The sequence below is a fragment of the Exiguobacterium sp. s152 genome, assembly GCF_018618335.1.
GTDB lineage: Bacteria > Bacillota > Bacilli > Exiguobacteriales > Exiguobacteriaceae > Exiguobacterium > Exiguobacterium chiriqhucha.
On the sequence record NZ_JACSLX010000008.1, the window covers coordinates 1 to 55,476 of the forward strand.

The following is a 55,476-nucleotide window of genomic DNA, read 5'->3' on the forward strand; positions in this document are numbered from 1 at the left end:
TGACCCCGGAACAATATCGGGGCCATCTGATCGCCGCATAGAAAACGTGGGCTTTTTATTAAACTGTCCATTTTACGGGGCTCAGTTCAGTGTTCGCATCAGCTGGCCTCTTCTCATGGCAATTCTCTAAATTTAGTATTCTTTGTTCAACGTGGTAAATTCATCTTCTTTCAAAGGTGAATCGCCTTTTGAATTATGTCCATAATAGGTGACGACGTACTCTTTCTCTTGATTGGTTTTGACGAAAAATTCATACTCGACTCTGTTTTCGTCCTCGAAATTCAAGCGATATAAGTACCCAAATTGATTCATGCTGAACTCGACATCATAGGCGCTCTGATCGATTGAAAAATGCTCAGTTAACGTTTCGTTCAAAAAAGTTTCTCGCTGATCTACCTCATGAAGAAGGAAAAAGATACCTCCTAACAGGAGTAACGCAAAAGCGAGTTGAGACTTGGGTGTAGGTTTGTTAGATGCCATCTACATCAGCCTTCCTTAAATGAGATTAATCAACTGCTACCGAGTAAATATGACAAAGACCGCTCAATGAAGCGGTCTTTGTCATGTCTTCTTCGGCGAAGCACTAAAAGCAAAATACAACCCGACGCCAATTGCGAGTCCAATCAAGTAGTGATCGAGCGCGATGGCAGTCGAGACACCGACGCCGAGGGCGATCGGAAAGGCGTAGCTGCCGGTCGTTTGTTTATTGGACATGGAGCATGCCTCCTTTGTCCAGTTACTACGGGCGCCGCCTCAAAAAGTTTCAAGCCTTCTTCTTCGTCCCTTGGAACGCGAAGAACATCGCGATGCCAATCCCGAGTCCGAGCCACCAGTTGTCGAACAACAGCCCGAAAATGAGAATAAAGGCGACGGCGACCGGGAGTGCCAAAAAGCCACGTTGACGTTTCATGCGAATCATCCTTTCTACGTCTCTCTTCTCGTCTGTTCCCGCTTTAAAGGTGATTCATTCAAAAAAAGACGGTCCTGTCAGTCGGACGTCTCTCGTTCGGTGAGTGATGTCGCATGCGTTGAGCTATTGGGATATAAGTAGATGGAGAACATCGTGCCTTCCCCGTACACGGAGTCGGCATGGATGCCCCAGCCGTGCGCTTCGGCGATCCGTTTACAGATGCGAAGGCCGAGACCGGTCCCTTTGATCGGGCGGTGTGCATCCGAGTCGACCCGGTAATACTCATCGAACACATACGGGATGGCGTCACTCGGGATGCCGATTCCGGTGTCACGGACCGACAGGACATACGTGTCGTCTTCGTTCGTCAGCTCGACGTAGACCGTGCCGCCGTTCGGCGAATACTTGATCGCGTTGCCGATCAAGTTATGGAGCAGTTGCAACAGCTTCTCCTGATCGGCCTCGAGGGTCATGTCATCCGCGGACAAGATGACGTCATGCTGGGGGGCCGTCGCTTGATAGTGCACGACGATGTCCTCGAGCAATGGTCGCAAGTCGAACGTCGACAACGACAATAACTCCACGGAATAGTTCACACGCTGGTAGTCGAGGAAATTATCGACGAGCCGCTCGAGCCGCTCGGCCTCCCGTTTGACGAGCGTCAACATCCCATGCGTCTTCTCGTCATCGCCATGTTGGTACATGAGCAACTCCGCGTAACCGTTGATGGCCGTGAGCGGGGAACGGAACTCGTGGGACAGTTCGGCCAAGAAGGCGTCTTTCTGCTCCTCGAAGCGGATCGAGTCGGTGATGTCTCGCCACATGAGGAATGCGCCGCGCGGCGTATGTGTGAAGTTCACAATGACTTGCATCGTGCGCTCGCCGATGCGGAGCGACTTCGCATCCATGCTCGGGCAACAGCCGAACCGGTTCGTCATGAGTTCTTCCCAAATCAGCGTTACATCGTTCATATCTGCGCCGTTCCGCTCGAACGCTTCGTGGAAGAACCGGGTCATGTCTTCTGGGCGCGAGAAACGCTGGTTGACCATCGAAGGACAGATGGCGCGAAGCTGTTCGTTCGAATACAGATGGTTCCGTGGGAAGTCGATATAACAGACCGCATCTTGAACTTCTTCGACAAGTGAATGAATCGGTAACGACTGGGGTGCGTGAATCTGGTTCATTCGTTTAGCCGTCGAGCGCCCATGGTACCGGCGAGCCGGATAGAATGACTTTCGAGTCATCGCGCGAACCTCCCTTCGATATAAAGCTATATATATACGTAAAGTAATATCGACATACTCCTTTATTATACGATATTCGCCGATGATTCCCTATACCCCCCATAGACCTAGCTAGAAATGGGTCACAACCGGGATAGTCGGACGGAATGCGCACGATTCTAGGAAAAAACACCTTCCTCGTATGTTAGAGGAAGGTGGTAGGATTAGAACAACGTATACGGGTTGACACTATTGGCAGCCGTCGAGCTGCTGTAGACGTATTTATTTTTATGGATTTCGAAATGAAGGTGGCTTCCGAACGAGTTGCCGGTGTTGCCGACCGTTCCAATTTTCGCGCCTTTGGCGACTTTTTGTCCTTTGACGACGTTCAAACGATCCATATGGGCGTAGACGCTCGTGTACGCTTGACCGTTGATCGTGTGCGAAATCATGACGTGGTTACCGTACGCTCCATAGTTACGGGCGACGATGACTTCACCGTATGCTCCAGCTTGGACTGTCGTGCCTTTCGCGGCCGCCAAGTCGATGCCGTTATGGAACGTGTAGCCGTATTTGCCGCTCGCCGGGCCATACCCTTGCGTCAACGTGCCTTTCGCAGGAATCAAGAACTTGCCCGCTGTCGCTGTTTGGAGTGACGTGCTGCTATATTTTTTAACATATGTACTCGAGACGTATTTTGTACTGCCGTTATAATTGATTTTTGTCCATGAACCGGTCGCGCCGAGATAGGTGAACGTTTGGCCGAGTTTGGCACTGCCGACTTTTTGATAAGACGTCGATGGGCCGCTCCGCACGTTCAAAACATTCGTCGTGACTTTGACTTTATACGATGTAGCTGCCTCTACCGGTGTCGAAGCGGGAAGTGTCAAGCCGGAAACAAGAAGGGCGCCTAATGTGATCGTCATCAGTTGTTTTTTCATAGTATGGTAAATCCTTTCAATTATGGAACAATGCGACAGAACAATGATAATTACCTTATAAAAAAATTTTACCATCAAAAAATAGATTCTAATATGTCATTTATATTTCAAAAAAGTATAATCGTTATGAAAACGATTGTGTATTAGAGAAAGTCCAGTCATATCAACGAAAATGAGACATGCAACGTTTTGTTGGTAAAAGAATATATGCCTAAAATTCAAAAAAACTCCGATTTCTCGTAGTTTAGCTTTTGAAAAACAGGGTAATTTTAATTAGTTTAGCCTAAATAAAAAAGGGCCGATGAGAATCAATCCCTTTTGTCAGTTGCTTCCTTGAAATGCTTCGTCCCATACATAAGAAAAACCGAGGCATGTGCCCCGGTTTCACTTGCCTGCTCTTACTGAGAAGGTGTGACCACGTTCCGACAAACGTTTTGATTAAAGTGCCGACAGTTCTTCCTCGGTGACCCATTTATGGTTGGTCACTTCTTCGCCGGATTCTAACGTGAAGTCGACCATATAGACCGTCGTCTCTTCGACAGAATCGATGGTAGCAGTCGTGCCGCCCATACCGCTCATATGCTCGGCATTGACTTCAACCTCATCGCCGACCTCGTACGGGTCGTCCTGTGCACCTTCAATCTCTTCATGAATGATCCATTTATGGTCTTTGACGCGCTCGCCTCCGTGCATCGGGTCGTACGAGATACTGTAGGCGACCGTATCGTAGGCGCCGACGATGGTCGCTTCCGCGCCTTCCATGCCAGGCATATGGGCCTCTGTGATGACGGCCGTGTCGCCGACCGCGAACGTCGGGTTCTCTGCTGACTTCAAGCCTTCGGGGACGTCACCAGACCCGGACATGTCCATTCCTGAATGGTCGTTCCCGTCCATCGTCTCTTCCATTTGATCATTCATGTTCGTATCATTATTCGTCGTGTCGTCTTCACCACAAGCAACGAGTAAACCGCTCAGTGAGAGTGCCATCGTCATCATTCCGAGTTTCTTATTCCATTTCATTCATATTCCCTCCAAGTAAAGTGTGATTAGTCTACTTTCAATTGTCCCATCATCCCGTTTTCTTCATGCTCCAGGATGTGGCAGTGATACATAAACGTCCCTGTCTCTTGAAACGTCATTTCAATGTTCACTTTCTCGCCCGGTGCGACGGCGACCGTATCTTTCCAGCCACGTTCGTTGTCAGGCGGAGGCTTGCCGTCCCGTTCAAGTATCCGGAATTGGACGCCATGGACGTGGAACGGGTGGGTCATCCCGCCCATCATGTCTTCTCTGTTATAAATTTCCCACACCTCGGTCGAGCCTTGCCGGACGTTAATGTCAATCCGGTCAGGGTCGAACTGTTTGCCGTCAATCGTCACCATATTGCCCATCCCGAACAACGTGAGCCGGCGATCGGCCGCGCTCGCCTCGTTAGCGACAGGGGCTTCCGTGAAAGCATCCGTCCAGTCGCCATCTTGCTCGATGTGGTCACGCACCGTGAACGTCGTGAACGGGATTCCGTCCGCTTGAAGAGCGAGGTCGTCCTCGAGCGACAAGTCGGAAAAGTCGATTAAAATCTCGGCCCGTTCACTAGGTGTGAGCGTCAACGTCTCAAGCGAAACCGGTTGGTCGAGCAACCCGCCGTCAGTCGCGATTTGAGTGAACGCCTCCCCGTTCGATAGGGAGAAGTCGAGATTCCGGGCGTTAGAGCCGTTGACGAGACGGACGCGTAACGTGTTCGTCGTCACGTCGAACGTTGTATTGATTGCTCCGTTCGCAATCAACGTATCACCGACCGTCCCATCGACGTTCATCTGGCGGTCGTAATCGAGTTGTCCGTCGGCTGTGAAGAGACGGTCTTGAACGATGAGCGGGATGTCATCAACACCGTATTCATTCGGCAACCCGGTCTCCGCTTGGTTCGTCACGTACAAGAGTCCGGCCAAACCAAGGTATACTTGTTCGGCCGTCGCGCCCATCGAATGCGGGTGAAACCAGAGTGTGCCCGGTTCTTGGTCGATATCGAGACGAACTTGTCTTTGTTCACCCGGGGCAATCGATTGATGGGGTCCGCCGTCTTCGGCTCCCGGGATGACGAGACCGTGCCAATGGAACGAGGTCGGTTCATCGAGCTGATTGATTGTATTGATATAGACGGTCTTTCCAGCTGGTAATTCAATCATCGGTCCGAGCAAATTCCCGTTATAGCCGAGCGTCTCGGTACTGACACCTTGATTGAAAAATCGGTGCTCGCCACGTTCGGTACGAACCGTATAATAGAGCGCCTCGTCCGTGACACGGTCAGGTCGTAGCCGTTCCGGGATGGGGAGTCGTTGATTCGGTTCGTTCGACGCGACGAGCTCGACGGTACCCCCACGTCCCATCCCGCCGTTGCCATGCATCATGCCACCATCGTTTCGATCTCCCATGAATGAACCGTTGCCCATCATCCAGTTTCCAGGAGCAAACGTGAACAAAAGCAAGAACAATCCAATCACGATACTGACTATACCCATCCCAATGACCCATTTCGTTACGCGGTTCATAAGGCATCATCCTTTCGGTTAAAAGCGAGAGCCTATTTAGTTATACCAACAAGTTATGAAATATTTGTTAAACGGAAAATAAGTTTTTATATACTATATAGGGGTATATGGTATACATAGGAGGTGGTCAACGTGGAACATTCACACCACGCGTCATCTCATCATGAACACGGGGAAGCGCATGACTCGCATACCGGCGGACATGAAGGGATGATTGAAGAGTATAAGCGTCGATTTTTCGTCTCGTTAGGGCTGACGATCCCGATTCTCATATTGTCAGATATGATTCAAGAGTGGGCCGGTTTCGAACTCACGTTTCCTTATGAAAAGGAGACGCTGTTCGTGTTGGCGACGATTGTGTACGTCTACGGAGGGTGGCCGTTTTTGAAAGGGAGCATCGATGAATTGCGTCAACGAAATCCGGGGATGATGATGCTGATTGGACTTGCCATCAGCGTCGCGTACTTCTATAGTGTTGCCATCGTGTTCGGATACGGGCATGGGCATGACTTCTTTTGGGAGTTGGCGACGTTAATCGTCATCATGTTGCTCGGGCACTGGATTGAGATGCGCTCGATCATGGGTGCTTCGAACGCGTTGCAACAGCTCGTTCGTCTATTACCGAGCGTGGCACACCGCATCAACGGGAGTGACATCGAGGACGTTCCCGTCTCGGCGCTCGCTGCTGGGGATTTGATTCTCGTCAAACCGGGCGAGCAGATTCCTGTTGACGGGGAACTGCTGAAAGGGCGGACGACGGTCGATGAGTCGATGTTGACCGGTGAATCGATGCCTGTCGAAAAAGAGACCGGGGATGTCGTCATCGCAGGATCAATCAACCAAGAAGGTAGCATGACGATTTCGACGACAAGCACGGGAGAGAGCACATACTTGGCGAAAGTCATCGACTTGGTCAAAGAAGCGCAGGAATCCAAATCGAAAACGCAAAACCTAGCCAATCGGGCCGCCAAGCTCTTGTTTTATGTCGCCGTCGGATCGGGAGTGCTGACGTTCGCCATTTGGGTCGCCCTCGGATATCCGGTCAGTATGGCTGTCGAACGAATGGTCACCGTCATGGTCATCTCATGTCCGCACGCGCTCGGTCTCGCGTCTCCGCTCGTCGTGGCGGTCTCGACAGCCCTGTCGGCGAAACGCGGACTGTTGATTCGGAATCGGACTCAATTCGAAGAGGCGCGTCATCTCGATGCGGTCATTTTCGATAAGACGGGAACGTTGACGAAAGGCGATTTCGGGGTGACGGACATTGAAGCCGCATCTGCTCATACAGAAGAGGAAGTGTTACGTCTGGCCGCCGCGGTCGAGACGGCCTCGCAGCATCCGCTCGCACGAGGTATTCTTCGGGAAGCGGAAGCACGCAAGTTGACGTTGCCTGAAGTCGTCGATTTCGCTTCGATCACGGGGGTTGGATTAGAAGGACAGGTAGAGGGAGGTCACGTTCAAGTCGTCAGCCCCCGCTATATTCGGGAGCATGAGCTCTCAATTGACGAAATGGCGTTCGACCGATTATCGGCCGCCGGGAAGACCGTCGTCTTCACGGTTCGAGACGGGGACTTGGTCGGTATGATCGCCTTGGCGGACATGGTTCGCGATGAAGCGAAAGAGACGGTCCGAGCGTTGAAAGACCGGGGCGTCCGTTCGATCATGCTCACTGGTGACAACCGAAAAGTGGCCGACTGGGTGGCGTCGCAACTTCATATCGAGGAAGTGTACGCCGAAGTGTTGCCGGATGATAAATCACGGCAAGTGCAAACCGTCCAAGCCGACGGCAGCAAAGTGGCGATGGTCGGGGACGGCATTAATGATGCACCGGCTTTGGCCCAAGCGGACGTCGGCATTGCCATCGGGAGCGGCACCGACGTCGCCGTCGAAACGGCCGATATCGTTCTCGTCCGGAGCAACCCGAAAGACGTGCTGTCGATTCTCGACTTGTCTCGCAACACATACAACAAGATGATTCAGAATCTGTGGTGGGCCGCCGGCTATAACATCGTCGCCATCCCGCTCGCGGCCGGTGTGTTGGCCCCAATCGGCATCATCTTGTCACCGGCCGTCGGTGCCGTGCTCATGAGTCTCAGTACCGTCATCGTCGCGCTCAATGCCCGGACGCTCAAGCTTTAACAATTCTTTCATCTTTGGTCTCTATAATGAGGAGGATGCTAAAGATGGAGGGAACTATTATGAAACGAAAGCTACTCGTACCGATGTTTTTGACGACTGTATTTCTTGCCTCGTGTGGGGGTGCGACACCAGCGAGCGAGTCGAAGGAACCGGTCACGGAAGAAAAAGAGACGTCGACGGAACAGGTGCCGGACCGCTGGACAGCGACAAAAACAGGCATCGTGGTCTCGCATATCCACGGTGCCGGCTTTTGGCCAGACGGGCGTCCGGTCATCGCGACGCATACGGGACTGATGGAATTCAGAGAAGACGGCTGGTACGAATTGTCCTCGAACCGTCACGACTATATGGGCTTCGAGCTCGTCAAAGACGGATTCTATGCGAGCGGTCACCCGGCACAGGATTCACCGTATAAAAATCCGCTTGGTGTCGTCCGCGGGACCGATAAAGGGGAGACGCTCGAGATTCGTTCGCTAGAGGGCGAGGCCGATTTTCACTATATGAGTGCGGGTTTCGAATCCGAGAGCCTCTACGTGTATTTAGAAACGGCGACCAGTGAACTCGAACCAGGTTTTTATCGATCGCTCGACGGCGGTACGTCGTTTGAGCCGATGGAGATGGATGGCATCGAAGGTCGAGGCATCGCCGGCATCACGGCCGATGCAAGCGAACCGAAACGCGTCTTCGTCTATGGTCCGGACGGCATCCTCGTCTCAGACGACGGGGGAGACACGTTCGAGCCGTTCCTGGAACAGAAGAATATCGTCACGATGGCATCGACGAAAGGGAAATTGGCGTCAATCACGAAAGACGGTGCCTCGTTCGATCTGGTGGTCTCGGATTTGACCGACGAGACGGAGACGACCGTTGAGCTGCCCTCGCTGAACGCGGACAGCGTCCCGATCGAACTGGTCAGCCAAAACGGGCGATTGTTGCTAGCGACATCGGATAACAGTGTGTACGTCTTTGAAGACGAGGAATGGACGCAACTGTTGCAAGCAGGGAAAGTGAAATGAAAAAAATCCGGCGCCTGAGCTCAGGTGCCGGATTTTTTTAGTGGGGCGGAAGCGTGATGGTGAACATCGTCCCAGATGAATCAGAGGCGACGGTCAACGTACCATCATGCAACCGGATGATTTGATGGGCGATGGCAAGCCCGAGTCCACTGCCACCCGTACGACGGGAACGTGATTTTTCGACCCGGTACAGGCGATCGAAGATGTAAGGCAGATCGTCTTGAGGGATACCTTTCCCGTCGTCTTGAATCGTGAAGCGGAGTGCTTCATCCGTAAGTTGCATATCGAATTGGATATGGCGTGCCTCGCTATGTTGAATCGCGTTGTGGGCGATGGAGCGGAACACTTGTAAGATGCGATGTCGATCTAACTGTAAGACGACGTCTTTGGAGGAGCAGTCGGTGCTGCTAGCAAACGCGATCGAAGTCACTCGGAACATTGTGGCTAGCACGCGTTGCAAATCGTCGCAGAGCGCATCGACGGCCACGGGTTCGCGATGCAACGTGAACGTGTTCTCGTCCAACTGGGCGAGCTGGAACGCGTTCTCGACGAGCTCGGTCAACGCTTGGCTCTCCTCGAGAATCGTCTGAATCGACTGTTCTTTTAACGACTCTGGCGTCTGTGGTTTGGATGCGATTTCGGCATATCCTTGCAGATACGTGAGCGGCGTTTTAATCTCGTGGGCGAGGTCCGACAAGAACTGATTCCGTTCTTTCCGGAGACGAGCCAGTTCAAGCGACATCGCTTCAATTGAGCGGGCCAATTCGCCGATTTCATCCTCTCGGGACGTCGGAAGGGTCAACGTTTCGGGATTCGTCAACACATCCTCGGTCGCTCGGCGCAACAGCTGAATCGGATTTGAAATCAACCGGCTCAGCAAGACGAACGTCATGATGGTGATGACGAGGGCGATGCCGGTGATATAAAGAAACCGGAGTTGGAGCCGATGGCTGATGCCATGGATAATCTCGGTCGGTAGAAACATATACACATACCCGTAGCGGTTGTCATTTTCCATCGCATCAATCGGGGTCCGTACCGCGAGATACGGTTCGTTCTCCCAATCGTCTTCGAGGATGGTCGTCATATTGTCATCGCCTCGGTTCGCTTCCGTTTGGATGAGCACCGAGAGCGGGTCGGGGAAGCGGTTGGATGTCTGTAGAATCGAGTGGTCGGGAGCGGTGATGGCAACTTTCGTATCGGTCTCGCTCTCCATCGTCGCGACGTGGTCAATCGTCTCCTCATCAAAACTCATCGCTAGTACGCTCGCATGGCTTTCCGCTCTCGATTCGAGCCGGTCGATTTCTTCGACAACACGTTCACCGAGGAGCGTATGGTAGAGCAATAAGAACAAGACGCCTTCAATCAATAACGTCGTCAATAAAAAGATCAGGCTGATTCGGAATGGGAGGCTATTACGTCGGAATGTCATGAGTCCGACCGCTCTTCGGTCCAGCGATAGCCGCGACCCCATACCGTTTTCAAATAATCGTCAATCGGGAAGCCGGCCTCGCCGAGTTTGTCGCGAATCATGCGGATATGGGCATCGACCGTGCGCGGGTCCGACTCGGACGAGTAGGGCCACACCAAGTCGTATAAATCCATCCGGTTGTATAGCCGGTTCGGATGTTGCAAGAACAGTTTCAAGATGGCTGTCGCTTTCGGCGTCATGACGACTTCTTGTTCTTGATAGAGGATTCGTCCGCTCGCTTCCTCATAGCGCAGCTGTCCGTAGTTCACATTGGTGACACGGCTCCGTCGCAACACCGCACGAATCCGGGCCAGGAGCACATTTCCTTCGAACGGCTTCGTGACATAATCGTCGGCACCCGCGTCCAACCCGCGGATCGTTGTCTCACTGTCCGAGCGGGCCGTCAACAACACGACGGGCAGTTCGGCATCGAGCGCCTTGATTTGGCGGCACAACGTGATCCCATCGACGCCGGGCATCATGATGTCGAGCATCACTAAGTCCGGACGTTCGGAAATCCGTTCCATCGCTTCTCGTCCGTCAGCGGCCTCGATACAGGTGTAGCCGTCGCCTTCGAGGAATAGGCGGAGCAACCGTCTCATTTTCATTTCGTCATCGACAATCAAAACTTTCATATGTGGTCCTCCTATGATTCTGAGCCGTCTCGTCTACATAACGGTTTCGAGAGAAGGGGAACGTTCTCCTTGTCCCTCAGGGCAGTTTGGGCAATTGAAGAAACCGTCGGACGAGTTCGGGTTCGTCGAATGGTACGGCTTCGTCTCCGATGCGCTCGACGCGGTCATGCCCCTTTCCGAATATGACCCCACAGTCATAGTCCGCCATCTGGTCACAGAAGAACCGGATGGCTGGTTCGCGTTCAGCGAATTGGACCAGTTCGACAGATGACCCGGCCGCCAAATCGTCGAGGATGTGTCGGGGGTGTTCGTGACGTGGGTCATGGACGGTCAAGATGACATCTGCTCCTGAAGCAACGACCACCTCCATCATGTTGCTGCGCTTCATGCGGTCGCGTTCGCCAGCAGCACTGAGTAACACGAGTACACGCGGATAGCGGGCCGTCAATGACGTCACGACTTGTTTGATGGCGTCCGGGGTATGCCCATAGTCGATATAGACCGATTGATTGATTCCGGTCACTCGTTCGAGGCGTCCGCTCGGTAACGTCAACTTCTTCAGATGAGGAAGAATCTCTGCCAACGGAATACCGGTGTGCAGGACGATGCTGATAGCGCATAACGTGTTATCGAGATTATAGTCCTCATAAAACGGGAGGGGCGATTGCGCCTCCTCGTCGCCTAACTGGAGCATGAACTGCTCGTCTTTCTGATACCCGATCAAGTTTGCGGTAGTCGAGTGACGACTGAATAAAAAGGAGTCGGCGACGGATGGTGCCATCGACAGCATGAGCGCATGATGCGAATCGTCGGCATTGACGATGCCACACCCTGAATCCCTCAACTGGGCAAACAACTTGGCTTTCGTGTAGGCGTACGTCACCATCGTCCCATGATAGTCCAAGTGGTCGTGGGACAGATTGAGAAACGAAGTCGTCTCGAACTGTAACTCGGCAATCCGAGACTCCGCAATGGCCTGAGATGAGACTTCCATCAGACAATCAGTGACACCATCCTCGACCATGGCGTGAAGGTGGCGATTGATCGTCAACGGGTCAGGCGTCGTGTTCGGTGTCCCAAACTTCTGTCCGCAGTACGTGATGCCGAGTGTGCCGATGAGACCGGCTGACATCCCGATGTGCCCAAACAATTGATGAGCAAGTGCCGTCGTCGTTGTTTTTCCGTTCGTCCCAGTTACGCCATGCAGGCGTAGCCTCGTTGAAGGGTAATCGTAAAACGCGTGGGCAAGTTCCGCCAACGCTTGTTTCGTGTCCTTACAATAGATGACAGGTACCCGAGCCTCAATCGGACGTTCGGCGACGATGGCGACCGCTCCGTTATGGATTGCCTCGTTCACGTAGTCATGGCCATCATGACGGTAGCCTGAGATACAGACGAATAAAAAATTTTGTTTAATTTCTTTGGAAGAGAAGGAAATGCCCTCAATCATCGTTTTGGCAGGATTGTCTAAATACGTCCATGTCACGAGCTGTTTCAGCTTTGTCAACAGGTCTTGCAAGGTTTTCAACACTTCTAATTTCTCCTTTATTGGCAAAGTCCATTTTGACAGTATAACCGTCGTTTGTGAAAAAGAAGTGAAATGAGAGCGAGGCCTATGTCTCGAGCGAATCCTCAATGTTTTAACGAAATTGGATTAGGCAATCGATTATTAAAACAGACCATCAGAAAAGGAGGAGTAGACGATGAAACCTTACGCAAAATTTGGAGTGATGATTCTCATATCGACATTCCTCATGTATTGGCTCATGTATTTGAACGTGTTCCAACTCGACCACGTCTTCTTCAGTCAGACGCGTCTGTACATGGCGCTCATCATGGGATCGGTCATGGCGTTCGTCATGTTGCTGTTCATGTGGGGCATGTATAAAAACAAGAAGTTGAACGCCGTCATTTTAGGCGTGAGCGCGCTCGTGTTCGGACTATCGCTATGGCTCGTCCGGAGCCAGACGACGGTCGATGACGTCAGTTGGATGAAGGCGATGATTCCGCACCACTCGATCGCCATCTTGACGAGCGAGCGGGCCGAGATCGAGGACCCGCGCGTGAAGCAGCTGTCAGAAGACATCATCGAGACACAACGACGTGAAATCGAAGAGATGAAGCGGTTGATTGAAGAGTTAGAGCGAGAAGAAGCGGCAAAAGAAGAGGAAGCAAAAACAACAGCGACCGAGTGATGCGGTCGCTGTTGTCATGTGTGAGGGTGCAGTTGGGCCTCGATCAATTCGACGGCAATCGTCAGTGCTTGAATGCGCCGTTTGGCGAGTGTCAGTTGTGACTTGTAACGTTCGGGGTGATCTTTCGCCTCGAGCGTTTTCACGGTTTCCTGCAGTTTGTGGAGAATCGAATCGATTTGTCGCTTTGCCTCCGTCAGTTCTGTTGTTGAATAATCCATGTGACCTCCTAGATGGTTTTCCTCCAGTATACATAAGAAAAACCGAGGCGATGGCCCCGGCTTAGCGTATTTGCGGTATATATTTTCTAGTACGGCGGTTTGTCGAGCGCGGTGCGACGAGGAAGAAGATTCCTAACATCACGCCGACTCCAAGTCCCCAAAGACTGTTGAACAACAACATCAACACGATCCCGAAGACGAGTCCAATACTCACATCACCCATACGGTCAAACATTTGTAACCACCTTTTCTGTGTTTGCTAGACTAAAGGTTTACCCACAATTGAGAAGTGATACACCTGGGAGGCTAGCACGTCTCCCTTTTGTTATACGTGATTTTTCTGACCAGGTTTCGTTTTATAGAAACTATAGACGACACTGATCAAGATGACGAGGACGATTGCGCCAAGTGACATCCAAATCGGCATTTTGTATACGTCGCCCAATACCATCTTCGCTCCGATGAAGACGAGCATGAAGCTGAGCCCGTGCTTCAAGTAGTAGAAGCGGTCAATCAAGTTGGCGAGGACGAAGTAGAGGCTACGGAGTCCAAGAATCGCCATGATGTTTGCATAGAAGATGATATACGGATCACGCGAGTAGGCGAAGCTGGCCGCGACCGAGTCGACGGCGAAGACGATATCCGACAGCTCGATGAAGATGAGCGCGATGAACAGCGGCGTGAAGAACAATTTGCCGTTGATACGTTTCGTGAACTTACCAGACGAGATGTCTTGCGTGATCGGCAAGCGGCGCTCGAGCCAACGGATTGTCTTGTTCTCTTCGAGCGATTCGTCCTTGCCGATGTTTTTGAACATCATCCATCCGGTATAGATGAGGAAGGCACCGAACACGTAATAGACCCAACCGAAGTTCTCTAACAACGACACCCCGGCGACGATGAAGACGGCCCGGAAGAAGATTGCCCCGAGAATGCCCCAGAACAATACCTTATGCTGATACTTGAGCGGAATCGCGAAGTAGGCGAATACGAGCGAGAAGACGAACACGTTATCGATGGCGAGTGCTTTCTCGATGAAGTAGACGCTCGCATATTCTGTCGCGACCGTGCTGCCTTGCGAGTAGAACAACCAACCGCCGAACGCGATGGCGATCCCGATCCAGACGAACGTCCATGTCCATGCCTCACGGAGCGAGACTTCGTGTGCCTTGCGGTGGAACACCCCGAGGTCAAGCGCGAGCATGAAGACGACGAGTGCCAAAAAGGCGATGAGTAGGGTCAACAATAATTCCTCCTTTTAAGTTCATGTGAACTCTATATAATAAATTTAAGGTCATAAGAACTCAAAGTCAAGAGAATAAACTGCGATTCCGCAAAAAAACACTCCGAATCGATTTCGGAGTGTGCAAACTTAATGCTTTTCAGAGCGACGTGACCAAATGACCCGGACGATGAAAGCGCCTAGTCCGAGCAGGATGACGGCGAGGACGCCATACATGACATGCGAATACGTCTCGATATGGCCAAGCCACACTTGCCAATTCTCCCCGACGTACACGCCGACAAAGATGAGCACCGTGTTCCAAATTAGCGTTCCGAGTGTCGTCAGCATCAAAAATTTGACGAACGGCATGTTCGACATGCCGGCCGGAATCGAGATGAGGCTGCGGACGACGGGAACGAAGCGACCAAAGAAGACGAGTTTTGGTCCGAAGCGGTCGAACCAGCGATCGGCCATACGGACGTCGTCGACTTTCAAATAAAGACGTTTGCCATAACGCGCGACCCATGACTCCAGACGTTCCTCGTCGAAGAATAGACCGACGCTATACAAGACGATGGCCCCGATGACGGCACCGACCGTCGCCGCGAGAATCATCCCGATTGGGGACAGTCCCGTCGTCGTCGTGAAGAAACCGCCGAATATTAAAATGAGCTCGGACGGGATAGGCGGGAAGACGTTCTCGATAAAGATTAGGAAGAGCACGCCCCAATAACCGAACTGCTCAATCATTTGTTGAATCCATTGTTCCATGAATCGGTTCTCCTTGCGTATATGACATCTCTGTCTACTTTACCCGACGGCAAGGAGCACGCCTATACGACTTGAGGTTGAATTTCGACTCAAATCGCGCCGATGACCGCGTGCGGGATGTACGGTTCTTCGAGCGAAGCCATCTCTTCTTTTGTCAACGTGACGGCCAACGCACCGACCGCCTCGTCTAAATGACGCGCTTTCGTCGCCCCAATGATTGCCGAGGTGACCGTGTCTTGTTGCAAGAGCCAGGCGAGGGCGACCTGTGTCCGGGTAATTCCCCGTGTCTCAGCGATTGCGGCGACCCGCTCGATGATGAGCCGGTCGGCGTCCATCGTCGCGTCATACTTCGAACGTTGAATCACGTCCGTCTCAGAGCGGTGGGTCACGGTCGACACGTCGCGTGTCAGGCGTCCCGAGGCGAGCGGACTGTACGGTGTGACCCCAATTTTCTCTTCCCGGCAGAGCGGCATCATTTCACGCTCTTCTTCCCGATAAATCAAGTTCAAATGGTTTTGCATCGACACGAACCGGGTCCAGTTGTTTCGTTCCGCCACGTGGAGCGCTTTTTGGAACTGCCAGGCGTACATTGCCGATGCACCGATATAGCGGGCCTTCCCGGATTTGACGACGTCATGGAGCGCCTCCATCGTCTCTTCGATCGGTGTGTCATAGTCCCAGCGGTGGATGATATACAGGTCGACGTAATCGGTGCCGAGCCGTTTCAAACTATGATCGATTTCCGACAGAATCGCCTTCCGTGACAAGCCGCCGCCGTTCGGACCGTCGTGCATTCGACCGTGAACTTTTGTCGCGAGAACGATTTCGTCTCGGTTCGCATAATCCCGAAGCGCACGTCCGACGTATTCCTCGCTCGTGCCTTTCGAGTAGATGTTTGCCGTGTCAAAGAAGTTGATACCGAGGTCGAGTGCTTGTTTGATGATCGGACGGGTCGCCGCCTCATCGAGTACCCAGTCATGAATCCATCGGTTCGCGTCGCCAAAGCCCATACAGCCGAGACAGAGCCTTGAGACATCGAGTCCCGTATTGCCAAGTTTTACGTATTCCATGAAAATGCCTCCTTCAAAGTTGATACGTGGAGAGGAACCGTTCGAACTCATCCACGGTGCTGTCGTCGTTGACGGTCAATCGTAATTCGGTATGGGTGTCGATCGGAAGCGCTAGCGCCTCGACAAGTGCCTCTGGCGTCGGTTCGAGTCGGAATGAATCGAGCCGAATCACCACGTTATGGGCAAGTGCGAAATGCGCACAACGGGTGAGCAATGTCGCGAAGCCACGTTCGACCGTCACGTGATACGTCTTTTCCATGTCGATTCCCCTCCTTTGCCACCAGTATGACGCGAGATGTGGGGCGAGCGTTAGCGCGTTCATGTCGTGTTTTTGCCTAATCCTCTCAACAGGTTGGACAGGGCTCGTCCAAGAAAACAATCTGCCGTATACTGAAGGGGAGAAAACCGAGGAGGGTGAACGACATCGAGACACGACTGCAACTGATTGACGTCATCACACGACACATACCGGGGGACGGGGTGCATCCGACAATCGTCCCGGCGATGACGTTCATTCATGAATCGATGGTGACCGAACCGATCACACGCGTCAATGAACCGTCATTTTGCCTAATCCTGCAGGGGGGGAAAGAGATGTTGTTCGGTGACGAACGGCTCGTCTACGAGGGCGGGCATTACCTCGTCGCCTCGGTCGACTTGCCTGTGACGGGCCAAGTGACGAAAGCGAGCGCAGACGTCCCATACGTGGCGTTGAAACTCGAGTTGACGATTGACGACTTGATCGATGCCGTCGGGCACGTCGAGCTGACTGAGCCGCGTGAACCGAAACGAGGCATGTATATCGCCGATGCCGACGAGGCGTTGTTCGATGTCGCGCTCCGACTCGCCCGTCTCGTCGACACACCGGATCACGTGGCACTCGCGCCGCTTTATAAGCGCGAGCTCCTATATTGGGTGGCGCAAGGGTCGAACGGAGAGATGTTGCGTCAGTTGGCGTTCGAGGGAAGTCAGGCGTTCCGGATTAAACGCGTCATCGACCACATCATCGCGAACTTCAACGAGACGATTCGAAGTGAGGAATTGGCCCGAGTCGCCAATATGAGTGTCTCGACGCTCCACCGTCATTTTAAGGAAGTAACGGCGATGAGCCCGCTCCAATTCCAAAAACAGTTACGGCTCCAAGAGGCGAGACGGCTGTTGCTCATGCAGGCGACAGACGTGGGCGAGGCGGCGTTCCAGGTCGGCTACGAGAGTCAATCACAGTTCAGCCGCGAGTATGCCCGGTTGTTCGGGCTGTCGCCACGGGCCGACGTGCGGCAACAACGACAGCTTTGACAAAGGAAATGCGCGAGCGGTATGCTTGAGGGGAAAACGACATACATCAGGATTGTTACTGGATTGCCAGGCAAAACCTAAACTGGGCGCACGTGTTGCGTCTGGTTTAGGTTTTTCTTGTGTTCAGGACAAAAAAAGGAGGATATTATGCGACACATCATCTTTCTAGACGTCGACGGCACGCTCGTCGATGACCACGGCAACATCCCGGAATCGGCCAAAGAGGCTGTCCGGCAGGCGCGACAGAACGGTCATCTCGTCTTCTTGTCGACCGGGCGCTCGAAGGCGGAGCTGTTTTCGGACATTCTCGACGTCGGCTTTGACGGCATCATCGGGGCAGCCGGCGGCTACATCGAACTCGAGAAAGAAGTGTTGTACCATCAACAAGTCTCCGTCGATGATTTGAGCCACCTCATCTCCTTCTTCACGGAACACGGCATCGATTTCTATCTTGAGTCGAACGACGGCCTGTTCGCCGGCGGCAACGCCAAGGCACGGGTAGCGACGATGATTGACGAGTTGATGGCGAACAATCCGGAGGCGAGTGCGACGATCGAGCGCGGCTTGAAGCCGTTCCATGACGCAATGATGGAAGGGGTCGACCTCGTCCGTCCCGATGTGAACAAAATCTCGTTCCTCGGCTCATCCGTGCCGCTCGACGTCATCCAACAAGAGTTCGCATCCCGCTTCACCGTCATCCCGAGCACGGTCGCTGTATTCGGGGCTAACAGCGGGGAGCTCTCCATCCCGGGCGTCAACAAAGCGACGGCGATTGCGACGCTGCTCGAACATCTAGGTCTCGAGCGAGCGCAGACGTTCGCCTACGGGGACGGGTTGAACGACATCGAGATGCTCGAATACGTCAAGGTCGGTGTCGCCATGGGCAATGCCAAACCCGAGGTCAAGCGTGTCGCCGACGATGTGACGGACGCCTGTGACCAAGACGGGCTTGCGAATAGCTTCAAAAAGTATCGACTCATCTGAAAAAAAAGCCAAGCAACCTCTCTTCAGGTTGCTTGGCTTTTCGTCGCGACATCGTTCACGACATCGGCGAGGGTCACATGCTTCAATACCGATTCCATCGCCAATTGGGCGTGGATAAAGATCGGCTCGATCGTCGCTTGGATATGTTGGCCGACGGGGCACGCCGGGTTCGGGTTGTCATGGATACTGAACAGCTCGTTCTCCTCGACGACACTGACGGCGCGATAGACATCATAGAGCGAAATCTCGGTCAAGTCTTTCGTCAGTTTGGCTCCGGCGACGCCAGGCTTCACTTCAATCAAGTCGGCCTTCTTCAACATGGCCATGATTTTTCGGATTAGGGCCGGGTTCGTGTTGACACTGCCGGCCAAAAAGTCAGACGAGGTGACGCCGTCCTGATTGACCTCGATCAACGTCAAGATATGAATGCCGACCGCGAAACGGCTACTGATGGACATAGGCTACCACCTTTCTGCACAAGTCATGTAAGTGAATTGGTTACATCTTCAGTATAACAGGGAACAAACAATTGACAAACGAAGATGCTGTAACTATGATGATTACATGTAACTGATTTAATTACAGGTTAAAAGGAGGAAATGATTTATGAAATACTTAGTCACAGGTGCAACCGGGAAACTCGGTTCGAAAATTGTCGATGTGTTACTCAAGTCGGTACCCGCAAGTGAACTCGCGGTCAGCGTCCGCAATCCGGAAAAAGCGGAAGCACTGAAAGCGAAAGGTGTCGATGTGCGACATGGGGACTTCGACAAGCCCGAGACGCTCGATGCAGCGTTCAAAGGTGTCGAACGACTGCTCATCATCTCGGCGGACGGGGACAACGACACGCGCATCCGTCAACATGCGAATGCCGTCGAGGCGGCCGAACGCGCAGGCGTATCGTTCATCGCCTATACGAGTCTCGCCGATGCGACAGAAAGCCAAAACTTGATGGCACCGCCACATGTCGAGACCGAAGGCGCAATCGAGCGGACGGGGATCCCGCATGCGTTCTTGCGCAACAACTGGTACTTAGAGAACGAACTCGGCAGCATTCAAGGCGTGCTCGCCGGTGCGCCGTGGGTGACGGCGGCCCGTGACGGGAAAGTCGGTTGGGCGCTACAGGACGATTATGCGGAAGCCGCTGCGAACGTGCTCCTCGCCGACGATTTCGAGCAGGATACCTTCGAATTGTCGGGTCCGCTCCATACGCAAGCCGAACTCGTCGAGGCGCTCGGTGAAGTGCTCGGCCGCGAAGTGCCACTCCAAGAAGTGAGTACCGAGGCGTACGCCGGCGTCATGCGCGGCGCCGGGGTGCCAGAAGGAGCGATTCCGATTGTCGTCGGCATTCAAGACAGCATCCGCAACGGCTCGCTCGAGGTCGAGTCGAACGATTTCGAGTTGGTGCTCGGTCGTCCGGTGACGCCGCTGAAAGAAGCGCTACAAAAATTGATTGCCACATTATAAAAGCAGACCGCGAATCGACATTCGCGGTCTGCTTTTTAGTTGGCTCTTGCCTGAAGTTGACCGGTCACGTCTTCTAACGTATTCGCGGTCGAAGCGAGGCGGTCCGACATGTGGCTCAACTCTTTTTGGATGGCGACTTGTTGCTCGGTCGCGGCGGCGACGTGTTGAATCTGTTGCTGCAGTTCGCTCGCCGCTCGTTTCGTCGTCGCGAGGCGCGTCTCGAGCGTCTCCATCTGTGACGTCACGCGTTGGCGCGTCTCTTGAATCGAACTGATTTGACCGTCGATCTCAGAAACGTCCCCGGTTAAACGGTGGAACACGGCCGTCACGTCAGCCGTGACGGTTTGACAGTTCTCGGTCGCGCGTTTGAACAACTGTGCCGAATCACGGACGACGGTCGTATCATCCATCAGTCCACCGAGGACACGGGTCATCTCGGCCGCATAATCTCGGGACTGGACGGCGAGCTTGCCGACCTCGGAAGCGACGACGGCGAAACCACGCCCGGCGTCCCCGGCCCGGGCCGCTTCAATCGAGGCGTTCAAGGCGAGCATGTTCGTCTGGCCGCTGATCGTCTCGACGTGCTGCAGGATGGCTTGAATCTCGGTCGACCGGTTCGACATCGTCGTGACGACACGTTCGAGCCGTTCCGACTCGTTGATGATCTCATTGACTTTCGCCTCCATCCGTCGCATGTCATCGTCCCCGGCCCGTGCGTCAGCCGCAATCCTCGACGAGGCGGCGGCCGTCTGCGCCATCCGGTCTTGGATGAGGGCGGTGAGGGAGCGAATCGACTGAATCTCGTCAGCCCCGTGGTTCATCGACGTCTCTTGCTCGGTCGCATGGGCGACGATGGGATCGACGGTGACGGCAATCTGTTCACCGGACTCGAGCGACTGGTTGGCAGAGGTCTCGAGCTCGGTCGCATGGTCTTTCAGTGTCATGACGAGTCGACTCGTATCGCACACGGCTTGTTGTAACAACCGGCGCGTCTCGTCTTCCTGTGCGTTGACCCGTGCCGTCTCGAGGTTCTGAAAGTGAATCTGCGCGACGAGCACGGCGCTCAGTAGGATGAGGTAGACCGCATGGACGAGCAATAGACTGAACGGATAGTCCGTCGTCCCACAGATGATTTCAGGCACGAAGAAGTAGCCGGCAAAATGCTGCACGGCGAAGATGAGGGTACTGTAGACAATCAAATCGATACGGCGCATGAACGATAATATCGCCAGGACGACGAAAATCGAGAAGTGATACTCGACGAGCCCCTGTCCGCCGGCGACGGTCGAGATGCTCGCGAACGTGAGCGTCAGCATCATCAAGTATGGGAACAGATGCGGTTTCACGCGCTGGCTGACGACCATGGCCATCAACAGCATGATTGGGACGGCGAACAGGACCCATGTCGCGATGGGATACGCATAGCCGACGACACCGTTCCGGAGCACGGTGTACGTATAGGCGAAATCGGTGAAGCGATGGAGCAGATGGACGATGACAGACGTCAAAACGATCATGAACGTGGTGACGAGCATCAAGTGATTGCGTTTTTCAAAACTCATACAGTTTCCCCCTGGTCATAAGTCGATATAGCTACTTGATTATCGTCCGATTGACCCGAATCTTTATCGAATTTACACATTGACGCAAAAAAAGAGAAGCGGATGTGCTTCTCTAGTCGTTCGTGAGCCCGAGCCACCGTTTGACCGGTTCGCGGAAATAATAGGTGACAGCAATCAACGTGACGAAGACGAGGGAGGCGATGACGACCAAGGTGATGCTCCCCGAGGCGAGACTCGCACCGAGAAAGCTGTAGGCGAGCGTCCCTGGAATCATGCCGAGCACGGTCGCAAGGAGAAACGACTTGAATTTGACTTTGGCGATACCGCCGGCGTAACTGAGCAAATCGAAGCTGACGAGCGGGATGAGCCGCAAGACGAAGACGTACATAAAACCGCGTTGCTCCATCTGTATGAACAGTTTCTCCGACCACGGATAGCTCTCGACCTTGAGTACGGAACGTCCGAACAAGCGGGCCATGACGTACCCGGTCACGGCCGCGGCCGTCGCCCCGAACAAAATATAGAGGACACCCGGCCATACCCCGAAAGCGAGACCGGCGCCAAGGGATAAGACAGACGTCGGCAAGAAGATGATTGGGCCGATTGCATAGATGAAAAAGAAGACGACCGGACCCCACCAGCCGAATGACATTACGATGTCGCGGACGTCAGATGGACGGAGTTCGTAATGGAAATGGGTGATATAGAAGATACTCACGAACAAGGTGAGCATGAGACTAAGTTTGAGCCAGCGAGGCACAGCAGACGCCTCCTTTCCATCAGTTCTTTTGTTTATCGTATCGCATTCTGTGTCCAAATGAAGGGGAGCCAGCCTACAAATACGTCGGCAATGTGCGATTATGGTCAACAGTATGGCTAAAAATGGAAATTTAGGTCAACGCATATGTAAAGTTACTTCATTTCAAGCCTCTTTCCTACGATAAATCAGGTAGGGAGGGATCACGATGAAAAATTTGAAGATGTCCAAAAAGTTAATGGTACTGATTAGCGTATTTATCGCGACACTCGTTCTCGTCGCCACACTCAGCCATGTCTTCATGGGACGCATGGCCGATGCGGGAGAATCGATTTATGAAGATCGGTTATTGCCGATTCGCGCCCTTGGTCAAATCCGAACGGATAACCGTGCCTTGGACGGGTATATGCTCGAATTGATGTTAACGACCGATTCGAGTCGGAATGAAGAGTTACAGGCAAGTATCACAGAACGTCGCGACAGTATCGGGACGAACCTAAAGCTGTTCAATGAAACATTCGCCTCAACAGATGCCGAGATGCAAGGACGAGTCGAGGACCTGAATGCCGAGATTGCAGCCTACCTCGAAGGGACTGAACTCGTGCTCCAACCGGCGTTGCGCGGCGAGAACACCGCAGCATATCGCGTCTATTTGAGTGACTTGCGTCCAATCCGTCAAGACCTCGTCGAGACGGCCACAGTCGTCATGGACGGCATCAATGCAGAGGCCGAGACGGCAAGCACGACGATGCAGAACGATCGGACAGAATCGGTCACGTTGTTCTGGGTGCTCGTCGCCATCGGGGCACTCGTCTCAATCGGGCTCGGCGTCTACATCACGCGCCTCATCGTCCGTCCGATTCGTGAGTTGAATGGACTAATGAGCCGTGCTGGAGCCGGCGATTTGACGGTCGACAGCACGTACACGTCACAAGATGAAATCGGTTCACTCGCAGCATCGTTCAATGAGATGAAAGACAGTCTTCGCGAGTTGATCGGCAACGTCACCACAACAGCCGGACGCGTTGCAACGTCATCGGACGATTTGAAATCGAACGTCGAAGAGACGACAAAAGCGACCGAGATGGTCGCCGTCACGATGGAAGAAATCGCGTCGGGCTCGCTCCGTCAATTGACGCGGGTGAAAGAATCGAGCGGCACACTCACCGAACTGACGAATGGGATTCATCACGTCTCAAATAGCGCCCAACACATGACCGAGTTGTCAGACGGGGCACTTCAAAAAGTCGGGACCGGCAACGAGTTGATTGAGACGCTCGAGTCACAGCTTGAGGCGATGAATGGGAAAGTGAAGGCGTTGCAGACGGTCATCGGCCAACTCGACGTCCGCTCCCAAGAAATCGGTAGCATCACCGGTACGATTTCTGGCATCGCCGAACAGACGAACTTGCTCGCCTTAAATGCGGCCATCGAAGCGGCCCGGGCTGGCGACCAAGGACGCGGATTCGCCGTCGTTGCCTCAGAAGTCCGGAAACTTGCTGAAGAGTCGGCGATCGCGACGAAACGAATCTCTGGTTTGATTGGAGATACGCAGACGGAAACGAAACAAGCCGTCCAGACGATGCACGTCGTCGAGAGCGAGATGGGTCACAGCGTCACGAACGTCCAACAGGCTGGGCTAGCGTTCGAGGACATCAAGCGGGCGATTGAAGAGGTCGGTCAAAAAGTCGAGGAAGTGTCAGGCTCTGTCCAAGAGATGGCGGCCGGAGCGACCGAGATTTTACGATCGGTGAACGAGATTCAAGGCATCACGGAGACGACGGCTACCGACACCGAGAACACCTCGGCGGCGACGGAAGAACAGATGGCGTCGATGGAAGAAATAACAGCCTCGGCCCAAGAACTGTCGAATATGGCAGACGAGATGCGTCAAATGACAAAACGATTTAACGTGTAAAAAACAGGCAGGTCGCCATCGACCTGCCTGTTTTTGTGAATTCTGTTCTAGTACCAGACTTCGCTTCGAACTTCGTTTTTAAGAAACAGAGCAATCTAAGGACCTTGGACATGATTCAAATTAATCTATCAGGCGAGAGCTCGTATATGGATAGATTGATGATAGTTAATTCGTAATGATGGAACACATACTTTTTATGTAAAAAGAATCAAATTGTAATAATATGTTATTTACCGATTGAATTTAATGGGGACTATGTTAGGTTTTTAATTGTATCAACTTTTTTACTTCAAAATACTAACAGGAAAGAAGGAATGTATGATGAACAAGAAGACAAAACGGTTTGCGAGTTCAGCTTTAGTGGTCGGCGCGCTTTTAGTAGGCGCAGGGTCTGCCTCGGCAGCGACGTTCGGTACGTCATCTAGTGGAGCGTCTACAGAAGAATCATTCCAAATCAAGTACAATGGTGCGGCTTGGAACTACAGTAGTTCAAAATACAAATCTACTTCGTTCAAATATACGCGCGACGGTAGAACTTTGTTGAGCAAAGTCGCCTACAGCAGCAAAGTGACAGGGTCTGTTTGGGATGATTTAAGATGGGGAGATAAGTACACGACAAAATTCAGTTGGGCCCGTGGCGCACTAAAATAAGACTTTGTCGTTTGAATTTTTTAATTGCTAAGCACGTAGGGGACGTGAATCAGGCCCGAGAGGTATGTTCCTACAGGGCCTGATCTTATACCGATGCGATGTGATTTATTTCTATTTTAATTGGAAGATCAGCTTGTTTTTCTTGATGATCAGTTAGAACTCACAGTTTTTTTTAGCTAGGTAGTTGGCATTTAATTATACGTGTTACCATAAATTTATAAATGCCATCTGTAAGGAGTAGGTCATGAAATATTCTTTATTTAGATTTAATGATGTGTTTGAAGCTTTTGCCATTTACTTCTTCTGTTTCGTTTCAAATTTAATATTACTTTATGTAAAAGTTGCAGATTTAGAGGGCTCATTTATTTTAATGTCGTTCATTGAAAGCATTATCGACTATCAATTTGTAATCAGTATTGTTCTCACTTTTATTATGATGATTTTTCATTATCAATTTTTAAATCGGAGAAAAGTAGAGATAGCTTGTCGTATCCTCGTCGGTGACACAAAGCAAAAGATTATGATTCGATATATGTTGAATAGCCTAGCGATATTGCTGTTCACCTTTTTACTATCACTTTCATTGAACTTCTACTTGGATTTGAATATAACCAGCAATCTCTACCTCGTTTTGCTGTTTATCGTATACATATTAATTAGTGTAGGTCAGGTGAAAAGAGAATGAGAATTTTACACTTTTTTATAACAAGAATATTTTTGAAGCGATGGATCCTTGTTCTGGGAATGATCCTATTACTTTTCCTAGCGAATTACCTCTCTTTTAGTGCCACGCGTTCCATTATTTCGACTGCTCAAGGCTATCAAGAAATTGAAACGTTCAATCGAGAAGGGAATTATATCGCCAATCTAGATCCAGAGAGTGAAGCTGATTTTGATCGAATCGACATCAAAGAAACGAGAAAACTTTACGAGTATTTAAACAACAATCATACATATGCCTTACAAGCTGACGGCTTTACGACCTCTTTAGAGAATGAACATGATATGGAAGTGTCGTTTAATTACATCAATGAAGAGGCGTACCAACTCAATCAATTCAAATTGGCGCAAGGCGATCAGTTGAACTTTGATTATCAATTTAAACAAGATGACATCCCGGTTCTGATAGGTGGAGGTCTGGCTTCAACGTATCCGGTAGGATCGAAAATCGAAATCACGGATCCGGTCACCCAACAAGCGGTCGATTTGAAAGTGCAAGGGGTCTTGGAGAAAAATACGCACCGCTCGAACTTTTATGCACCGAATTCAAAGAACTACTACAACTTTTCAGTCATCGTCCCCGTCAACGAGCCATTTATTCAAAACGCGGGTCTTGACCTCCACTTGAACGGTTTGATGGACATCGTACTGCTTGATTCGACGAAAGAAGAAGCAACGAAGTTGAATGAACAGATTCAGAACAATCTAGGGTTGGACTTTAACTTTTTTAGCCAACAAGAAAATTTTAAGTACTTTGAAGATTATTATGTAAGCTCTTTGAAGATGATCAGTGCGATTACGCTCGTGTTACTCGTTGTCATTGTGTGTCTGGCGACTTGGAATACATTAATCAGTGTTCGACTCATGATTAAAGATTTTACGGTCAATTTATTAGTGGGATTAAGTTATTCCAAACTGAGAACCATTTTTTACAGCTACTTTGCGATTTTGTTCTCGATCAACCTCGTCATCCTATTCGCGATCACTGCGTTCAATCGATATGGTTTTTGGATGAGAAAAGATTCGATTTTTGCCACGTATGGGGTGTTTGGCTTAATCAGTATGGATTGGATCGCCTTCTTAGGCGTTCTATTGATTGACGTGATTATCGGGGTGATGATTGTGGAACTGGCACTCAAAAAAATCAAGGGTATTCCAATCTCGGTGGGGGTTTTGCAATGAGTAGCATCATCAAGTTAGAAATTCAGAAAAAATCGTTTGATAAGAAAGGATTCTCCATCCTGCATGATTTTGAACTGGAGGTTCAACCGGGAGAAAAGCTCTCGATTATAGGGGAGTCTGGCGTCGGGAAGACCTCGTTGCTCAATATCATCGGGTTGCTGGATACGCGCTATCAAGGGAGCTATGAGCTGTTTGATTCATCGGTTCAGGGGCTGTCACGGAATACATTAGCGGAATGGCGCAATCAAAAGATTGGGTTCGTGTTACAGGAATCGGCACTCATTGATTCGTTGACCATCGAGGACAATATTAAGTTACCGCTCATGTATGCCAATCTCGAAAAAGACCCACGCGCCCAGGAACACTTCAAGCGGATTGTGAATAAGATTGGAATCGAGTCAATTTTGAAGAAGAAACCGTTGGAATGTTCGGGCGGACAACGGTCGCGAGCTGTTTTTGCGAGGGCTGTCATTATGAACCCCAAAATCATTTTATCCGATGAGCCTACTGCGTCATTGGACCCGGAAAACAAAGAGCGCATCATCGATTTATTGTTTGAGATGAATCGCGAGTTCAATACGACAGTGATTACCGTGACGCATGATTTGGACGTGGCCAATCGTCACGAGCGAATCATTAAGCTGAAAAGGAGCGAATAAAATGGGATTCATCGCAATGGTCTTGTCCTTCCTATTCGGTATCTTCTTTACCGTGATTGGTGTGGTTCGTAGAAAACAAAACATGTTTTATAAATTGTTGATCGTCTTAGGGGTAGCTCTCCTGGTTGTAGCAGTTTATCTGGCACGGCCGCAATAAGGACGGACTCAATCCGTTTCCGACTATGAATAAGCGGGGAAATAAGGAATGCCAAAAAGGCAGGTCGACAATCGACCTGCCTTTTTTAGCGTGATTCGTACGCCGCAATCCATTGCTCCGGTGTCATCTTCGAGACGAGCTCGCCAATCAAGTCGTACGGGATATGTTTGACGTTGCCGAAGCGGATACAGCTCTTGCCCATGTTCAATTTCGTCGGTACTTGGGCGGCGTATGACTCCTCGAACCAGCGGAGCAGTTCCGTGTCGCTATAGACGCCCATATGATACACGGCGACGTGATGCTTCTGGGCGATGACGCTCAAAAACGGGAGCGGGGTGCCCGGCGTGACGTGATACCCGGACGGATACGTCGACAGCGGGACGACGTAATGGATGCCGTTACCGTCGGTCGTCTTCTCGAACCCGTCCGGCAAGTTCGCGTCAATCACATCGATCAAACGGGTGAAGGCGTCGAGCCGTTTGTCGTCGACGAGTGTCGTATAGTCCATCACTGTTCGCCTCCCCGCAAAATCTTCGCCATCGCTTTGCCTTTGGCCAGTTCATCGACGAGCTTGTCCAAGTAGCGAATCTCGCGCATGAGCGGTTCCTCGACGTTCTCGACGCGGACGCCGCAAACGACGCCTTTGATCAAGGCACGGTCTTCGTTCATCTTAGGTGCCGTGGCAAAGAACGTGTCAAAATTGACCTCGGCAGCGAGTTGGCGCTCGAGCCCAGCCTCGTCATAACCGGTCAACCAGCGAATAATCGTATCGACTTCGTCTTTTGTCCGGCCTTTCCGTTCGGCTTTCGCGACGTAAAGCGGATAGACGCTCGCAAAGCTCGTCGTGTAGATGCGGTGTGCCATGAAATCCCCTCGTTTCGTGGAATGATACCTTCATTTTCTCACATAATCAAAGTTCATACCCAAAATACTTTTTGTTGCAAATGCAACTAAATCAATTATACTGAACGTAACGTATTGTAAATACAACAATCAGGAGGAATGTATGAGAGACCAGTTGCGTGAAATCGGGATGATTGCCCGTGCCCTCGACTCGATCAGCAATATCGAGTTCAAGGAGCTCGAGCTGACGAAAGGGCAATATCTGTATTTGGTCCGGATTTGTGAAGAGCCGGGCATCATTCAAGAGAAGCTCGCCGAATTGATCAAAGTCGATCGGACGACGGCGGCGCGGGCGATTCAAAAGTTGGAGACGAACGGGTTGATCACGAAGCAGGACGACCCGCATAACAAGAAAATCAAGCGGCTCGTCCCGACTGAACGGGGCAAGGCGCTGTATCCGGTCATCATCCGAGAGCACGAACATTCGACGGATGTCGCGCTCACCGGGCTGAGCGACCAGGAAGCCGAGCAGCTACTCCGGCTGTTGAAGCGGGTCCGCCACAATATCGAAGGAGACTGGGACGCGGTGAAGAAAGGGAAGAAACGAGACTACTAGAGGGGGACGGAACATGATCACCATCAAAGCTTGCACAATCGAAGACGTTGACGCACTCCGTGCCATCAGCATCGAGACGTTTGAAGCGGAGAATGACCCGGTGCATCTGGCCGCTTATCTCGAGCGGGCGTACAACGTGGCGCAACTCAAAGAGGAGCTTTCGAATCCGGACTCACAGTTCTTTTTCGCCATGCTCGATGGAGAAGTGGCTGGTTACTTAAAAGTGAACGCCAACAACGCCCAGACCGAGGCCATGGGCGAAAAGGCGTTCGAACTCGAACGGATTTATGTGCGACGGAAGTTCCAAGGTAGTGGCGTCGGGAAGTCGCTGTACGACCAGGCCATCACGTGCGCGGAAGAACTGAACAAATGTGAAATCTGGCTCGGTGTGTGGGAACATAACCATAAGGCACTCGCCTTTTACCAAAAGCACGGTTTCGTCCAGACCGGGGCGCACACGTTCTATATGGGTGACGACGCCCAAGTCGATTTGATTATGGCCAAGCCGCTTCGTCCGTGACCCATTCCAGTATCTCCGACAAGTTCTCATAGACGGCGTCAGGGGCCAGGTCGGGCATGTCGAGCGGTTTGCCGTCGCGGTTGATCCAAGCCGTGTGGAACCCGAAGTTCTTCGCACCGGCGATGTCCCAACCGTTCGAGGACAGGAACAGCACCTCGTCCCGCTTCAAACCACTGCTCTTGAACCAGTGCGTGTAGGCGGCCGGTGACGGCTTGGCTTGTTTGATGCCGTCGATGCTGACGAGTTCGTCGAATAGGTCGGTGAACCCGGCGTTTTGGATGAGTTCTGCGAGCATCGCGTCCGTCCCGTTCGAGAGAACGATGGTCTGTTTATGATGCAGTTGGTGCAAGACGTCTTCAACCTCTTCATATGGCGACAGGTCGGCGTAAGTGGCGATCAATGCATCCTCCGTCTCGGTCGTCCACGTCACTTCGGCCGCCGACAACGCATACCGGAGCGCGTCGCGCGTGACGACAGAGAAGTCCTCATAACGTCCCATAATGTGGCGGGTAAAGAAGTAGTCGAGCTGTTTCGTTCGCCACGACTGGCTGATTTGGTCACCTTTTCCGGGGAACTGTTCGTCACACGCCGCCTTGACGGAATGGACGTCGAACAAGGTCCCGTAGACATCGAACACGAATGCTTTAACATGTGGTTTCATCATATCCCTCCTCAATCATTTAGCGTCATCTACTCTTTACCCTAGTTGGCGTGAATTATACGGAAGGGTCCAGTCAGTTGAACAACGAACAAGACAGGAGGAATTTGATGTACGTCCCGAAACTATACGCCGTAAATGATCCGAAAGAAGTCCACGCCTTTCTGAAGGCCCATCCGTTCGGCACCGTCGTCACGCATGACGGACAGAAGCCGATCGCGACGCACGTACCGCTCCGGTTTCATGAAAAAGATGGCCATGCTTGGTTCACGACACACATCGCCAAAAACAATCCGCAATGGCAAACGATTGAAAATCAGACGGTGCTCCTGATCGTCCAAGGCCCAGACGCCTACGTATCGGCGTCGTGGTATGGGCATGAGGACGTATCGACGTGGAACTATCAGGCCGTCCATGCGTATGGGCAGGCGACCATCTTGAATGCGGACGAACTCGAGGAAGATCTGGCCGGACTGCTTCAAGACCATGAAGGCGACCGCGAGCACGCCGTCGTCTGGGGGGGACTGTCTGAGCCGGTGCAACGGCAGAAATATGGCGTCGTCGGGTTCCGCATCGACATTGCGGAGATGCAGGCGGCGTTCAAGCTGAGTCAGAATCGAAACGAGAAGGATTATACACGCATCGTCTCCGAGCTCGAGCAGGCAGGGTGCCCGATTGCGGATGTGATGCGCGAGAAACGGCAATCGTAAGGTGTGGAAATGAGTCGAAACTTAAATCTATGACGAAACGAGCGAAAATCAATGAAAATGAAATGGATTGTGCGGGCACTAGGTGGTCTTCTTGTTCTACTAGCCTTGGTCGAGCTGGCGACGGATCGAGCCGACCAACCAAACCCACCGATTGAACACGCGTTTGAAGAACCGATTGCGTTTCCTTTTGAAATCACTCGGCGCTATAGTGAGATTGATATCGCAAAACCGCACCACATGCATCAATTCGTGTTTCACTATGTGAACGAGGAGACGACACAGGAGTTGCGCTACATCGTCCATAAAGTCGTCGATGAACCTGATGACATGGAAGATATTTCGTCATACGGAGACCAATATGTACTTGCGGACGGGACATCTGCTTTCTATGATGAGGCGGAATCGACGTCCCAAGGGTTATGGTGGATCAACAAAAATGGCTTTACTGCCCGAATCATCTACTACATCGATGGCAACTCCATCGAACTTGACGACGAGACCCGCTTACCGGTCCAACAACTGATCAACTTGGCCAACCAAACGTTATGACGTCAGCCTGCATCTCACCATTTGAGAGATGCAGGCTGTTTCTATTTTTCACAAGATATCTTGAAGTTCAGATTGACAGCACGCCCGGATTCATCCTATACTCATAAATGATAATGATTATCAATGTCGGCGTAAAACGTTGTCATACAGAAAAAGGGGACTAGGACATGAACAGCTACAAGAAAATGCTACATATGTTCATCATCATGTCTGCTTTCGTGCTCGTGCTCGCAGGATGCGGCTCGAACAATGAAGATGCAGCCACGACAGATGAATCTGCTGAAACGGCAGAAGGCTATCCAATCACAATCAAACACGCGTTAGGCGAGACGGTCATCGACAAGAAGCCGGAACGTGTCGCAACGGTCGGTTGGTCAAACCAAGACGTGGCGCTCGCGCTCGACGTCGTACCAGTCGGTTTCTCGGCTGCGAACTACGGTGTCCAAGACGGCAGCGGCATGTTGCCGTGGACGGCTGACAAGTTGAAAGACCTCGGTGAAGAAAACCCGAACATCTACCAAGATACGGACGGTCTCGACTTCGAAGCGATCGCCGACTCACAGCCGGACGTCATTCTTGCTGCCTACTCAGGCATCACGCAAGAAGATTACGACACGTTGACAGAAATCGCACCGGTCGTCGCATACCAAGAGACGCCTTGGGTGTCATCATGGCAGGACACGGTTCGTTACGACTCAATGGCCATGGGCATGGAAGAAGAAGGCAAACAGTTGATTGAAGACACAGAGAAACTCATCGCCGACAAGGCAGCTGAAGTACCGGAGATGAAAGGGAAAAAAGCGGCATTCGTCGCGCTCAGCCCAGACGATCTCTCGAAGTTCTACATCTACACGACTGGTGACCCACGCGGTGCCTTCATCGAAGAGCTCGGCATGGAGTACCCTGAGAACATCACAAGCCAAATCAAAGATGAAAACAGCTTCTACCTCGAGCTCAGCTCAGAGAACGCTGACATCTTGAACGACGTCGACATCTTTGTCGCCTACGGGAACGAAGAGACGTTGAAAGCACTTCAAGCTGACCCGCTCTACAGCAAAGTGCCGGCCATCAAACGCGGTTCGGTCGTCATGATCGAAGATAACACGCCGCTCGCGGCTGCTGGGACACCATCACCACTCTCGATCGAATACACGATCGATGACTACGTGAAACTCGTGTCAGAAGCACTCGCGAAAGTCGAGTAATCAAATGAATATGCCGAAGAAGTTACACACGCCGAAACGGTTCGGGCTCCTCCTCGTAGGGTCGCTCGTCCTGCTCGTCGTCTGTATGCTCGCTTCGCTTGCTTTCGGCTCACGGACAGTCGGATGGGATGAACTGCTTGACGGTTTATTCCGTCCGGCTGTTCAGTCGTATGAAGCGGACATCGTCCGGCAGCGGGTCGTTCGGACGATGTTCAGTTTCATGTGCGGAGCGGCACTCGGTGTCTCGGGCGCATTGATGCAGTCGGTGACGCGCAATCCGATTGCCGACCCGAGCATTCTCGGGGTCAACACGGGAGCGGCGCTGTTCGTCGTCGTCGGGATTGCCTTCTTCAACATCTCGACCGCGAGCGACTATATTTGGTTCGCACTCGCCGGGGCACTCTTGACGGCGGCGTTCGTGTTCGGGATTGGGTCGCTCGGGCGGGGCGGTTCGACGCCACTCAAACTCGTTTTGGCCGGCGCGGCGACGAGTGCGGCCTTGTCGTCACTCGTCATGGCCATCATGATTCCGCGCTCGAACGTCATGGACCAGTTCCGGTTCTGGCAAGTCGGTAGCGTCGGGGCCGGGACGATGGATTCGATCATGACGTTCCTGCCGTTCTTTATCGGCGGGATTGTCATCGCCATCTTGGCGGCACCATCCCTCAACATCTTGGCGCTCGGGGAAGAGCTCGCCACAGGTCTCGGTGTCCGCATCGGCACGTTGAAATTGATTGCCTCATTCGCCGGCGTCATCTTGTGCGGGGCGGCGACGGCACTGGCTGGACCAATCGGCTTTATCGGTCTCTTGGCGCCGCATCTCGTCCGCTTGGTCATCGGAGCGGATGAACGGTATATCATCCCGATGTCGGCACTCACCGGCGCGATTTTATTGACGTTCGCTGACGTGGCAGGACGGTTGCTCGGCAGTCCCGGTGAACTCGAAGTCGGGATTGTCACGGCGTTCGTCGGGGCCCCGATCTTGATCGCGTTGACGATGAAAGTGAAGGTGCGTGGCGTATGACGAACCAATCGATTCAACCCATCATCCATAACAGTCGCAAGCGCCGGCAACGGACCGTCTTCGTGACGCTCGTCTTGTTCGCGCTGGCCCTTACGTTGAGCGCGACGATGCTCATGCTCGGCAACACGATTTACCCGGTCGCAGACGTCATCCGTGTCTTGTTCGGGGAACAAGTACCGGGCGCCTCGTTCGCCGTCGGCACGATTCGTCTGCCGCGCATGCTCGCCGGCGTCTTCGCCGGACTTGCGTTTGGGATTGCCGGTACGGTGTTTCAGACGATGCTCCGTAACCCGCTCGCCAACCCGAACGTCATCGGCATCACGACCGGGTCGAGTGCGGCGGCCGTGTTCGGCATCGTCGTCTTACAGGCGAGCGATACGTTCGTCTCTATCATCTCAATCATCGGCGGGCTGTTGACCGTCCTCGCCATCTACTTCTTGTCGAAAGGCGCCGCCTTCTCAATCGGCCGGCTCGTCTTAGTCGGCATCGGGATTCAGGCGATGCTGACAGCAGTCATCAACTATCTGTTGCTCATCAGCCGCCAAAACGATGTCGGGACGGCGATGCGCTGGTTGAGCGGTAGCTTGAACGGGGTGAAGATGGAGACGCTCCCGCCGCTCATGATTGCGGTCGCGCTCTGCCTCCCGGTCATCCTCCGACTCAGCCGACAGCTCCAGATTTTAGAGCTCGGGGAGATGACGGCGACGTCGCTCGGTGTTAAGACGAACCAGACGCGCGTCCTGCTCATCGTCGCCTCGGTGCTCATGCTCGCGCTCGCGACGGCGACGACCGGACCGATCGCGTTCGTCGCGTTCCTTGCGGGACCGATCGCGAAGCGGCTCGTCGGGGACGGGCGTTCGACAATCATTCCGGCGGCACTCGTCGGGGTCATCTTGGTACTCGCGGCCGATCTCATCGGTCAGTTCGCCTTCACGGCCCGTTACCCGGTCGGTGTCATCACCGGCATGGTCGGAGCGCCGTATTTGATTTATCTCTTGATCCGGATGAACCGGAGAGGGGAGCTATAACGAGAAATGAGCCACATCCCGCTTAGGATATGGCTCATTTTTTGGTTTAATAGGCGGTCCAACCGCCGTCGATGGCGACGACTTGACCGTTGATGAAACTCGATTCGTCCGAGCCGAGGAAGAGGGCGAGCTGAGCGATCTCTTCCGGTTGTCCGATGCGTGGGTTGATGGCCATCCCGAGTTGCTGGCGACCGAACCCGGCCTGGCTCATGTTCGTCATCGTCGAGCCGATGTTCGTCGCGACCGCGCCCGGTGCGATTCCGTTACAACGGATGTTTTGATCGGCATACATGAACGCCGTGTTCTTCGTCAATCCGACGACGGCGTGTTTCGACGCCGTATAGGCCGCTCCGGCCCGAGCCCCGTATAAACCGCCGGCCGAGATGTTGTTGACGATGACGCCGTGCCCTTGCTTCGTGAACAAGTCGACGGCGATGCGCATCGATTTCATGACCGACAGCGTATTGACGGCAAAGATTTTCTCCCAACGTTCGTTCGAGATCTCACCGACTGGTTCCATCCCGTCCATGATGCCGGCGTTGTTGACGAGGATGTCGACTTGACCGAACGTCTTCACCGTCTCGTCAAACAACTGCTGCAACGCTTCTTCAGACGTGACGTCCGTCTGGATGGCGATGGCCTCGCCTGAGATATTCTCGGCGACGTGCTTCGCCCCGTCAAGATTCATGTCCGAGACGACGACTTTCGCCCCTTCCTGCGCGTACAATTCCGCGATCGCTTTCCCCATTCCTGATGCTGCTCCTGTGACAATCGCCACTTTCCCCGATAATCGCATGACTGATTCCTCCTTTTATTGTACATGTGTTCAATAACTATTATAATGAATGTTAGAAAGCGCTTACAATCATCAAAAAATGAGGAACTGTTGAGTAATCAACATTTTAGGCCATAACTGTTGAGAGGAATGTGCGAATCATGAAGTCGGACTTGCGTGTCATCAAAACAAAACGAGCGCTTCATGAGGCGCTCGTCGAATTATTGAGGAATCGTTCACTCGAACAAGTGACAATTTCGGAACTTTGTCGTGTGGCAAATGTCAATCGGGGCACGTTTTATTTACATTATGCACGGGTCGAGGACGTGTTCGAGGAGTACTTCCAAGAGATCACGGCCGACCTCGCCAAGTCGTATGAGGAGCCGTATCGTCATGTGAAACTACTCAATCCGCGTGAACTCGAACCGTCGACGATCCGTATCTTTCACCACGTCCAAACGTACGTCGATTTCTATCGCATCGTCTTCTCGAAAAACGTACCGCTCGCTTACTACTACATGCTGTTCGACGAAGTGCGCAAGTTGCTCCTCCGCGATACGGCGGCGCACAAGCAAGACGAGATTGACCATGAGTTATTCTGTTCGTATCAAGCGAACGCCATCGTCGGGATGATCATCCATTGGGCCGAACACGACTTTGCGGCCACCCCGGACGAGATGAACGAGCAGTTGGCGCACATATTGCGCCTCGATTCCGGCCGCCGTGTTTAGGTGGCCGTTTCCCGTTCATCGAACAGCTCTAAAAATGTTGAGGCGACGTTCGACAGGCGACTCCCGCTCTTCCAAATCAAATGGACGGAAGACGTGAGCGGGGGATGGAGCGGGACGAACACCAACTCGGTCCCTTGCGTGTTGATAATCCCGTCGAGGCAGAGCGCGTGGCCGACGCCTTCCCGGACGAGGAGCGAGGCGTTATAGAGCAGGTTATACGTCGCGACGACGTCGGCTTCAGTCAAATCGACGCCGAGCCGGGCCGACAAATGTCGGTCGACGAGCGACTGTTCTGACAAGATGAGCGGCAAGTCGAGAAGATCCCCGGTCTCGATGGCACTCTTTTGTCCGACTAGGCTGTCACGACGCGTCAAGATGCCCCAACGGTCGACATGAGGGAGCTCGCGGGAGGCGTACGTAGCCAGATTGATCGGCTCGATGACGACCCCGAAGTCGAGGATGCCTCGGTCCAACTTGTCGATGACGTCGTCTCCATTGCCGCTATACAGGCGTAACTTGACGTCGGCATGAAGCTGTTTCATCTGTCGGAACGTCTCGATGACCGAAGTGAGCGCCTCCGTCTCCCCACCTCCGATGTACAGTTCTCCGCTGACGGGTGTCGCCGTGTTCAAATTGATCGAAATCTTATCGGCCAGACGGATCATCTCTTTGGCGTGTTCGGCCAAATAGTGGCCTCGTTCCGTCAGCGTGACGCCGCCTTGGCTCCGCTCGAACAACGGTCCGCCTAGACTGTCCTCGAGCTGATGGATTTGCCGGGACAGCGCCGGTTGCGACAGCCGTAAATGTTCGGCCACGCGCGTGATGTTCTTTTCGCTCGCGACGGCGAGGAAGTACCGTAGTTGTTGTAGCTCCATGTCATCCCTCCATGCGTTTTCGTTATGGTTCTTAATCAAATAGTAGCATTAGACATGATGCTTGTCCGTTCCTATACTTAAGTCAATCAAAGGAGGAATGGATTATGACCATCAATAAAGTTGTCATCATCATGGGGGCGTCGAGCGGGATCGGGGAAGCGACGGCCCATCTGTTGGCCGAACGGGGTGCAAAACTCGTGCTCGCCGCTCGGCGTCTCGATCGGTTGGAGGCCATCCAAGCTCAGCATCCCGAGGCCGACATCGTCATCCAGCAAGCCGATGTCACGGACTACGCAGCTGTCGAGGCGGTGGTGAAGACGGCACTCGACACGTTCGGGACAATCGATGTCTTGTTCAACAACGCTGGCATCATGCCGACCGCGCCGCTCGTCGACGGGCGCCGTGACGAATGGCAGGCCATGCTCGATGTGAACGTGACCGGGGTGTTGAACGGGATTGCCGCCGTGCTTCCAATCATGGAACGTCAACAGTCGGGTCATATCATCGCGACCGATTCGGTGGCTGGGCACGTCGTCTATCCGGAGTCGGCCGTCTACTGCGGGACGAAGTTCGCGGTCCGCGCCATCATGGAAGGCTTGCGCCAAGAACAGCGCGAGAACAACGTCAAATCGACGATTATCTCGCCGGGAGCCGTCCAGACCGAACTGTACAACACGATCAGTGACAAACAAGCCGCCCAGGCGCTCCATGAGGCGCAAACCGAGTGGGGATTGACGAGTGAGGACGTGGCTGAAGCGGTCGTCTACGCCATCGACACACCGGACCGGGTCTCTGTCAGCAACCTCATCATCCGTCCGACGAAACAACAGGTGTGACGATGGGTAGCGGATTGAGAGAACGCGTGTCCGGTCGAACGATTGCTGCGGGCGAAGCCGTCTTTGAAGAGATTCATCACATTCAACGAGCCATCGAGCCGACGCTCATGCGCCTGAATTATCAGTACTTGCCGAAAGACGAGTTCCAGCGGACGCTCTCGGAGCTGCTCGGGCAAGACGTCGCGGACTCGGTCACGGTGCTGCCGCCGTTCTATACCGATTTCGGGAAACACATCACGCTCGGGACAGACATCTTCATCAACCGCGGCGTCATGTTCACCGATCTCGGTGGCATCGACATCGAGGACCACGTCTTGATCGGTCCGTTCGCCAAGCTGTTGACGGTCAATCATCCGACCGACCCGACCGACCGGCGCGGCTTGATCACGAAGCCGATTCGCGTGAAGCGGAACGCCTGGATCGGGGCCGGGGCTACGATTTTGCCGGGTGTCACCATCGGCGAGAACGCCATCGTCGCGGCCGACGCGACGGTGACGAAAGACGTCCCGGACAATGTGATGGTCGCCGGGACACCGGCCCGTATCGTTCAGACGTCATGAAGGTCATCCGCCTCGGATTAGTCGCTTCCATGTTGTTTCTCGCTGGGTGTGGGGACGACACGGTGAGGAAGCCGGAGAGTCAGGAAGGAGTGACGTCACAAGTGGAAGAACTAAACGTCTCAATACGTTTCGAAACCAACCCGACAGCGGAAGCGCTCCAAGCCCGTCTGCCGCTCACGTTGTCGATGCAGGACTTGCATCAGAACGAGAAGTACTTCTATTTTAATGAACCGTTCCCGACGAACCCGGAACGTGTCGGCTCGATTCGGGCCGGGGATGTCATGCTGTATGGAGATGACTGTCTCGTCTTGTTTTATAAGGACGTCGAGACGAGTTATGCGTACACGCGCATCGGTCGGGTCGAGGACTTCTCCACGCTTGCACCGCTACTCGGGAGCGGGACGGTCGAGCTGACGTTTCAAAACTGATAAAAGATTGTGACCGCTTTCAAAAATTCATTGACTTCTCTATCGCATGAGGTGTATGCTAAAAATCCTGCCCAAAAAGAGAGGCCGGGAACTGGCATCAGTTCATTTCGAGTCAGAGAGGACAATGATCCCATGAACCAACAACAATTAGTCGAGCGTGCCCGCCAAGTGAAAGAGAACGCCTACTCCCCGTATTCGAACTTCCGCGTCGGAGCAGCGCTTCTTATGAAGGACGGTACGGTCATCGACGGTGTCAACGTCGAGAACGTCTCGTTCGGTGCGACGAACTGTGCCGAGCGTACGGCCATCTTCACAGCGGTCGCGCAAGGTTATAAAAAAGGTGACTTCGAAGCCGTCGCGGTGTCAGGCGACACGGTCGACTTCTTGCCGCCATGCAGTATCTGCCGCCAAGTGCTCGTCGAGTTCGGCGACCCGGACTTCAAAGTGTTGCTCACGAACGGCAATGCCGACGTGAAAGAAGTGACGCTTGAAGAACTCGTCCCGCTTGCGTTCACAGAACTCGAGATGTAACAGCAATGTCCCCACATCAATCGATGCGGGGACATTTTTTGTAGCTAACGATTACCGCCAAAAATTAAACAAGAGTCGCGGAACGGCGAGCGCGAGTTCGAATAAAAAGTCAGCGGCTAAGTCCGTGCGATCCAACGAGTTGGATTGTTTCGGCCTGACGATTTGACCACGGACCGGCTTTTTTCTTCCTTTTAGACGAATCCGAAGCGAGGTGGCGGATGCCAGGTCAGGACTGTCCATCACTTGGAAGTGAAGGTGCGGTTCAGACGAATTACCCGAGTTGCCACAACGACCAATCAATTGGCGTGTCTTGACATGGTCCCCGACGTTGACGGCGATTGAGCCATCCTCGAGGTGAGCGAGGAGACTATACTCCCCGCCGGCGTGCTCCAAGATGACGTGATTGCCGAAAGGGCGACTCGAATCTGGAACGTCCGGTACATCATCGACAACCACCACAACCGTCCCATCCAACGGTGTGATGACGCGTTCCCCGAACGCATAAAACGAGTGGTTCCCGGACTTTGTCTTGTTGTATGACCAGTTGTTGTTCACTTTAATGAAATCGTAGGCGTATCGTTGCGCGCGTTCCGGATAATGCCGATTTTCACCAGGATGTGTACCGCCTGATACGACGAGCCAGTCATCCGTGAACGGAAGGTGGTATGTATGTTTCGTGAAGCGACGGTCGCCCCTCGAATCGGGTTGATGTGGCGTCATGAGTAGTTCCTCGATGAGGTCGTCCTGATTGAACGTGACACTAAGCACGCGTTCCTTCCGGTCATCTATCCAGACGAGATGACGGCTTCCATTCAATTTCATGTCATTCACGACCCGATAGCGGCGAACACCTTCATTGAATGAAGTGGCGAGCCGGTAGAACGTGTCGAGCGAGGTCTGTTGTTTGAATGAGTCGGTCGTCTGGTTATAGATTGAATCGAATTGACCATCGAGAAATGATTTAGGAAACGTTCGGACGTTGGGTTGCATGTAGGTTCCACCTTTTCTGGTTGTTCCTATTGTATACGGCCTCAAGAAAGTAAAGTTTCGAGCAAACAAAAAGCTGAGCCCAGATGGACTCAGCATGTTTCATTCGTTCGGTTCCCACGGATCGAAAAAGTTGTACGCGGGATGCACCCCTTCTAACGTCCGGAACTCATAGTCGCGTTCTTTCGCATAGCGGATAATCGTATCGAGCGCTTGCGGTGTCATCGAGTGATCGTGCGCCAAGATGATGGAAGCAATATTCATCTCGTAATTCGCCTCGAGCCGATTGAACACACGTTGCTCAATCGGAGCGTTGTCTTTCTTATAGATGTGATCGAGGCTGCCGACGTTCCAGTCCCAAATCTCAAAACCGGCCTCGTCCATCGCTTGCCAGTGCGCAGGCGTCATGCCTGCGTCACTACCGTAAATCGTACGGGCCATGTTCGTATGGATGCCCGTCACTTCGTAAATGAGACGTTGCACGTCCTTCATTTGACGAACGGCCGTCATCGGCGACGCATAAAACTCCTCGCGCACGTGTGTCATCCCATGCAAAGCGATGAGGTGCCCTTCGGCGACGATGCGTCGGATGAGATGCTCATTCCCCTCGATGTTCTTCCCAAGGATGAAGAAGGTCGCTTTCACCCGATGCTTTTTCAAGACGTCGAGCAACGCTCCCGTCTTCCGATTCGGTCCGTCATCGAGCGTCAAATAGATGAGACTGCGGTCGTTGTAAGCTTTCGGTTTCGGGATCGCCGCCTGAGACAGGGAGCTGATTAACAAAAAGATGGACATGAGCAAAATGACGCGTTTCTTCATTCTCACAAAACTCCCTCGAGGCAAAAAACGGGTGACATGGCATCGGTATGAAGCATAGAATACCACAAACAGGAGTCAAAAATGAAGCTAAAAATGCCCCTGACGTGGAAGGTCAGGGGCATCGTATCGTTAGCATGAAATCGTCTCGCCGTCTTCTGGAACGATGAGTTGATCGGCGAAGCTGTGTGATGTCGCATAAGCACGTAAGTCAGGACGCGACAACTTCCAATGATTGACCGCTTCCATATGGACCGCGATAATCGTCGCGGCTGGAGCCGCCTCATGCACATGGCGGACGTCCTCTTCGTTCATGACGAGCGACCCGCCTTCGACGAATTGGTTGTCCCCGGCGTTGACGACGATGACTGCTGGTTGATGCGCCTGAATCGTCTTGGCGACTTCGTCATACCAGACCGTGTCCCCGGCGACATAGAGCGTCTGTTCCGCAGGGTGGGTGAAGACGACACCGCACACGAGACCGGCCATTTCTAAAATCGGTCCGCGACCGTGCTCCCCTGCTGTCTTCGTGAGTCTGATTCCTTCGAATGCTGTCGTGTCGCTCAACACGGTCACGTTCGTGAAGCCGTCGCCTTCGATGACAGTCAAATCGTCCTCGTTTTGCACGAAGAGCGGGATCGCTTTCGGCAGAACTTGTTTGGCGACCTCGTCGTAGTGGTCGAGATGCAGGTGGGTCAAAATGACGGCATCGACGCCTGTCAGAATGTCGTCGATCGCGATTGGCAGGTCGGCCAATGGATTAGCGTCTTGCCGAGCCGAGTTCGGGAACGGGGGATAGGCACCCTTCTCCCCGAGGAACGGGTCGATGAGGAACGTCTTTCCGGCGTATTCGACGCGGAGTGTGGCATTACGGATCAGTTGCACGTGCATAGAAAAATCTCTCCTTTTAGCTATAATGTATGTACAGTCTAACAAGCAACCGTCTTTTCATACATAACACGAATCAAGTGTTTGGACGGATTGGCTTGAATCGTGAAAGGAGTCACCTATGCTCGATCCAACAGACCGCCTCATCATCGAGGCGTTACAGGCGAACAGCCGGATAACGATGAAAGAACTCGGGGCACACGTGCACTTGACCGGGCAGGCGACAGCGACGCGCGTCAAGAAGCTCGAAGACCTCGGCATCATCGAAGGGTATACGATTCGCGTGAATGAGGACAAGCTCGGGTTACCGGTCCACGCGATGATCACCATCTTTACGTCGAGCACGTTTCACGACCCGTATCTCATGTTCCTCGAGGAGCATCGGCCGTACGTCCGCAATAACTACAAGGTGAGCGGGGACGGCTGTTACGTCTTAGAGTGCCGATTCCCGTCGAACCAAGAGTTGAACGCCTTTTTGGACGGGCTCAGTAAGTACGTCAATTATAAGTTGTCAATCGTCATCGACCGCTGACAGGCACGCGACCGATCCGGTCACGTGCCTGTTTTGTTTGGCGAGAGGTCGAGTTGATAAATCTGTTCGTCATCTTCCATCGTGACATAGGTGAAGTTCAACTTTCTCAAGAGGGCGATGGACGCCTCGTTCGTTGGAAGGGCACCGGCTTTGATCGTTTCGGCACCTCGGTCGGACAAATGATGAATCAGTCCCGACACGACCTCATACGCATAGCCTTGGCGAGCGTGTCGGGGTGAGATCGTGTAGCCGATCCAATACGTCGTCAAGTCTTGATTCACATACAAATCGCCAATCAAGTCATTCGTCGCTTGATCGATGATGGCGAGTTGGATGCCTTGAGCGATGGCCTGATCGCCGAGTAAAGAGCGTTTATATTCTTCGTAAGTCAATCCTTTGAACGATTGGTGTTGCATCCAGTCCAAGTCGTTTCGATACGCCATGAACGGTTCAATGTCATGTTGCTCGAACGGTCGGATGAGGCAGCGGGTCGTTGTGAATGTCATTATGAATCCCTCCTGTGTCCTCTCAGTGTACCGTGCATCACCAGCAGGGGATAGTCGTAGAAAAGCCCCTCAATCCTCAGAGTGAAGGGCGTGTTTTCAGTTCATGAACGATGGTGCTTTATAATGATGGACGAGCTTGATGAGTGTCGATGCGACGAGCCCGATAGCGAGCGGTAACGTGATGACGCCGATGCCTTGCTCGGTGACGATCATGTTGCCTTCCTCATAATAGCCTTTCAGGTAGAACAGGCCTGAACCAATTGTTTCGTTCAGCTCGAGCGTCGAGACGTTGAGGTACACCATGACAGCGAATAGCGAAACGACACTGATGGAGACAAATAATTTTGAAAACGATAGCTTGGTCATGAAAACGCTCCTTTACATGTAGCAATATGGAATCATATTACCATATAAAGACAATTCCTACATGAGGCCAAAGCATTGATTTGATTAGCGATACAGGTCCCAAAGCCGTTCCGCCTGCTCTCGCATCATCTCCCGCAGTTCAGTCGGCTCGACGACCTCGACTTCCGCTCCGGCAGCGAGCAATTGCCGCGACAAGAACGGGAGCTCAGCTTCCGGCACGTCCCACTCATTCTTTTCAGCGATATCGGGTAATACGTCTTCAAGCAGACGACGGCCGAGCGAGGTGATGTTCAGTCGAACGGTCACGCCGCTTCGTTCGTCACTCGCCTCGAGAAGCGTCGCCAAATCGTCCGCTTCGAACGACTCATCGAGGAGACGCATCGCTTCGATCCGATCGATTCGATATTGACGCAGCCCATACGCCGAGAGGCCATACACATACCATTTCGAATCGAGGAGCGCCATCCCGACCGGGGCGACGGTGAACGTGCGGCTGCCTTTCGTCGTCGCGTACGTCACCTCAATGTTGCGTCGTTGCTCGACCGCTTGAAACACGTCTTTCGTGAACGGCGCCGGTGGGACGGTCTTATTCCCGAGCCAAAGGATGTTCTTTTCGAGCTGTGCGATTTTCGTCTCGAGGTCGTGCGGCAATTCATTCACGTACCAGTCTGACAGCGTGTCCCTCATGTCCCCGAACGGCACGTCTGGAATCTGTTTCATCCATTTGAGGGTGAGGTAGAGCGCGACCGCTTCCTGTTCCCGGAGCTGGAGCGGGGGAAGCAGGCGGTTCGGCAACATCTCATAACCGCCGCCCGTGCCGGGGACGCTCCAAATCGGATAGCCGAGTTCCTCGAGCGTCAGCATATCGCGCTGAATCGTCCGGACCGAGGCACCCGTTTCAAGAGCAAGTTCATCCGCTGTGAACCGTCGACCCCGGTTCAATAGTCGAATCAAGTGCAAATGTCGTTTTTTCATCTCATTCATTCCCGTCATGTTTTGTCGTGTTTATCAAGTAAGCTGAATGTATCACGAATCAAGGAGGAATTCATCATGGCAAACGTCGTCTTATATATCGCGACAAGTTTAGATGGAAAAATTGCGCGCACGAACGATCAACTCGACTGGTTGTTCGCGGTCGAGGGGGAAGGGGACAACGGCTACGCCGACTTCTTCCAAACGGTCGGCGCGGTCATCATGGGACGTAAGACGTACGAGGAAGTGCTCCGGCTCGAGGACAATCATTACCCGTACGCAAACATCCCGAACTATATTCTGACGCGGAACCCGGACCGAGAAGCCGAGCACGTCACATTCACTGACGAGCCGATTGAGCAGCTAATCGAACGGTTGAAACAAGACGTCGACGGGGACATTTGGCTCGTCGGGGGAGGCGAGGTCATCAAAGCCGCGATGGAGCATGACTTGATTGACAGCTATGAAATCGCGATCGCCCCGGTCGTATTAGGTGAAGGGATTCCACTCTTCCCGGAAGGCACGAAAGAGACGAAGTTGAAACTGACGAGTCAACGCACGTCCGGACAGTTCGTCATGGTGACGTACGAGCGATAAACGAAAGACCAAGTTCGCAATGAACTTGGTCTTTTCTCATACATGCTTCCGTTGGAACGCGGCAATCGCTTCATACTCTTCCGCGAGATGGCGGGAGAGCCGGATGTAAATCGGCAGCAACTCTCTGTAAATCGTGGTCGCTTCATGATTTGGCGCATGCTCATGCGTCACTTGCGGCACGGCCGTGAAGTCGTCGATGTCCCCGAACGCATACTCGCCGAGCATGACGGCACCTAAACACGAGCTCTCGTGGCTTTCCGGAACAACGACCGGCGTATCGAAAATGTCGGCCATCATCTGGCGCCACAGGCTCGACTGGGCGAACCCGCCCGTCGCGTGAATCCGATTCGGTGCGCCCGTCAATTCGTCGAGCGCCAGCATGACCGTATACAAGTTGAAGATGACGCCTTCTAACACCGAGCGGATGAAGTGCTCGCGCTTATGGTGGATACTCAAGCCGAAGAACGAACCGCGTGCGTTCGAGTCCCAGAGCGGGGCCCGTTCCCCCATCAAGTACGGATGGAATAATAGACCGTCCGAGCCAGGCTTGACCGTCTCGGCGATACGCGTCAACACATCATACGCGTCCATCCCGAGCCGTTTCGCCGTCTCGACCTCGCTCGCCGCGAACTCGTCGCGGAGCCAGCGCAAGATGATGCCGCCGTTATTGACCGGCCCACCGATGACCCAATGCTTGTCGGTCAAGGCGTAACAGAAGATGCGGCCTTTCGGGTCCTCGACCGGTTCACGGACGACTGTGCGGATGGCACCGCTCGTCCCGATCGTGACGGCGACGACGCCTTGCTCGAACGCCCCGACACCGAGGTTCGATAACACACCGTCACTCGCCCCAATGACGAGCGGGAAGTCCCAACCGAGCGTCTCAACAACATCCGATTTAAGCGTCAAGATCTCCGTCGTCGGTACGAGCTCAGACAGTTGCTCGGGCGTGACCCCCGCGACGTCGAGCGCTTCAGCATCCCAGTCACATTCTTTCAAATTGAACAGCCCGGTCGCCGAGGCGATCGAGTGGTCGATGACGAAACGACCGGTCAGGCGATAGAAGACGTACTCTTTGATGGAGACGAACTTGGTCGCCTGCTGGAACACGTCCGGATGCTCATGTTTCAGCCAACGCAGCTTCGAGAGTGGCGCCATCGGATGGACCGGTGTGCCGGTACGCATATGGAGCGCACTCGCATCAAAGTTCCGTTTGATCTCTTGCGTATACGGGTTGGCCCGGCTGTCGGCCCACGTGATGCTGTGGGTGAGCGGACGGCCTGACGCATCGAGCGCAATCAGGCTGTGCATCGCCGAACTGAACGAGGCGAAGCGGACCGGACCGTCGGCTTTGGCGCGAACGGCGGAAATCGCCTCGAGCACGGCCCCGTAGATGACGACCGGGTCTTGCTCGGCCGTCTCCGTGTCCGGGGTGAGAAGCGGGTACAACACATTATGTACCGCGAGTTGTTGCTGGTTATGGAACAGGACGGCTTTCGTGCTCGTCGTCCCGATATCGACGCCAATCGTGTACACACACATCACTTCCTAACTTAAATGATAAACAAGCTGATCAAGAAGACGACCGCGAAGCCGGTCAATCCGATAATCGTTTCCATGACGGTCCACGACTTGAGCGTGTCTTTCACATCCAAACCGAAGTAGCGGTTGACGAGCCAGAAACCTGAGTCGTTGACATGCGAGAGTACCGTCGCACCCGAGGCGATCGAGATGACGATGAGGCCGAGCGCGGCACCGGTGATATTTTGAAGTTCGAGAAGCGGCGTGATGAGTCCTGCCGCCGTGACCATCGAGACAGTCGCCGAACCTTGGGCGACACGGACGACGGCCGCGATCAAGAAGGCGAGCACGATCGCCGGGAGTGCTGACCCGGCCATCATTTCTCCGAGCACGTCACCGACACCTGAGTCGATCAACACTTGTTTGAACACGCCACCGGCACCCGTGACAAGGATGATAATCCCAGCCGGTTCGAGCGCTTTCGTCGCAATCTCTTGCACCTCGTCACGTGTATAGCCGCGGCGTGTGCCGAGGAAGATGAACGTGAGCAGCGTCGCGAGCGTCAAGGCGACGAACGGGTGACCCATGAACGTGAAGAACGTGCGGATGCCGTTGCCTTCTTCAAGCAAGACGGCGGACAACGTGTTGGCGAGAATCAACACGAGCGGAATCGAGATGAGCGAGACGATCATCTTGAAGCTCGGCAATTCTTTCGACGTATCAATCTCTTCGAACTCCATATAGTCCGGGATAGTGACGTGAATTTTCTTGGCGATATACTTCGCAAAAACTGGTCCGGCGAGAATCGTTGCCGGAATCCCTGCGATGACCCCGAACAAGATGACCCATCCGAGCTCGGCACCAATCAAGTTGGCAACGGCAATCGGACCCGGCGTCGGCGGGATGAAGCTGTGCGTGACGGCGAGACCCGCGAGGAGCGGAATCCCGTAGTACAAGAGCGAGCGGCCCGTCTTTTTGGCGAGGCCGTAAACGATTGGAACGAGAATGATAAAGCCGACGTCGAAGAAGACCGGGACGGCGACGATAAAGCCGGTGAGGGCGAGCGCCCATTGCGCCTTGTCTTCTCCAAACTTATTGACGAGCGTCTGGGCGAGGCGTTCCGCACCACCCGAGACTTCTAACATCTTACCGAACATAGCACCGAGACCGACGACGACGGCGACGAAGCCGAGCGTGCCGCCCATCCCGTTCTGGATCGAGGCGATGACGTCCCCGAGCGGCATACCGGCCGCGACCCCGACGAGCAAACTGACGAGGAGAAGTGAGACGAAGGCGTGGAGCTTCGTCCGCATGACTAAGAATAAGAGCAAGAAAATCCCTGCGACTGCGATTAAAATGAGTGTCGAACCCGACATATGTATTTCCCCCTTTACCGTATGTGTAACCGTTTACAAATATTTACAAAGGAAAAGGCCACCCCTGACCTTTTCCTTGCGGTTATTTCTTGACGACCGCGTGGCCACCGAACTCGTTTCGGAGCGCGGCGACGACTTTCCCTGAGAACGTGTCGTCCTCGAGCGAGCGGTAGCGCATCATGAGCGACATGGCGATGACCGGGGCCGCCGCCTGTAGCTCGAGCGCCGTCTCGACCGTCCATTTTCCTTCCCCTGAGGAATGCATGACGCCGCGGATATCGTCGAGCTTCGCGTCTTTCGAGAACGCGTTCTCGGTCAACTCCATGAGCCATGAACGGACGACCGATCCGTGGTTCCAGACTCGTGCGACCTGTTCGTAATCGTAATCGAACGGGCTCTTCTCCAAGATGTCGAACCCTTCGGCGATCGCCTGCATCATCCCGTATTCGATACCGTTATGAATCATCTTCAAGAAGTGCCCGCTGCCGGCAGGTCCCGTATACAAGTAGCCGTTCTCGACCGAGAGATCTTTGAAGATCGGTTCGATCGTCGGCCAGACGTCGGCGTCACCACCGACCATCGTGCAGGCGCCGTTGCGGGCACCTTCTGTGCCGCCGCTCGTCCCGCAGTCGAAGAAGGCGATGCCTTTGGCACTGAACTGTTCGGCGCGTGCGACCGATAACTTGTAGTTCGAGTTGCCGCCATCGATGACGATGTCACCCGGCTCGAGCTTCTCAAGCAGTTCCGCCAGTACGGCCTCAGTGATGTCACCGGCCGGCACCATCGCCCAGACGACGCGTGGTGTCTCGAGCGAGTTGACGACGTCCTCAAGCGTCGGCACGATCTCAAACTTCGATGTCGCCTCGACGTTCCCGGCGTCCGTCCCGACGACGTTGTGACCGTGGTCGCTCAAGTTGAGCGCCAAGTTGTATCCCATCTTGCCTAATCCAATCAAACCGATTTGCATATCGTCACCTCTAAATCGAATTTTTTTCCATCTCTCCACTATAATATCAAATTAAATTCGATTTACAAGTCGAATGACGGAATTTTTTTCGAATAACAAAAAAAAGCGTCCCGACCTAACGAGTAGGCGGGACGAGGGTCAGACACTTTTCTTATACGGATACAGGAACGAGTCGAGCTCTTCGGCCGGCATCGGCTTGTTGTAATAGTAGCCTTGCGCCTGGTTGCAATCCTCGGCCTTGAGGAAGGCGACTTGCGCTTTCGTCTCGACACCTTCGGCGATGACGTTCAACCCGAGCTCGTGCGCCATCCGGATGATCGTCTTGACGAGGGCGGCGTCCTTCGAATCCGTCTCGATGTTCTTCGTGAAGTGTTGGTCGATTTTCAGCGTGTCGATCGGGAACAGCTTCAAATAACTGAGCGACGAGTAGCCGGTGCCAAAGTCGTCAATCGACAAGTGGACGCCGAGGGCGACGAGTTCCTCCATCGTCTCGATGGCACTTTGCGCGCTCTGGATGACGGTCTCGGTCAACTCGAGCTCGAGGTATTCCGGTGCGAGCCCGCTCGCCTCGAGCGCCTGGCTGACAATGTCCGGCAAATCTTTTTGCGCGAACTGGAGCGCCGAGATGTTGACGGCGACGCGGAACGGTTCGACGCCCGCATCCTGCCACGCCTTGTTCTGCCGGCACGCCTCATTCAAGACGTACTCGCCGAGACGATGGATGCTGCCGGTCTCTTCGGCGATTGGGATGAACTCGGCCGGGGAGATCATGCCGAGCTCGGGGTGGGTCCAACGCACGAGTGCCTCGACGCCGATGAGCACCTCGGTCTCGAGGTGCACTTGCGGCTGATAATGAATCGAGAACTCGCCGCGGCCGATGCCTTTCCGGAGCGCCATCGCGAGCTGTGACTTGCGCGCGACAGACTCGTTCATGTCTTTCGTGAAGAACTGGAAGCCGTTCTTGCCGTCCTCTTTCGCTCGATACATGGCGATGTCGGCGTTCTTCAATAAGTCACCGGCCGTCCGCCCGTCGGACGGATAGAGGCTAATGCCAATCGATAGGCTCGTGAACACGTCCTCACTTTCGAGCAAGAACGGTTGGTTCAACGCGTTCGTAATCTGTTGGGCGCGGTGGGCGGCTAAGTTGCTGCCAGTGTTCGGCGACAGGATGACGAACTCGTCCCCGCCGAGACGGGCGAGCGTGTCGCTCTTAGTAATCGTCGTCAACAGCCGGTCCGTCACTTGGCGCAAGAAGACGTCGCCTGATGAGTGGCCGAATCGGTCGTTGATGACCTTGAAGTTGTCGAGGTCAATGTAAAACAACGAGAATGTCGACTCGCTGCCTTGGGAAAGCAAGGCGTCGAGCCGGTCGTTGAACAGGCGGCGGTTCGGTAGGCCGGTCAGCGTGTCCAAATAGACGAGGTCGTTAATTTGTTCTTCGATTTGCTTCCGTTCACTAATATCTCGGATGATGCTGCTGAAGAAGAGACCTTTCTCCGTCTCCCACGTGCCGAGTGACATCTCGAACGGGAACTCGGTCCCGTCTTTTCGCAAGCCGACGAGCTCGACCGTACGGCCGATGACGTTTGCTTCGCGCGTCTCGCGATAGCGTTTCATGCCTTGTTCGTGTGCGACTTTAAAGCGCTCGGGCATGATGAGCGTGATCGATTCCCCGAGCACCTCGCTTGCAGCATATCCGAATAGGCGCTCGGCCCCGTGGTTCCATTGCACGATGCGCCGTTCGGCATCCGCGACGATGATGGCATCGTTCGCCGACTCGATGACGGACTGGAACTTCGTTTCGAGTTCGATGGACTGACGCTCGAGTTGCTTCTCATTGCGAAGCGAGATCAGCATGAGCACGAACAGCGTCGTGACACTGCCGCCGATCCAGAAGGCGAGGAGCGTGCTGTCCATCGAGAAGCCGGTCAATGCTTGAGGCGTCGCGAACGGGGTGAATTCGGCCGCGCCCATGCCGATATAATGCATCCCCGAGACGGCGAGCCCAATCAACAGCGAACAGGCGAGCCTCCGCCAATGGAACCGCGGCACGTCCGGGAGCGAGAACAAGAGATACAGCCCGACGAGCGAGGCAATGAACGCGACGACGGCCGATAACAGCCACATGACCGGGTCGTACGTCAACACGGCGTTCATCTGCATCGCTTCCATGCCGACGTAATGCATCGAGACGATGCCGATGCTGATGAAGACGGCGCTGATGACGAGGTCGCGCGGACGCGCCGTCTGACGGCTGACGATATAGAAGGCGAACCCGGACGAGATGATGGCTGGGACGATCGAGGCGATGACGATACCGATATGGTAGGATACGTCGGCCTCTAAATGGAGTGCCAACATGCCGATGAAATGCATCGCCCAAATGCCGAGCCCGAGACTGAGGGCACCGGCGCTCACCCAACGGATGCGCGACACCCGTTCGGCATACTTGAGCCGGCTGCTAATATCGAGCGAGACGAATGCCGAGAAGACGGCGACGGCGATGGATAACAAGACGAGGGGAAGACTGTATGTACTATGGAGATGATGTTCGATGGGGACCAAACCTTTCTTTAATAATATCGGGACAAATGGACGAAAACGGACAGTTTCTCAAAAATGAGCTTTCCTAGCGTAGCATATTTGTCTTGACGTGAAGGGAATATTTTCCACGGTGGGTCAATAGTTTGGCACATTGTCCGATGGGACGGTCAGTCTTTGATTGCGGAATTTTTTTCGAAACGGTATCGTAAAAAGAAAAAGGGTGAGACATATGGAATCGATGAACGGCCTGGCCCGCATCCGTGGCGCCTATACGACACTCGGCAAGAAAGAGCAACGCATCGCCGACTATATCTTGAAGCAGCCCGAACGCATCATCCATCATACGATCAATCAAGTCGCCGACGACCTCGACGTCGCCGAGTCGACCGTATTCCGCTTCTGCCAGCGCGTCGGCTTCAAAGGCTATCAGGCGCTGAAAATCGCGCTCGCCACCGATGTCGTCGCACCGCTCCAAGACATCCATGAGGATATCTCGAACGAGGACACACCGATCGAGATTGCAGAGAAGATTTTCACGTCGAACGTGAAGACATTGGAAGCGACGCGACAAATTTTGGACGGGGCCTCACTCGACGAGGCTGTCGCGTTCCTCTTGTCGGCCCGCCGCATCGAGTTCTTTGGGAGCGGGGGCTCGGCTGTCATCGCGCTCGACGCGTATCACAAGTTCGTCCGGAGCGGATTGTTTGTCACGGCAAATTTGGAATCGCATATGCAGCTCATGTCGGCATCGCAACTGACGACCGACGACGTCGCCGTCCTCATCTCGCACTCGGGCGCCTCGAAAGACACGCTCGATGTCGCGAAAGTGTTGAACGAGCGCGGGGTGCCGACGATTGCCATCACGAACTATGCGAAGTCACCGCTCTCGAAACTGTGTGACGTCGCCCTCTATACCGTGTCGCAAGAGACGGAGTTCCGTTCCGAGGCGCTCGCCTCGCGAATCGCCGAGCTCAGCCTGATTGACGCTTTGTTCACCGTCGTCATGATGCGGCGCGGGGAAGAGGGCCGAGAATCACTCCAAAAAATGCGTGAAGCTATCTCGCTTCGACGCATGTGAACTGGCTGGCCATTCGGTCAGCTTTTTTTCATGCAAGGATTATAAATAGGCAAATCGTGGAATTAGTATAAACAGATTGATTTTTGCTTTCCACAGAGAGGAACCACCGATATGAATAACCTTGAATTCTTGACGACCGAGCACTACGACGTGTTCAAACAGTTAGCCCAGCGGCTTCATAATCCGGGTGACGTCAAGAAAGAATATTTTTCCGCCCTATACGTGATTGCCGGGAATGAACGGGTGCGAAACCTGCTGTTGCCATACATGGACCTCGAGCAAGGGAAAATCAGCACTGCGACCATCATCGACGACAACACGTTCGAAAAGCAGGATTTCATCCTCGTCAAACTCGTCATCCACTTGTACAACAATAAAGAATGGGTGCTCCCGACCGAGTTGATCAGTCTACCGCAAGACGACTATCAACTGGCCATGCAGGCGATCACGCTCTGCCGCGACGAACAGTTCGACGACGTCACCATACCCAAATGAATGGACCTGTCCCGAATCTGTCGGGACGGGTTATTCGTCTAATTGAATGAGGACACGCCATGTCTGTGAATACGACGATGCTCGCCATCGTGCTCGTCCTGATGCTATCGATGATTGCCGCCCCGTTCCTGTTAGTCTTCTATTTATGGCGCAAAGACCGCCATCAGCGCGAGCACTCTGTCCTGCGGAACTTTCCGATTCTCGGCAAGGTACGCTACATCTTGGAAAAGGTCGGTCCCGAGATGCGGCAATATTTGTTCTTGAACGACAATGAAGCGAAGCCGTTCTCTCGAAATGACTATGAGGCGGCCGTTATTTCCGGGAAATATAAGTCACGGATTATCGGTTTCGGCTCGGAGCGAGACTTCGAACGGGGCGGGTTTTACCTGCAGAACGTGCTCTATCCGACGAACCGGAACGAACTTCGCGTCGATAACAGCGAGACCGTGACGACGCACCTCTATCAAGTCGAGGAGGATAACTTGTTCACCCGTAAGGAGCGGGTCGTCGAACGAGAGGTCGGTCCGTACTTGCTGAACGAAGAGGACAGCATCGTCATCGGGAAACAGACGTGTCGGGACCCGTTCCGTGTCCGCGGTCTCGTCGGACAGTCGGCGATGAGTTTCGGCTCACTCGGCGAGAACGCCATCACGGCTCTGTCGATCGGGCTCGGTCGGGCCAAAGGGACGTGGATGAACACCGGCGAGGGAGGGCTGTCGGACCATCATTTGAAAGGCGGGGTCGACCTCATCTGTCAAATCGGGCCGGCGCTGTTCGGCGTCCGGACCGAGGACGGGGCGTTCTCGGACGCGGCGTTCAAAGCGAAGAGTGAGATTCCGCAAGTGCGTGCCTTCGAGTTGAAGCTCGCCCAAGGCGCGAAGACGAGAGGCGGACATATCGACGGTGCGAAAGTGACAGAAGAAATCGCCCGTATTCGGAACGTCAAGGTCGGCGTGACGATTGACAGCCCGAACCGGTTCTCCGAGTTCAAGACGGACACGGAACTGCTCGGCTTCATCGAGCGGCTGCGCAACATCGGCGGCAAACCGGTCGGCATCAAGCTCGTCGTCGGACGCCTTGCGGACGTCGAGGCGCTCGTTCAAGAGATGGCTTCTTCCGGTCAGCATCCTGACTTCATCACAGTCGACGGCGGGGAAGGCGGGACCGGAGCGACATACCAAGAACTCGCCGATTCGGTCGGACTGCCCTTGAAAGCGGCACTCCCGTATGTCCATCAATTGCTCGTCGAATATGGACTCCGTGACCGTATCACCTTGTTCGCCTCCGGCAAACTCGTCACGGCAGACAAAATCGCCGTCGCACTCGCGCTTGGGGCTGACTGCATCAATATCGCCCGGGGACTCATGTTCAACGTCGGCTGTATCCAGGCGCAAGTGTGCCATACGAACCGGTGCCCGGTCGGCGTCGCGACGACCGACCCGAAACTGCAGCACGCCCTCGTCGTCGACGAGAAAAGTTACCGCGTGACGAACTATATCATCTCGCTCCGCGAAGGGCTCTATAACATGACGGCCGCGGCCGGCCTCGATACGCCGACGAAGCTGTCGCTCGAGCATGTCGCTTACAAGTATCCCGACGGTCGGGTGAAGCGGGGCGAGGAATTATTCGATGGACAGGCGAAAGACGGATGACCGCGGTCATCCGTCTTGTTGTGTGAGCTGGTGGAACAGTTTGGCATACAGTCCCATCCCGATGAGCGCCGACAGCAAGATGAGTGTGAACACGGCAATCGGGGAGACGAAGCCCGAGGCGAGCACCGTCACCGGCGCGAGGAACTTGCCGATCGTGTTTTGGAGCGTATCGGCCGCGAGGTATTGTCCGCGTGACTCGGCTGGTGCGTAGCGGCTGACGAAGCTCTGGCTGACGGGGGAACGGATCAACTCGCCGAACGTGAACACGGTCGTGACGACGAGCAAATACCAGATGTTCGACGAGAAGGCGACGAGGAACGTCCCGAAGCCGGCGAGGAACGTCGACAACAGGAAGACGCGTCGTTCGTCCCACGCTCGGAACACGCGCGTGACAGGAATGATGAAGACGACGAACAAGAGCCCGTTATAGGCGACGAGCCAGCCGAACAGGACGGTGTTCGAGACGTCGAACGTGCCCGGGGCCTGTTCAATCAAATAGACTGGTAAATACACGTCGAGCTGCATGATGGGGATCAAGGCGAACACCCCGGCAATCAAATAGAGGCGGAACAACGGA

The 55,476-nt window shown here is 53.6% G+C and carries 63 protein-coding genes (1 of these 63 only partly in view); 28 read left to right on the top strand and 35 right to left on the bottom strand.

Going from position 1 to position 55,476, the window contains the following annotated elements:
* Positions 1-132: 132 nt before the first annotated feature.
* The 7 genes from KNP72_RS12740 to KNP72_RS12770 form a co-directional block, all read right to left on the bottom strand.
* Positions 133-480: a hypothetical protein gene (locus KNP72_RS12740; protein ID WP_214720344.1), complete on the bottom strand. Its 348-nt coding sequence runs from the start codon at positions 478-480 to the stop codon at positions 133-135.
* An 81-nt stretch (positions 481-561) separates the two neighbouring features.
* On the bottom strand, positions 562-714 hold the full coding sequence (locus KNP72_RS12745; protein ID WP_214720343.1) for a hypothetical protein: 153 nt from the start codon (positions 712-714) through the stop codon (positions 562-564).
* 49 nt (positions 715-763) lie between these two features.
* Positions 764-910: a hypothetical protein gene (locus tag KNP72_RS12750; RefSeq protein WP_021066172.1), complete on the bottom strand. Its 147-nt coding sequence runs from the start codon at positions 908-910 to the stop codon at positions 764-766.
* Between the two features lie 77 nt (positions 911-987).
* On the bottom strand, positions 988-2,154 hold the full coding sequence (locus KNP72_RS12755; protein WP_251129011.1) for a sensor histidine kinase: 1,167 nt from the start codon (positions 2,152-2,154) through the stop codon (positions 988-990).
* Positions 2,155-2,357: 203 nt separating this feature from the next.
* Positions 2,358-3,074, bottom strand: a complete 717-nt coding sequence (locus KNP72_RS12760) for a peptidoglycan DD-metalloendopeptidase family protein (protein WP_058764770.1) — start codon at positions 3,072-3,074, stop codon at positions 2,358-2,360.
* A gap of 438 nt (positions 3,075-3,512) precedes the next feature.
* A complete protein-coding gene (locus tag KNP72_RS12765) occupies positions 3,513-4,094 on the bottom strand; it encodes a YdhK family protein (RefSeq protein WP_214720342.1) in 582 nt (193 codons plus the stop codon).
* A 26-nt stretch (positions 4,095-4,120) separates the two neighbouring features.
* Entirely contained in the window at positions 4,121-5,620 is a 1,500-nt protein-coding gene (locus KNP72_RS12770) for a multicopper oxidase family protein (RefSeq protein WP_251129012.1), read from the bottom strand.
* Between the two features lie 282 nt (positions 5,621-5,902).
* Here KNP72_RS12770 and KNP72_RS12775 point away from each other — a divergent pair, with 282 nt between their 5' ends.
* Together KNP72_RS12775 and KNP72_RS12780 are read left to right on the top strand one after the other, a co-directional pair.
* Positions 5,903-7,759 (top strand): copper-translocating P-type ATPase, encoded by a 1,857-nt coding sequence (locus KNP72_RS12775; RefSeq protein WP_380081699.1) that lies wholly within the window; start codon positions 5,903-5,905, stop codon positions 7,757-7,759.
* A 59-nt stretch (positions 7,760-7,818) separates the two neighbouring features.
* Positions 7,819-8,775 (top strand): F510_1955 family glycosylhydrolase, encoded by a 957-nt coding sequence (locus KNP72_RS12780; protein WP_214720341.1) that lies wholly within the window; start codon positions 7,819-7,821, stop codon positions 8,773-8,775.
* A 37-nt stretch (positions 8,776-8,812) separates the two neighbouring features.
* On the opposite strand, the gene KNP72_RS12785 is transcribed toward KNP72_RS12780, so the two are convergent.
* From KNP72_RS12785 to KNP72_RS12795, 3 genes are all read right to left on the bottom strand, one after another.
* On the bottom strand, positions 8,813-10,207 hold the full coding sequence (locus KNP72_RS12785; RefSeq protein ID WP_214720340.1) for a sensor histidine kinase: 1,395 nt from the start codon (positions 10,205-10,207) through the stop codon (positions 8,813-8,815).
* On the bottom strand, positions 10,204-10,881 hold the full coding sequence (locus tag KNP72_RS12790; protein ID WP_214720339.1) for a response regulator transcription factor: 678 nt from the start codon (positions 10,879-10,881) through the stop codon (positions 10,204-10,206). The genes KNP72_RS12785 and KNP72_RS12790 overlap by 4 nt, the downstream gene beginning before the upstream one ends.
* A 76-nt stretch (positions 10,882-10,957) precedes the next feature.
* Entirely contained in the window at positions 10,958-12,412 is a 1,455-nt protein-coding gene (locus KNP72_RS12795; protein ID WP_214720338.1) for a UDP-N-acetylmuramoyl-L-alanyl-D-glutamate--2,6-diaminopimelate ligase, read from the bottom strand.
* A 172-nt stretch (positions 12,413-12,584) separates the two neighbouring features.
* On the opposite strand from KNP72_RS12795, the gene KNP72_RS12800 reads away from it, so the two are divergent.
* Entirely contained in the window at positions 12,585-13,076 is a 492-nt protein-coding gene (locus KNP72_RS12800; RefSeq protein WP_214720337.1) for a DUF305 domain-containing protein, read from the top strand.
* A gap of 14 nt (positions 13,077-13,090) precedes the next feature.
* Here the strand turns inward: KNP72_RS12800 and KNP72_RS12805 are convergent, their stop codons facing one another.
* The 6 genes from KNP72_RS12805 to KNP72_RS12830 all read right to left on the bottom strand — a co-directional run bounded on the left by KNP72_RS12805 (position 13,091) and on the right by KNP72_RS12830 (position 16,619).
* Positions 13,091-13,294: a hypothetical protein gene (locus tag KNP72_RS12805; protein ID WP_214720336.1), complete on the bottom strand. Its 204-nt coding sequence runs from the start codon at positions 13,292-13,294 to the stop codon at positions 13,091-13,093.
* A 61-nt stretch (positions 13,295-13,355) separates the two neighbouring features.
* Complete coding sequence (locus KNP72_RS12810) at positions 13,356-13,517, bottom strand: hypothetical protein (protein WP_214833710.1); 162 nt, start codon at positions 13,515-13,517, stop codon at positions 13,356-13,358.
* A gap of 102 nt (positions 13,518-13,619) precedes the next feature.
* The gene (locus KNP72_RS12815; RefSeq protein WP_214720334.1) at positions 13,620-14,537 is read right to left on the bottom strand and encodes a TerC family protein; all 918 of its coding nucleotides are present in this window, start codon (positions 14,535-14,537) and stop codon (positions 13,620-13,622) included.
* 129 nt (positions 14,538-14,666) lie between these two features.
* Entirely contained in the window at positions 14,667-15,290 is a 624-nt protein-coding gene (locus KNP72_RS12820; RefSeq protein ID WP_214720333.1) for a DedA family protein, read from the bottom strand.
* 89 nt (positions 15,291-15,379) lie between these two features.
* A complete protein-coding gene (locus KNP72_RS12825) occupies positions 15,380-16,360 on the bottom strand; it encodes an aldo/keto reductase (protein ID WP_214720332.1) in 981 nt (326 codons plus the stop codon).
* A gap of 13 nt (positions 16,361-16,373) precedes the next feature.
* Positions 16,374-16,619 (bottom strand): hypothetical protein, encoded by a 246-nt coding sequence (locus tag KNP72_RS12830; protein WP_214714411.1) that lies wholly within the window; start codon positions 16,617-16,619, stop codon positions 16,374-16,376.
* Between the two features lie 155 nt (positions 16,620-16,774).
* On the opposite strand from KNP72_RS12830, the gene KNP72_RS12835 reads away from it, so the two are divergent.
* Positions 16,775-17,656 carry an AraC family transcriptional regulator gene (locus KNP72_RS12835; RefSeq protein ID WP_021066189.1) on the top strand — a complete coding sequence of 294 codons (882 nt, stop codon included), beginning with the start codon at positions 16,775-16,777 and terminating at the stop codon, positions 17,654-17,656.
* Between the two features lie 147 nt (positions 17,657-17,803).
* On the top strand, positions 17,804-18,640 hold the full coding sequence (locus KNP72_RS12840) for a Cof-type HAD-IIB family hydrolase (protein ID WP_214720331.1): 837 nt from the start codon (positions 17,804-17,806) through the stop codon (positions 18,638-18,640).
* A 23-nt stretch (positions 18,641-18,663) separates the two neighbouring features.
* Here the strand turns inward: KNP72_RS12840 and KNP72_RS12845 are convergent, their stop codons facing one another.
* Positions 18,664-19,098 (bottom strand): Rrf2 family transcriptional regulator, encoded by a 435-nt coding sequence (locus tag KNP72_RS12845; RefSeq protein ID WP_214720330.1) that lies wholly within the window; start codon positions 19,096-19,098, stop codon positions 18,664-18,666.
* A 148-nt stretch (positions 19,099-19,246) separates the two neighbouring features.
* Between KNP72_RS12845 and KNP72_RS12850 the strand changes: the two genes are divergently transcribed.
* Positions 19,247-20,107: an SDR family oxidoreductase gene (locus tag KNP72_RS12850; RefSeq protein ID WP_214720329.1), complete on the top strand. Its 861-nt coding sequence runs from the start codon at positions 19,247-19,249 to the stop codon at positions 20,105-20,107.
* A gap of 35 nt (positions 20,108-20,142) precedes the next feature.
* On the opposite strand, the gene KNP72_RS12855 is transcribed toward KNP72_RS12850, so the two are convergent.
* Positions 20,143-21,669, bottom strand: coding sequence for a methyl-accepting chemotaxis protein (locus KNP72_RS12855; protein WP_214720328.1), 1,527 nt, complete (start codon positions 21,667-21,669; stop codon positions 20,143-20,145).
* A gap of 112 nt (positions 21,670-21,781) precedes the next feature.
* On the bottom strand, positions 21,782-22,429 hold the full coding sequence (locus KNP72_RS12860; protein WP_214720327.1) for a TVP38/TMEM64 family protein: 648 nt from the start codon (positions 22,427-22,429) through the stop codon (positions 21,782-21,784).
* A gap of 220 nt (positions 22,430-22,649) precedes the next feature.
* Between KNP72_RS12860 and KNP72_RS12865 the strand changes: the two genes are divergently transcribed.
* From KNP72_RS12865 to KNP72_RS12885, 5 genes are all read left to right on the top strand, one after another.
* Complete coding sequence (locus KNP72_RS12865; RefSeq protein ID WP_251129013.1) at positions 22,650-24,344, top strand: methyl-accepting chemotaxis protein; 1,695 nt, start codon at positions 22,650-22,652, stop codon at positions 24,342-24,344.
* A gap of 321 nt (positions 24,345-24,665) precedes the next feature.
* Positions 24,666-24,995: a hypothetical protein gene (locus KNP72_RS12870; RefSeq protein WP_214720325.1), complete on the top strand. Its 330-nt coding sequence runs from the start codon at positions 24,666-24,668 to the stop codon at positions 24,993-24,995.
* Positions 24,996-25,712: 717 nt separating this feature from the next.
* Complete coding sequence (locus tag KNP72_RS12875; RefSeq protein WP_251129014.1) at positions 25,713-26,897, top strand: ABC transporter permease; 1,185 nt, start codon at positions 25,713-25,715, stop codon at positions 26,895-26,897.
* Positions 26,894-27,556 (top strand): ABC transporter ATP-binding protein, encoded by a 663-nt coding sequence (locus KNP72_RS12880; protein WP_214720323.1) that lies wholly within the window; start codon positions 26,894-26,896, stop codon positions 27,554-27,556. Before KNP72_RS12875 ends, KNP72_RS12880 begins: the two co-directional genes overlap by 4 nt.
* Before the next feature lies 1 nt (position 27,557).
* On the top strand, positions 27,558-27,713 hold the full coding sequence (locus KNP72_RS12885; RefSeq protein WP_214714403.1) for a hypothetical protein: 156 nt from the start codon (positions 27,558-27,560) through the stop codon (positions 27,711-27,713).
* 85 nt (positions 27,714-27,798) lie between these two features.
* Here KNP72_RS12885 and KNP72_RS12890 read toward each other — a convergent pair whose 3' ends face one another.
* Together KNP72_RS12890 and KNP72_RS12895 are read right to left on the bottom strand one after the other, a co-directional pair.
* Positions 27,799-28,221 (bottom strand): DUF1801 domain-containing protein, encoded by a 423-nt coding sequence (locus tag KNP72_RS12890; RefSeq protein WP_214720322.1) that lies wholly within the window; start codon positions 28,219-28,221, stop codon positions 27,799-27,801.
* Positions 28,221-28,577, bottom strand: coding sequence for a DUF2200 domain-containing protein (locus KNP72_RS12895; protein ID WP_214720321.1), 357 nt, complete (start codon positions 28,575-28,577; stop codon positions 28,221-28,223). Before KNP72_RS12895 ends, KNP72_RS12890 begins: the two co-directional genes overlap by 1 nt.
* Before the next feature lie 142 nt (positions 28,578-28,719).
* On the opposite strand from KNP72_RS12895, the gene KNP72_RS12900 reads away from it, so the two are divergent.
* Positions 28,720-29,172 carry a MarR family winged helix-turn-helix transcriptional regulator gene (locus KNP72_RS12900; RefSeq protein WP_214710230.1) on the top strand — a complete coding sequence of 151 codons (453 nt, stop codon included), beginning with the start codon at positions 28,720-28,722 and terminating at the stop codon, positions 29,170-29,172.
* A 13-nt stretch (positions 29,173-29,185) separates the two neighbouring features.
* On the top strand, positions 29,186-29,692 hold the full coding sequence (locus tag KNP72_RS12905; RefSeq protein ID WP_214833713.1) for a GNAT family N-acetyltransferase: 507 nt from the start codon (positions 29,186-29,188) through the stop codon (positions 29,690-29,692).
* Here the strand turns inward: KNP72_RS12905 and KNP72_RS12910 are convergent.
* Positions 29,667-30,353, bottom strand: a complete 687-nt coding sequence (locus KNP72_RS12910) for a haloacid dehalogenase type II (RefSeq protein ID WP_214720319.1) — start codon at positions 30,351-30,353, stop codon at positions 29,667-29,669. The two genes, KNP72_RS12905 and KNP72_RS12910, sit on opposite strands and share 26 nt — an antisense overlap.
* 107 nt (positions 30,354-30,460) lie before the next feature.
* Here KNP72_RS12910 and KNP72_RS12915 point away from each other — a divergent pair, with 107 nt between their 5' ends.
* The 5 genes from KNP72_RS12915 to KNP72_RS12935 all read left to right on the top strand — a co-directional run bounded on the left by KNP72_RS12915 (position 30,461) and on the right by KNP72_RS12935 (position 34,866).
* The gene (locus KNP72_RS12915) at positions 30,461-31,060 is read left to right on the top strand and encodes an FMN-binding negative transcriptional regulator (RefSeq protein WP_214720318.1); all 600 of its coding nucleotides are present in this window, start codon (positions 30,461-30,463) and stop codon (positions 31,058-31,060) included.
* 57 nt (positions 31,061-31,117) lie between these two features.
* Positions 31,118-31,609, top strand: coding sequence for a hypothetical protein (locus KNP72_RS12920; RefSeq protein ID WP_214833716.1), 492 nt, complete (start codon positions 31,118-31,120; stop codon positions 31,607-31,609).
* A gap of 167 nt (positions 31,610-31,776) precedes the next feature.
* Positions 31,777-32,814, top strand: coding sequence for an iron-siderophore ABC transporter substrate-binding protein (locus KNP72_RS12925; protein WP_021066227.1), 1,038 nt, complete (start codon positions 31,777-31,779; stop codon positions 32,812-32,814).
* Positions 32,815-32,824: 10 nt separating this feature from the next.
* A complete protein-coding gene (locus KNP72_RS12930; RefSeq protein ID WP_418508268.1) occupies positions 32,825-33,838 on the top strand; it encodes a FecCD family ABC transporter permease in 1,014 nt (337 codons plus the stop codon).
* Positions 33,835-34,866, top strand: a complete 1,032-nt coding sequence (locus KNP72_RS12935) for a FecCD family ABC transporter permease (protein WP_029594756.1) — start codon at positions 33,835-33,837, stop codon at positions 34,864-34,866. The genes KNP72_RS12930 and KNP72_RS12935 overlap by 4 nt, the downstream gene beginning before the upstream one ends.
* Before the next feature lie 46 nt (positions 34,867-34,912).
* Here KNP72_RS12935 and KNP72_RS12940 read toward each other — a convergent pair whose 3' ends face one another.
* Entirely contained in the window at positions 34,913-35,662 is a 750-nt protein-coding gene (locus KNP72_RS12940) for an SDR family oxidoreductase (RefSeq protein ID WP_214833722.1), read from the bottom strand.
* A 137-nt stretch (positions 35,663-35,799) separates the two neighbouring features.
* On the opposite strand from KNP72_RS12940, the gene KNP72_RS12945 reads away from it, so the two are divergent.
* Positions 35,800-36,372, top strand: coding sequence for a TetR/AcrR family transcriptional regulator (locus KNP72_RS12945; protein WP_214833840.1), 573 nt, complete (start codon positions 35,800-35,802; stop codon positions 36,370-36,372).
* Here the strand turns inward: KNP72_RS12945 and KNP72_RS12950 are convergent.
* Positions 36,369-37,247 (bottom strand): LysR family transcriptional regulator, encoded by an 879-nt coding sequence (locus KNP72_RS12950; RefSeq protein WP_214833725.1) that lies wholly within the window; start codon positions 37,245-37,247, stop codon positions 36,369-36,371. The genes KNP72_RS12945 and KNP72_RS12950 overlap by 4 nt on opposite strands.
* Positions 37,248-37,351: 104 nt before the next feature.
* Here KNP72_RS12950 and KNP72_RS12955 point away from each other — a divergent pair, with 104 nt between their 5' ends.
* The 4 genes from KNP72_RS12955 (at position 37,352) to KNP72_RS12970 (ending at position 39,602) form a co-directional block, all read left to right on the top strand.
* Positions 37,352-38,083 (top strand): SDR family oxidoreductase, encoded by a 732-nt coding sequence (locus tag KNP72_RS12955; RefSeq protein ID WP_251129016.1) that lies wholly within the window; start codon positions 37,352-37,354, stop codon positions 38,081-38,083.
* A gap of 2 nt (positions 38,084-38,085) precedes the next feature.
* Entirely contained in the window at positions 38,086-38,643 is a 558-nt protein-coding gene (locus KNP72_RS12960; RefSeq protein ID WP_214833729.1) for a DapH/DapD/GlmU-related protein, read from the top strand.
* A complete protein-coding gene (locus KNP72_RS12965) occupies positions 38,640-39,071 on the top strand; it encodes a cyclophilin-like fold protein (RefSeq protein ID WP_214833732.1) in 432 nt (143 codons plus the stop codon). The genes KNP72_RS12960 and KNP72_RS12965 overlap by 4 nt, the downstream gene beginning before the upstream one ends.
* A 132-nt stretch (positions 39,072-39,203) precedes the next feature.
* Positions 39,204-39,602, top strand: a complete 399-nt coding sequence (locus tag KNP72_RS12970) for a cytidine deaminase (RefSeq protein WP_021066236.1) — start codon at positions 39,204-39,206, stop codon at positions 39,600-39,602.
* Positions 39,603-39,653: 51 nt separating this feature from the next.
* Here the strand turns inward: KNP72_RS12970 and KNP72_RS12975 are convergent, their stop codons facing one another.
* The 3 genes from KNP72_RS12975 to KNP72_RS12985 all read right to left on the bottom strand — a co-directional run bounded on the left by KNP72_RS12975 (position 39,654) and on the right by KNP72_RS12985 (position 42,296).
* Positions 39,654-40,592 carry a M23 family metallopeptidase gene (locus tag KNP72_RS12975; RefSeq protein ID WP_214833735.1) on the bottom strand — a complete coding sequence of 313 codons (939 nt, stop codon included), beginning with the start codon at positions 40,590-40,592 and terminating at the stop codon, positions 39,654-39,656.
* Between the two features lie 99 nt (positions 40,593-40,691).
* Positions 40,692-41,408: a polysaccharide deacetylase family protein gene (locus KNP72_RS12980; protein WP_214833738.1), complete on the bottom strand. Its 717-nt coding sequence runs from the start codon at positions 41,406-41,408 to the stop codon at positions 40,692-40,694.
* A 129-nt stretch (positions 41,409-41,537) separates the two neighbouring features.
* The gene (locus tag KNP72_RS12985) at positions 41,538-42,296 is read right to left on the bottom strand and encodes an MBL fold metallo-hydrolase (protein ID WP_214833741.1); all 759 of its coding nucleotides are present in this window, start codon (positions 42,294-42,296) and stop codon (positions 41,538-41,540) included.
* Between the two features lie 118 nt (positions 42,297-42,414).
* Between KNP72_RS12985 and KNP72_RS12990 the strand changes: the two genes are divergently transcribed.
* Positions 42,415-42,825, top strand: a complete 411-nt coding sequence (locus tag KNP72_RS12990) for an Lrp/AsnC family transcriptional regulator (RefSeq protein ID WP_214833743.1) — start codon at positions 42,415-42,417, stop codon at positions 42,823-42,825.
* Positions 42,826-42,845: 20 nt separating this feature from the next.
* Here KNP72_RS12990 and KNP72_RS12995 read toward each other — a convergent pair whose 3' ends face one another.
* The 3 genes from KNP72_RS12995 to KNP72_RS13005 all read right to left on the bottom strand — a co-directional run bounded on the left by KNP72_RS12995 (position 42,846) and on the right by KNP72_RS13005 (position 44,672).
* Positions 42,846-43,331 carry a GNAT family N-acetyltransferase gene (locus tag KNP72_RS12995; RefSeq protein WP_214833746.1) on the bottom strand — a complete coding sequence of 162 codons (486 nt, stop codon included), beginning with the start codon at positions 43,329-43,331 and terminating at the stop codon, positions 42,846-42,848.
* 96 nt (positions 43,332-43,427) lie between these two features.
* The gene (locus KNP72_RS13000) at positions 43,428-43,697 is read right to left on the bottom strand and encodes a hypothetical protein (protein WP_214833749.1); all 270 of its coding nucleotides are present in this window, start codon (positions 43,695-43,697) and stop codon (positions 43,428-43,430) included.
* A gap of 84 nt (positions 43,698-43,781) precedes the next feature.
* Entirely contained in the window at positions 43,782-44,672 is an 891-nt protein-coding gene (locus KNP72_RS13005; RefSeq protein ID WP_251129017.1) for a helix-turn-helix transcriptional regulator, read from the bottom strand.
* 75 nt (positions 44,673-44,747) lie between these two features.
* On the opposite strand from KNP72_RS13005, the gene KNP72_RS13010 reads away from it, so the two are divergent.
* Positions 44,748-45,266, top strand: a complete 519-nt coding sequence (locus tag KNP72_RS13010; RefSeq protein WP_131471366.1) for a dihydrofolate reductase family protein — start codon at positions 44,748-44,750, stop codon at positions 45,264-45,266.
* Between the two features lie 36 nt (positions 45,267-45,302).
* Here the strand turns inward: KNP72_RS13010 and gntK are convergent, their stop codons facing one another.
* From gntK to KNP72_RS13030, 4 genes are all read right to left on the bottom strand, one after another.
* Positions 45,303-46,802 (bottom strand): gluconokinase, encoded by a 1,500-nt coding sequence (gntK, locus tag KNP72_RS13015; RefSeq protein ID WP_483298421.1) that lies wholly within the window; start codon positions 46,800-46,802, stop codon positions 45,303-45,305.
* 17 nt (positions 46,803-46,819) lie between these two features.
* Positions 46,820-48,163 carry a GntT/GntP/DsdX family permease gene (locus tag KNP72_RS13020; RefSeq protein ID WP_021066250.1) on the bottom strand — a complete coding sequence of 448 codons (1,344 nt, stop codon included), beginning with the start codon at positions 48,161-48,163 and terminating at the stop codon, positions 46,820-46,822.
* An 82-nt stretch (positions 48,164-48,245) separates the two neighbouring features.
* Positions 48,246-49,130: a phosphogluconate dehydrogenase (NAD(+)-dependent, decarboxylating) gene (gene gnd / locus KNP72_RS13025; RefSeq protein WP_214833755.1), complete on the bottom strand. Its 885-nt coding sequence runs from the start codon at positions 49,128-49,130 to the stop codon at positions 48,246-48,248.
* Positions 49,131-49,268: 138 nt separating this feature from the next.
* Positions 49,269-51,644 (bottom strand): EAL domain-containing protein, encoded by a 2,376-nt coding sequence (locus KNP72_RS13030; RefSeq protein WP_285800969.1) that lies wholly within the window; start codon positions 51,642-51,644, stop codon positions 49,269-49,271.
* A gap of 259 nt (positions 51,645-51,903) precedes the next feature.
* On the opposite strand from KNP72_RS13030, the gene KNP72_RS13035 reads away from it, so the two are divergent.
* The 3 genes from KNP72_RS13035 to KNP72_RS13045 all read left to right on the top strand — a co-directional run bounded on the left by KNP72_RS13035 (position 51,904) and on the right by KNP72_RS13045 (position 54,899).
* Positions 51,904-52,752: a MurR/RpiR family transcriptional regulator gene (locus tag KNP72_RS13035; RefSeq protein WP_214833758.1), complete on the top strand. Its 849-nt coding sequence runs from the start codon at positions 51,904-51,906 to the stop codon at positions 52,750-52,752.
* A gap of 111 nt (positions 52,753-52,863) precedes the next feature.
* On the top strand, positions 52,864-53,247 hold the full coding sequence (locus tag KNP72_RS13040; RefSeq protein ID WP_214833761.1) for a hypothetical protein: 384 nt from the start codon (positions 52,864-52,866) through the stop codon (positions 53,245-53,247).
* Between the two features lie 59 nt (positions 53,248-53,306).
* A complete protein-coding gene (locus KNP72_RS13045) occupies positions 53,307-54,899 on the top strand; it encodes an FMN-binding glutamate synthase family protein (RefSeq protein ID WP_214833764.1) in 1,593 nt (530 codons plus the stop codon).
* A 6-nt stretch (positions 54,900-54,905) separates the two neighbouring features.
* Here KNP72_RS13045 and KNP72_RS13050 read toward each other — a convergent pair whose 3' ends face one another.
* A protein-coding gene (locus KNP72_RS13050) for an MDR family MFS transporter (RefSeq protein ID WP_214833767.1) crosses the window boundary here: on the bottom strand, positions 54,906-55,476 show its 3' end. Its footprint extends 629 nt past the window's final position; 571 of the gene's 1,200 nt are visible here — the last part of the coding sequence; its start codon lies off the right edge, out of view; the stop codon is at positions 54,906-54,908.

Coding starts and splice junctions, on each gene's coding strand:
- KNP72_RS12740 (WP_214720344.1), bottom strand. CDS start 480: ATGGCATCTAACAAACCTACACCCAAGTCTCAACTCGCTTTTGCGTTA.
- KNP72_RS12745 (WP_214720343.1), bottom strand. CDS start 714: ATGTCCAATAAACAAACGACCGGCAGCTACGCCTTTCCGATCGCCCTC.
- KNP72_RS12750 (WP_021066172.1), bottom strand. CDS start 910: ATGAAACGTCAACGTGGCTTTTTGGCACTCCCGGTCGCCGTCGCCTTT.
- KNP72_RS12755 (WP_251129011.1), bottom strand. CDS start 2,154: ATGACTCGAAAGTCATTCTATCCGGCTCGCCGGTACCATGGGCGCTCG.
- KNP72_RS12760 (WP_058764770.1), bottom strand. CDS start 3,074: ATGAAAAAACAACTGATGACGATCACATTAGGCGCCCTTCTTGTTTCC.
- KNP72_RS12765 (WP_214720342.1), bottom strand. CDS start 4,094: ATGAAATGGAATAAGAAACTCGGAATGATGACGATGGCACTCTCACTG.
- KNP72_RS12770 (WP_251129012.1), bottom strand. CDS start 5,620: ATGAACCGCGTAACGAAATGGGTCATTGGGATGGGTATAGTCAGTATC.
- KNP72_RS12775 (WP_380081699.1), top strand. CDS start 5,903: ATGATTCAAGAGTGGGCCGGTTTCGAACTCACGTTTCCTTATGAAAAG.
- KNP72_RS12780 (WP_214720341.1), top strand. CDS start 7,819: ATGAAACGAAAGCTACTCGTACCGATGTTTTTGACGACTGTATTTCTT.
- KNP72_RS12785 (WP_214720340.1), bottom strand. CDS start 10,207: ATGACATTCCGACGTAATAGCCTCCCATTCCGAATCAGCCTGATCTTT.
- KNP72_RS12790 (WP_214720339.1), bottom strand. CDS start 10,881: ATGAAAGTTTTGATTGTCGATGACGAAATGAAAATGAGACGGTTGCTC.
- KNP72_RS12800 (WP_214720337.1), top strand. CDS start 12,585: ATGAAACCTTACGCAAAATTTGGAGTGATGATTCTCATATCGACATTC.
- KNP72_RS12805 (WP_214720336.1), bottom strand. CDS start 13,294: ATGGATTATTCAACAACAGAACTGACGGAGGCAAAGCGACAAATCGAT.
- KNP72_RS12810 (WP_214833710.1), bottom strand. CDS start 13,517: ATGGGTGATGTGAGTATTGGACTCGTCTTCGGGATCGTGTTGATGTTG.
- KNP72_RS12820 (WP_214720333.1), bottom strand. CDS start 15,290: ATGGAACAATGGATTCAACAAATGATTGAGCAGTTCGGTTATTGGGGC.
- KNP72_RS12825 (WP_214720332.1), bottom strand. CDS start 16,360: ATGGAATACGTAAAACTTGGCAATACGGGACTCGATGTCTCAAGGCTC.
- KNP72_RS12830 (WP_214714411.1), bottom strand. CDS start 16,619: ATGGAAAAGACGTATCACGTGACGGTCGAACGTGGCTTCGCGACATTG.
- KNP72_RS12840 (WP_214720331.1), top strand. CDS start 17,804: ATGCGACACATCATCTTTCTAGACGTCGACGGCACGCTCGTCGATGAC.
- KNP72_RS12845 (WP_214720330.1), bottom strand. CDS start 19,098: ATGTCCATCAGTAGCCGTTTCGCGGTCGGCATTCATATCTTGACGTTG.
- KNP72_RS12850 (WP_214720329.1), top strand. CDS start 19,247: ATGAAATACTTAGTCACAGGTGCAACCGGGAAACTCGGTTCGAAAATT.
- KNP72_RS12855 (WP_214720328.1), bottom strand. CDS start 21,669: ATGAGTTTTGAAAAACGCAATCACTTGATGCTCGTCACCACGTTCATG.
- KNP72_RS12865 (WP_251129013.1), top strand. CDS start 22,650: ATGTCCAAAAAGTTAATGGTACTGATTAGCGTATTTATCGCGACACTC.
- KNP72_RS12870 (WP_214720325.1), top strand. CDS start 24,666: ATGAACAAGAAGACAAAACGGTTTGCGAGTTCAGCTTTAGTGGTCGGC.
- KNP72_RS12880 (WP_214720323.1), top strand. CDS start 26,894: ATGAGTAGCATCATCAAGTTAGAAATTCAGAAAAAATCGTTTGATAAG.
- KNP72_RS12885 (WP_214714403.1), top strand. CDS start 27,558: ATGGGATTCATCGCAATGGTCTTGTCCTTCCTATTCGGTATCTTCTTT.
- KNP72_RS12890 (WP_214720322.1), bottom strand. CDS start 28,221: ATGGACTATACGACACTCGTCGACGACAAACGGCTCGACGCCTTCACC.
- KNP72_RS12895 (WP_214720321.1), bottom strand. CDS start 28,577: ATGGCACACCGCATCTACACGACGAGCTTTGCGAGCGTCTATCCGCTT.
- KNP72_RS12900 (WP_214710230.1), top strand. CDS start 28,720: ATGAGAGACCAGTTGCGTGAAATCGGGATGATTGCCCGTGCCCTCGAC.
- KNP72_RS12905 (WP_214833713.1), top strand. CDS start 29,186: ATGATCACCATCAAAGCTTGCACAATCGAAGACGTTGACGCACTCCGT.
- KNP72_RS12910 (WP_214720319.1), bottom strand. CDS start 30,353: ATGAAACCACATGTTAAAGCATTCGTGTTCGATGTCTACGGGACCTTG.
- KNP72_RS12915 (WP_214720318.1), top strand. CDS start 30,461: ATGTACGTCCCGAAACTATACGCCGTAAATGATCCGAAAGAAGTCCAC.
- KNP72_RS12920 (WP_214833716.1), top strand. CDS start 31,118: ATGAAATGGATTGTGCGGGCACTAGGTGGTCTTCTTGTTCTACTAGCC.
- KNP72_RS12925 (WP_021066227.1), top strand. CDS start 31,777: ATGAACAGCTACAAGAAAATGCTACATATGTTCATCATCATGTCTGCT.
- KNP72_RS12930 (WP_418508268.1), top strand. CDS start 32,825: ATGCCGAAGAAGTTACACACGCCGAAACGGTTCGGGCTCCTCCTCGTA.
- KNP72_RS12935 (WP_029594756.1), top strand. CDS start 33,835: ATGACGAACCAATCGATTCAACCCATCATCCATAACAGTCGCAAGCGC.
- KNP72_RS12940 (WP_214833722.1), bottom strand. CDS start 35,662: ATGCGATTATCGGGGAAAGTGGCGATTGTCACAGGAGCAGCATCAGGA.
- KNP72_RS12950 (WP_214833725.1), bottom strand. CDS start 37,247: ATGGAGCTACAACAACTACGGTACTTCCTCGCCGTCGCGAGCGAAAAG.
- KNP72_RS12955 (WP_251129016.1), top strand. CDS start 37,352: ATGACCATCAATAAAGTTGTCATCATCATGGGGGCGTCGAGCGGGATC.
- KNP72_RS12960 (WP_214833729.1), top strand. CDS start 38,086: ATGGGTAGCGGATTGAGAGAACGCGTGTCCGGTCGAACGATTGCTGCG.
- KNP72_RS12965 (WP_214833732.1), top strand. CDS start 38,640: ATGAAGGTCATCCGCCTCGGATTAGTCGCTTCCATGTTGTTTCTCGCT.
- KNP72_RS12970 (WP_021066236.1), top strand. CDS start 39,204: ATGAACCAACAACAATTAGTCGAGCGTGCCCGCCAAGTGAAAGAGAAC.
- KNP72_RS12975 (WP_214833735.1), bottom strand. CDS start 40,592: ATGCAACCCAACGTCCGAACGTTTCCTAAATCATTTCTCGATGGTCAA.
- KNP72_RS12980 (WP_214833738.1), bottom strand. CDS start 41,408: ATGAAGAAACGCGTCATTTTGCTCATGTCCATCTTTTTGTTAATCAGC.
- KNP72_RS12985 (WP_214833741.1), bottom strand. CDS start 42,296: ATGCACGTGCAACTGATCCGTAATGCCACACTCCGCGTCGAATACGCC.
- KNP72_RS12990 (WP_214833743.1), top strand. CDS start 42,415: ATGCTCGATCCAACAGACCGCCTCATCATCGAGGCGTTACAGGCGAAC.
- KNP72_RS12995 (WP_214833746.1), bottom strand. CDS start 43,331: ATGACATTCACAACGACCCGCTGCCTCATCCGACCGTTCGAGCAACAT.
- KNP72_RS13000 (WP_214833749.1), bottom strand. CDS start 43,697: ATGACCAAGCTATCGTTTTCAAAATTATTTGTCTCCATCAGTGTCGTT.
- KNP72_RS13005 (WP_251129017.1), bottom strand. CDS start 44,672: ATGAAAAAACGACATTTGCACTTGATTCGACTATTGAACCGGGGTCGA.
- KNP72_RS13010 (WP_131471366.1), top strand. CDS start 44,748: ATGGCAAACGTCGTCTTATATATCGCGACAAGTTTAGATGGAAAAATT.
- KNP72_RS13020 (WP_021066250.1), bottom strand. CDS start 48,163: ATGTCGGGTTCGACACTCATTTTAATCGCAGTCGCAGGGATTTTCTTG.
- gnd (WP_214833755.1), bottom strand. CDS start 49,130: ATGCAAATCGGTTTGATTGGATTAGGCAAGATGGGATACAACTTGGCG.
- KNP72_RS13035 (WP_214833758.1), top strand. CDS start 51,904: ATGGAATCGATGAACGGCCTGGCCCGCATCCGTGGCGCCTATACGACA.
- KNP72_RS13040 (WP_214833761.1), top strand. CDS start 52,864: ATGAATAACCTTGAATTCTTGACGACCGAGCACTACGACGTGTTCAAA.
- KNP72_RS13045 (WP_214833764.1), top strand. CDS start 53,307: ATGTCTGTGAATACGACGATGCTCGCCATCGTGCTCGTCCTGATGCTA.